At 72.2% G+C, this 56,291-nt stretch carries 53 protein-coding genes (2 of these 53 cut by a window edge); 19 read left to right on the top strand and 34 right to left on the bottom strand.

Going from position 1 to position 56,291, the window contains the following annotated elements; genetic code table 11:
* The 20 genes from HGB54_RS01555 to rpoB form a co-directional block, all read right to left on the bottom strand.
* Positions 1–302, bottom strand: partial view of a hypothetical protein gene (locus tag HGB54_RS01555; RefSeq protein ID WP_168914893.1) — the beginning only. The gene continues 451 nt to the left of window position 1, outside the view; only the first 302 of its 753 coding nucleotides appear in the window; its start codon is at positions 300–302; the stop codon falls past the left edge of the window.
* On the bottom strand, positions 299–1,345 hold the full coding sequence (pilM, locus tag HGB54_RS01550; protein WP_168914892.1) for a type IV pilus assembly protein PilM: 1,047 nt from the start codon (positions 1,343–1,345) through the stop codon (positions 299–301). The genes HGB54_RS01555 and pilM overlap by 4 nt, the downstream gene beginning before the upstream one ends.
* Before the next feature lie 50 nt (positions 1,346–1,395).
* Positions 1,396–2,241 carry a prepilin peptidase gene (locus tag HGB54_RS01545; RefSeq protein WP_168914891.1) on the bottom strand — a complete coding sequence of 282 codons (846 nt, stop codon included), beginning with the start codon at positions 2,239–2,241 and terminating at the stop codon, positions 1,396–1,398.
* Complete coding sequence (locus HGB54_RS01540) at positions 2,238–4,028, bottom strand: hypothetical protein (protein ID WP_168914890.1); 1,791 nt, start codon at positions 4,026–4,028, stop codon at positions 2,238–2,240. Before HGB54_RS01540 ends, HGB54_RS01545 begins: the two co-directional genes overlap by 4 nt.
* 2 nt (positions 4,029–4,030) lie before the next feature.
* A complete protein-coding gene (locus tag HGB54_RS01535) occupies positions 4,031–4,732 on the bottom strand; it encodes a PilW family protein (protein ID WP_168914889.1) in 702 nt (233 codons plus the stop codon).
* Positions 4,729–6,105, bottom strand: a complete 1,377-nt coding sequence (locus HGB54_RS01530; RefSeq protein ID WP_168914888.1) for a type IV pilus modification PilV family protein — start codon at positions 6,103–6,105, stop codon at positions 4,729–4,731. The genes HGB54_RS01535 and HGB54_RS01530 overlap by 4 nt, the downstream gene beginning before the upstream one ends.
* Before the next feature lie 116 nt (positions 6,106–6,221).
* Positions 6,222–6,632 (bottom strand): type IV pilin protein, encoded by a 411-nt coding sequence (locus tag HGB54_RS12780; protein ID WP_168914887.1) that lies wholly within the window; start codon positions 6,630–6,632, stop codon positions 6,222–6,224.
* A 243-nt stretch (positions 6,633–6,875) separates the two neighbouring features.
* Positions 6,876–8,093: a type II secretion system F family protein gene (locus tag HGB54_RS01520; protein WP_228545887.1), complete on the bottom strand. Its 1,218-nt coding sequence runs from the start codon at positions 8,091–8,093 to the stop codon at positions 6,876–6,878.
* 22 nt (positions 8,094–8,115) lie between these two features.
* Complete coding sequence (locus HGB54_RS12775) at positions 8,116–10,161, bottom strand: type IV pilus twitching motility protein PilT (protein ID WP_323740673.1); 2,046 nt, start codon at positions 10,159–10,161, stop codon at positions 8,116–8,118.
* Positions 10,162–10,192: 31 nt separating this feature from the next.
* Positions 10,193–11,866 (bottom strand): GspE/PulE family protein, encoded by a 1,674-nt coding sequence (locus tag HGB54_RS01510; protein WP_168914885.1) that lies wholly within the window; start codon positions 11,864–11,866, stop codon positions 10,193–10,195.
* A gap of 225 nt (positions 11,867–12,091) precedes the next feature.
* Positions 12,092–12,379, bottom strand: coding sequence for a WXG100 family type VII secretion target (locus HGB54_RS01505; protein WP_168914884.1), 288 nt, complete (start codon positions 12,377–12,379; stop codon positions 12,092–12,094).
* Positions 12,380–12,481: 102 nt separating this feature from the next.
* Complete coding sequence (locus tag HGB54_RS01500) at positions 12,482–13,231, bottom strand: hypothetical protein (protein ID WP_168914883.1); 750 nt, start codon at positions 13,229–13,231, stop codon at positions 12,482–12,484.
* Positions 13,228–13,800: a hypothetical protein gene (locus HGB54_RS01495; RefSeq protein ID WP_168914882.1), complete on the bottom strand. Its 573-nt coding sequence runs from the start codon at positions 13,798–13,800 to the stop codon at positions 13,228–13,230. The genes HGB54_RS01500 and HGB54_RS01495 overlap by 4 nt, the downstream gene beginning before the upstream one ends.
* Positions 13,797–14,381, bottom strand: coding sequence for a hypothetical protein (locus HGB54_RS01490; RefSeq protein ID WP_168914881.1), 585 nt, complete (start codon positions 14,379–14,381; stop codon positions 13,797–13,799). Before HGB54_RS01490 ends, HGB54_RS01495 begins: the two co-directional genes overlap by 4 nt.
* Entirely contained in the window at positions 14,378–15,784 is a 1,407-nt protein-coding gene (locus HGB54_RS01485; protein ID WP_168914880.1) for a hypothetical protein, read from the bottom strand. The genes HGB54_RS01490 and HGB54_RS01485 overlap by 4 nt, the downstream gene beginning before the upstream one ends.
* Before the next feature lie 5 nt (positions 15,785–15,789).
* Positions 15,790–16,092, bottom strand: coding sequence for a hypothetical protein (locus tag HGB54_RS01480; RefSeq protein WP_168914879.1), 303 nt, complete (start codon positions 16,090–16,092; stop codon positions 15,790–15,792).
* 85 nt (positions 16,093–16,177) lie between these two features.
* Positions 16,178–20,665 carry an FtsK/SpoIIIE domain-containing protein gene (locus HGB54_RS01475; RefSeq protein ID WP_168914878.1) on the bottom strand — a complete coding sequence of 1,496 codons (4,488 nt, stop codon included), beginning with the start codon at positions 20,663–20,665 and terminating at the stop codon, positions 16,178–16,180.
* Positions 20,666–20,702: 37 nt separating this feature from the next.
* Positions 20,703–21,932: an RDD family protein gene (locus HGB54_RS01470; RefSeq protein ID WP_168914877.1), complete on the bottom strand. Its 1,230-nt coding sequence runs from the start codon at positions 21,930–21,932 to the stop codon at positions 20,703–20,705.
* A 217-nt stretch (positions 21,933–22,149) separates the two neighbouring features.
* The gene (gene rpoC / locus HGB54_RS01465) at positions 22,150–25,998 is read right to left on the bottom strand and encodes a DNA-directed RNA polymerase subunit beta' (protein ID WP_168914876.1); all 3,849 of its coding nucleotides are present in this window, start codon (positions 25,996–25,998) and stop codon (positions 22,150–22,152) included.
* Between the two features lie 53 nt (positions 25,999–26,051).
* Positions 26,052–29,543, bottom strand: coding sequence for a DNA-directed RNA polymerase subunit beta (gene rpoB / locus HGB54_RS01460; protein ID WP_168914875.1), 3,492 nt, complete (start codon positions 29,541–29,543; stop codon positions 26,052–26,054).
* Positions 29,544–29,849: 306 nt separating this feature from the next.
* On the opposite strand from rpoB, the gene HGB54_RS01455 reads away from it, so the two are divergent.
* Complete coding sequence (locus tag HGB54_RS01455; RefSeq protein WP_168914874.1) at positions 29,850–30,713, top strand: spermidine synthase; 864 nt, start codon at positions 29,850–29,852, stop codon at positions 30,711–30,713.
* Positions 30,714–30,725: 12 nt separating this feature from the next.
* Here the strand turns inward: HGB54_RS01455 and HGB54_RS01450 are convergent, their stop codons facing one another.
* Positions 30,726–31,115, bottom strand: a complete 390-nt coding sequence (locus HGB54_RS01450) for a group I truncated hemoglobin (protein ID WP_168914873.1) — start codon at positions 31,113–31,115, stop codon at positions 30,726–30,728.
* A 177-nt stretch (positions 31,116–31,292) separates the two neighbouring features.
* Between HGB54_RS01450 and HGB54_RS01445 the strand changes: the two genes are divergently transcribed.
* On the top strand, positions 31,293–32,441 hold the full coding sequence (locus HGB54_RS01445; protein WP_168914872.1) for a PQQ-dependent sugar dehydrogenase: 1,149 nt from the start codon (positions 31,293–31,295) through the stop codon (positions 32,439–32,441).
* 52 nt (positions 32,442–32,493) lie between these two features.
* Positions 32,494–32,955 (top strand): SprT-like domain-containing protein, encoded by a 462-nt coding sequence (locus HGB54_RS01440; RefSeq protein ID WP_168914871.1) that lies wholly within the window; start codon positions 32,494–32,496, stop codon positions 32,953–32,955.
* Between the two features lie 51 nt (positions 32,956–33,006).
* Here HGB54_RS01440 and HGB54_RS01435 read toward each other — a convergent pair whose 3' ends face one another.
* Together HGB54_RS01435 and HGB54_RS01430 are read right to left on the bottom strand one after the other, a co-directional pair.
* Positions 33,007–33,309 (bottom strand): DUF427 domain-containing protein, encoded by a 303-nt coding sequence (locus HGB54_RS01435; RefSeq protein ID WP_168914870.1) that lies wholly within the window; start codon positions 33,307–33,309, stop codon positions 33,007–33,009.
* A 40-nt stretch (positions 33,310–33,349) separates the two neighbouring features.
* Positions 33,350–33,943: a hypothetical protein gene (locus HGB54_RS01430; RefSeq protein WP_168914869.1), complete on the bottom strand. Its 594-nt coding sequence runs from the start codon at positions 33,941–33,943 to the stop codon at positions 33,350–33,352.
* Between the two features lie 36 nt (positions 33,944–33,979).
* Between HGB54_RS01430 and HGB54_RS01425 the strand changes: the two genes are divergently transcribed.
* The 6 genes from HGB54_RS01425 to HGB54_RS01400 all read left to right on the top strand — a co-directional run bounded on the left by HGB54_RS01425 (position 33,980) and on the right by HGB54_RS01400 (position 39,714).
* On the top strand, positions 33,980–34,474 hold the full coding sequence (locus HGB54_RS01425; RefSeq protein WP_168914868.1) for a hypothetical protein: 495 nt from the start codon (positions 33,980–33,982) through the stop codon (positions 34,472–34,474).
* Between the two features lie 53 nt (positions 34,475–34,527).
* Positions 34,528–35,187 carry a DUF1684 domain-containing protein gene (locus HGB54_RS01420; protein WP_168914867.1) on the top strand — a complete coding sequence of 220 codons (660 nt, stop codon included), beginning with the start codon at positions 34,528–34,530 and terminating at the stop codon, positions 35,185–35,187.
* A 292-nt stretch (positions 35,188–35,479) separates the two neighbouring features.
* Positions 35,480–37,075 carry a DEAD/DEAH box helicase gene (locus HGB54_RS01415; protein WP_168914866.1) on the top strand — a complete coding sequence of 532 codons (1,596 nt, stop codon included), beginning with the start codon at positions 35,480–35,482 and terminating at the stop codon, positions 37,073–37,075.
* A 44-nt stretch (positions 37,076–37,119) separates the two neighbouring features.
* Positions 37,120–38,331 carry an IS4 family transposase gene (locus HGB54_RS01410; protein ID WP_168914865.1) on the top strand — a complete coding sequence of 404 codons (1,212 nt, stop codon included), beginning with the start codon at positions 37,120–37,122 and terminating at the stop codon, positions 38,329–38,331.
* A 319-nt stretch (positions 38,332–38,650) separates the two neighbouring features.
* Complete coding sequence (locus tag HGB54_RS01405; protein ID WP_168914864.1) at positions 38,651–39,142, top strand: GNAT family N-acetyltransferase; 492 nt, start codon at positions 38,651–38,653, stop codon at positions 39,140–39,142.
* Between the two features lie 47 nt (positions 39,143–39,189).
* Complete coding sequence (locus HGB54_RS01400) at positions 39,190–39,714, top strand: GNAT family N-acetyltransferase (protein ID WP_168914863.1); 525 nt, start codon at positions 39,190–39,192, stop codon at positions 39,712–39,714.
* Positions 39,715–39,766: 52 nt separating this feature from the next.
* Here the strand turns inward: HGB54_RS01400 and HGB54_RS01395 are convergent, their stop codons facing one another.
* On the bottom strand, positions 39,767–40,309 hold the full coding sequence (locus tag HGB54_RS01395; protein ID WP_168914862.1) for an NUDIX hydrolase family protein: 543 nt from the start codon (positions 40,307–40,309) through the stop codon (positions 39,767–39,769).
* 116 nt (positions 40,310–40,425) lie between these two features.
* Between HGB54_RS01395 and HGB54_RS01390 the strand changes: the two genes are divergently transcribed.
* From HGB54_RS01390 to HGB54_RS01380, 3 genes are read left to right on the top strand one after another with little or no spacing between them, the layout of a single operon-like run.
* Complete coding sequence (locus HGB54_RS01390) at positions 40,426–41,073, top strand: alpha/beta hydrolase (RefSeq protein ID WP_168914861.1); 648 nt, start codon at positions 40,426–40,428, stop codon at positions 41,071–41,073.
* A gap of 44 nt (positions 41,074–41,117) precedes the next feature.
* The gene (locus tag HGB54_RS01385) at positions 41,118–45,923 is read left to right on the top strand and encodes an Lhr family helicase (protein ID WP_168914860.1); all 4,806 of its coding nucleotides are present in this window, start codon (positions 41,118–41,120) and stop codon (positions 45,921–45,923) included.
* Positions 45,924–45,952: 29 nt separating this feature from the next.
* A complete protein-coding gene (locus HGB54_RS01380) occupies positions 45,953–46,750 on the top strand; it encodes an Fpg/Nei family DNA glycosylase (protein ID WP_168914859.1) in 798 nt (265 codons plus the stop codon).
* Between the two features lie 58 nt (positions 46,751–46,808).
* Here the strand turns inward: HGB54_RS01380 and HGB54_RS01375 are convergent, their stop codons facing one another.
* The gene (locus HGB54_RS01375; RefSeq protein ID WP_168914858.1) at positions 46,809–47,339 is read right to left on the bottom strand and encodes a hypothetical protein; all 531 of its coding nucleotides are present in this window, start codon (positions 47,337–47,339) and stop codon (positions 46,809–46,811) included.
* Positions 47,340–47,426: 87 nt separating this feature from the next.
* Here HGB54_RS01375 and HGB54_RS01370 point away from each other — a divergent pair, with 87 nt between their 5' ends.
* Positions 47,427–47,978, top strand: a complete 552-nt coding sequence (locus HGB54_RS01370; protein WP_168914857.1) for a thermonuclease family protein — start codon at positions 47,427–47,429, stop codon at positions 47,976–47,978.
* Between the two features lie 49 nt (positions 47,979–48,027).
* Here HGB54_RS01370 and HGB54_RS01365 read toward each other — a convergent pair whose 3' ends face one another.
* The 3 genes from HGB54_RS01365 to HGB54_RS01355 are packed head-to-tail and all read right to left on the bottom strand — an operon-like array spanning position 48,028 to position 49,312.
* A complete protein-coding gene (locus HGB54_RS01365; RefSeq protein ID WP_168914856.1) occupies positions 48,028–48,753 on the bottom strand; it encodes an SOS response-associated peptidase in 726 nt (241 codons plus the stop codon).
* A gap of 8 nt (positions 48,754–48,761) precedes the next feature.
* On the bottom strand, positions 48,762–49,061 hold the full coding sequence (locus tag HGB54_RS01360; protein ID WP_168914855.1) for a Dabb family protein: 300 nt from the start codon (positions 49,059–49,061) through the stop codon (positions 48,762–48,764).
* Positions 49,058–49,312 carry a glutaredoxin family protein gene (locus HGB54_RS01355; RefSeq protein WP_168914854.1) on the bottom strand — a complete coding sequence of 85 codons (255 nt, stop codon included), beginning with the start codon at positions 49,310–49,312 and terminating at the stop codon, positions 49,058–49,060. Before HGB54_RS01355 ends, HGB54_RS01360 begins: the two co-directional genes overlap by 4 nt.
* A 36-nt stretch (positions 49,313–49,348) precedes the next feature.
* Here HGB54_RS01355 and HGB54_RS01350 point away from each other — a divergent pair, with 36 nt between their 5' ends.
* A complete protein-coding gene (locus tag HGB54_RS01350) occupies positions 49,349–50,131 on the top strand; it encodes an HAD family hydrolase (protein ID WP_168914853.1) in 783 nt (260 codons plus the stop codon).
* Positions 50,132–50,258: 127 nt separating this feature from the next.
* Here HGB54_RS01350 and HGB54_RS01345 read toward each other — a convergent pair whose 3' ends face one another.
* The 3 genes from HGB54_RS01345 to HGB54_RS01335 all read right to left on the bottom strand — a co-directional run bounded on the left by HGB54_RS01345 (position 50,259) and on the right by HGB54_RS01335 (position 51,318).
* A complete protein-coding gene (locus HGB54_RS01345; RefSeq protein ID WP_003792170.1) occupies positions 50,259–50,357 on the bottom strand; it encodes a 30S ribosomal protein bS22 in 99 nt (32 codons plus the stop codon).
* Between the two features lie 130 nt (positions 50,358–50,487).
* Positions 50,488–50,682 (bottom strand): helix-turn-helix domain-containing protein, encoded by a 195-nt coding sequence (locus HGB54_RS01340; RefSeq protein ID WP_168914852.1) that lies wholly within the window; start codon positions 50,680–50,682, stop codon positions 50,488–50,490.
* A gap of 129 nt (positions 50,683–50,811) precedes the next feature.
* Positions 50,812–51,318 carry an ArsR/SmtB family transcription factor gene (locus HGB54_RS01335; RefSeq protein ID WP_168914851.1) on the bottom strand — a complete coding sequence of 169 codons (507 nt, stop codon included), beginning with the start codon at positions 51,316–51,318 and terminating at the stop codon, positions 50,812–50,814.
* A gap of 69 nt (positions 51,319–51,387) precedes the next feature.
* On the opposite strand from HGB54_RS01335, the gene HGB54_RS01330 reads away from it, so the two are divergent.
* Together HGB54_RS01330 and HGB54_RS01325 are read left to right on the top strand one after the other, a co-directional pair.
* Positions 51,388–52,836, top strand: a complete 1,449-nt coding sequence (locus HGB54_RS01330) for a TrkH family potassium uptake protein (RefSeq protein WP_168914850.1) — start codon at positions 51,388–51,390, stop codon at positions 52,834–52,836.
* The gene (locus HGB54_RS01325; protein WP_168914849.1) at positions 52,829–53,500 is read left to right on the top strand and encodes a potassium channel family protein; all 672 of its coding nucleotides are present in this window, start codon (positions 52,829–52,831) and stop codon (positions 53,498–53,500) included. The genes HGB54_RS01330 and HGB54_RS01325 overlap by 8 nt, the downstream gene beginning before the upstream one ends.
* 11 nt (positions 53,501–53,511) lie before the next feature.
* Here the strand turns inward: HGB54_RS01325 and HGB54_RS01320 are convergent, their stop codons facing one another.
* Both HGB54_RS01320 and proC read right to left on the bottom strand, forming a co-directional pair.
* A complete protein-coding gene (locus HGB54_RS01320) occupies positions 53,512–53,880 on the bottom strand; it encodes a hypothetical protein (RefSeq protein WP_168914848.1) in 369 nt (122 codons plus the stop codon).
* Positions 53,881–54,016: 136 nt separating this feature from the next.
* On the bottom strand, positions 54,017–54,844 hold the full coding sequence (gene proC, locus HGB54_RS01315; protein ID WP_168914847.1) for a pyrroline-5-carboxylate reductase: 828 nt from the start codon (positions 54,842–54,844) through the stop codon (positions 54,017–54,019).
* A gap of 62 nt (positions 54,845–54,906) precedes the next feature.
* Between proC and HGB54_RS01310 the strand changes: the two genes are divergently transcribed.
* Both HGB54_RS01310 and HGB54_RS01305 read left to right on the top strand, forming a co-directional pair.
* Entirely contained in the window at positions 54,907–55,245 is a 339-nt protein-coding gene (locus tag HGB54_RS01310) for a cation diffusion facilitator family transporter (protein WP_168914846.1), read from the top strand.
* A 54-nt stretch (positions 55,246–55,299) separates the two neighbouring features.
* Positions 55,300–55,656, top strand: coding sequence for a hypothetical protein (locus HGB54_RS01305; protein WP_168914845.1), 357 nt, complete (start codon positions 55,300–55,302; stop codon positions 55,654–55,656).
* Positions 55,657–55,681: 25 nt separating this feature from the next.
* Here the strand turns inward: HGB54_RS01305 and HGB54_RS01300 are convergent, their stop codons facing one another.
* Entirely contained in the window at positions 55,682–56,164 is a 483-nt protein-coding gene (locus HGB54_RS01300) for a nucleoside deaminase (protein WP_267237839.1), read from the bottom strand.
* A gap of 24 nt (positions 56,165–56,188) precedes the next feature.
* Here HGB54_RS01300 and upp point away from each other — a divergent pair, with 24 nt between their 5' ends.
* On the top strand, positions 56,189–56,291 hold the start of the coding sequence (gene upp, locus HGB54_RS01295) for a uracil phosphoribosyltransferase (RefSeq protein WP_168914844.1). The gene runs 533 nt beyond the window's last position; only the first 103 of its 636 coding nucleotides appear in the window; its start codon is at positions 56,189–56,191; the stop codon falls past the right edge of the window.

The following is a 56,291-nucleotide window of genomic DNA, read 5'->3' as shown; positions in this document are numbered from 1 at the left end:
TCCTGCAGCGCCTGCCGGGTTCCGGTCAGCGTGCGCAGCTCGGAGTACTCCGACTGGGCGGCGAGCAGCTCGACCGTGCGGTCCTGCTCGCGCGAGAGCTCGAGGGCCGCCGCGAGGGAGGTGACCTTCGCCGCGCCGTACCCGCCGGCCGTGATGAGCAGCGCGCCGACCACGGCGACGCCGAGCCACACCCGCTGACGGGCGCCGCGCTGGGCGACGCGCACCTCGTTCGGCAGCAGGTCGACCCGCGGCATCCCGCCGATGACGAGGTCGCCGGCGCTCGCGGTGCCGCGGGCGCTCACGCGGCGGCTCCGAGTGCGAGGCCGAGCGCGAGCGAGAGCGAGTGCTGTCCGGCCGGGTCGGCCTTCTGGGCGGCACCGCTGAGCGGGATGCCCCCGAGCGGGTCGGCGTAGGTCACCGGCACGCGGGTGTAGTCGGCGAGGGCCTTCGGCAGCCCGGCGAGTCGCGCGCCGTTGCCGACGAGCACGATGCGGACGACGCGCCGCTTCTCGTGCGTCGAGTCGAAGAAGGTGATCGTGTTGCGGATGTTGGAGACGAGCTCACCGGCCGCCGCGTACACGGCTTCGAGCGCCGGACGCTGCTCTTCAGGGATCGGCTGATCGGTCAGACCCACAGCCCGTTTGGCCTGCTCCGCCTCCGGCAGCTCGATCTGCATGCGCGTCGAGACGGCCCGGGTGATGTCGTCACCGCCGCTACCGACGATGCGCACGAACTGGGGCACGCCATCGGTCATGACGAGGATGCTCGTCGTCGAGCCGCCGATGTCGACGACGGCGATCGCGCCGTCGCCGTGCTCGGTACGACCGATGACACGGCTGAGCGCGAAGGGGTTGAGGTCGACGCCGACGGGCTTGAGCCCGGCGAGGCGAACGGTGTTGACGTTGGCCAGCACGGCCTCCTTGACCGCGGCGACGAGAATGCCGTTGACCACCGGCCCTTGCTCGCCCATCGACTCGGAGACCGGGTAGAAGTCGAGCACAGCATCCATGACGGGCATCGGTAGCATGTCCTGCACCTGGAAGGGCAGCGACTCCTTGATCTGCTTGAGCGGCATCTTCGGCATCGACAGATCGCGGGCGAGCACCCTCTGATTGCCCATCCCGAGAACGACGTTCTTCGTCGAGAATCCGCCCGTCGACCAGAGCTTCTTCAGCACTGCCGCGACGGTGTTGGGCTCGACGACCTCGCCGCGGCGGACGGCGTCCGGCGGAAGGGCGACCTCGGCGATGCGGCTGATGGTCGGCTTGGCGCCGTCTGCGCCGCTGACTTCGACGGCGCGAAGGCTCGCCCCGCCGATGTCGACTCCGACGATGGATGTACTCATGTGCTGTTCCCCCCTAGGAATGCTGCTGCGCTGCTGTGCGGCGGTCGGCCTCAGACGAGCCCGACCGCACCGAGGTAGCCCGTGAAGAGCGGCTCCCCCGCGACGATGCCGATCCACGCCCCCGCGAGCATCCACGGCCCGAACGGAATGCCCGTTCCGCGCCGTGCGCGTCGTACTGCGATCAGCAGCAGTCCGACGATGCCACCGATGAGGAAGGCGGCGAAAGCCCCCACTGCGAGGGCCCCCCATCCGACCCACCCGAGGTAGAGCCCGAGCACGGCGGCGAGCTTGACGTCGCCGAGCCCCATCCCGCCGGGTCGCGCGAGCGCGAGGGCGAGGTAGAAGGCGAAGAGGATGCCCGCGCCGGCCAGCGCACGACCCAGGTCGCCCGCCTGCGCGTCGCCGAGCATGGCGAGCGCGAGCAGCACGAGGCCCGCGATGCCCGTCGAGTAGACGATCGGGTTCGGCAGGCGGTGCGTGTCGAGGTCGATGGCGGCGAGGGCGACGGCGGAGCCGGCCAGCACGAGGAAGGCGAGCAGCTGCGCGATCGCCGCGAGCGCGTCTGGCGTCGTCGCCGCCCCGAGCACGGGCGGCAGGAACACGAGGGCGACCCCGGCGAAGGCGACGCCCGTGGCGGCCTCGACGAGCGGATAGCGGGCCGAGATGCGCTCTCCGCACCTCCGGCACTTGGCGCGCAGCACCAGCCACGAGAGCACCGGCACGTTGTCGTAGGCCGCGATGCGCTCGCCGCACCCCGGGCAGCTGCTCGGCGGTGACACCACCGACTCGCCCCGCGGTACGCGATGGATGACGACGTTGAGGAACGAGCCGATGAGCAGCCCCAGCACGCCGATGAGGGCGACGAGCAGGGGCAGCAGGGCGAGGAGGTCGGTCATCCCGCCACCGTGCCATCACCGTTGAAGGCTCTGCCGACCTCGATCCACACCGTCACGCCGTACGTCGTGGTCACCGGGGAGAGGAACTTGGGCGGCGCGGTGTACCGCAGGCGCTCGTCGTACAGGTAGTTCTTGGCGTAGCCGTTCGATCCGCTGCGGACGATGCCGCGGAACTTCTGCGCGATCGCGCCGTTGACGGTGAGCGTACCGCGGTTGCCGCCGCGGTCGTAGTTCTGCACCTGCATGGTGTGCGCCACCGAGAGCATCGCCGCGTCGACCCGGCGGTTGGAGCCGCCGAGCACGGAGTTGCTGCTGGAGTTCACCGGGTTCCAGATCCAGATCGCATCGGTGCCGATGAGGCCGAGCATGTCCTCGTTGGCGTCCTCGTAGACGATGTTGCCGGTGACGTAGATGTAGTTCTCGGCGGCGATCGTCAGCTGCCCGTCGAGGGTTCCCTGCACGAAGGCGTCGCCGTTGCGGCACTCGTAGGCGTCGTTGCGCGTCATGCGCTCGTTCGTGGTCGGGTAGCCGATGCCGTTGCCGTACCCGTTCGCGCTGCCGCCGCCGACGCGCGAGCTGCCGCTCAGCCCGTTGCACGCGAAGCCGCTGAACGGCATCGAACCGGAGGCGGTGAAGTTCGGATCGGACGCCACCGTCGGCACGTTCTGCACGTAGATGACGTTGTTGGCCGGCGGGGTGAAGGTGGCGCCGCCCGCCGAGCGCAGGCTGGCAATGGCGCCGCAGGCGGCGGGCTGCGATCCGCTCGTCGCCGGATCGCCCGTGACGCGCGTCGCGCGGGTCCACGGGGAGCGGACGGTGATCGTGCCGTTGGCGTTCAGCTGGATGCTCGTGGGCCCGGTGTAGAGGCACCCGGGCAGCGGAACCTCGGTCGCCAGGTCGCTGCGCACCTCGCGCTTGAGCTGGGAGTTGGTCTGCGGCATGCCGATGACCGGGCTGTACGCCGGCGACCCGGCCAGGTCGAAGACCTGCCCCCCGCAGGAGTTGTTGAGGGAGTTGCGCGGGTTGTACCGCAGGCCCGACGACGGGTTGTACGAGGTGGTCAGCGCCCCCTTGAAGCGCGCCTCGCAGATGCGGATGCGGTCGTTGGAGTGCGCGGGGCCGTCGACGACGTCGTTCGATCCGAAGGCGATCTCGCTGCATCCCGAGCCGCGACCCGCGTAGGCGTACCGCACGCACGAGGCGGCGTCGCCGCTCATCACCGGATCCTGGATCTCGTAGTCGGTGAAGTAGAGGAAGTCGATGAAGCCCTGCTGGCGCAGGTCGGCCACGATCGTGCGGGTCTCGTCGCCGACGCGGCCCGTCGAGCGCAGGTAGAGAGTGCCGGTCTCGTAGTACTGGGAGTTGTCGATCTCGTAGCGGTACGAGGCCTCGCCGTCGGATCCCGGCACATCGGCCCACGTGCCGGCGGCCCCGACCCCGAAGGCCCGGTTCTCGGCGGTGCCGGTGGGGAGCGAGACGATGCTCGCCTCGCCCGACTCGTTCTCGGCGCCGTTCGTGAAGCGGGAGGCGGAGTTGCCGTACTGCAGGTAGGTCGGGTCGTTCGCCAGCCGGCTCTGGTACTCCTCGATGCCCGCGTACGCCGCCGCCATCGCCGAGCTCCACGAGGCGTCGGAGTCGGCCTTGCGGAACGCGCCGAGGCCGTAGGCGATCGCCGCCGTCATCATGATCGTCAGCACGGCGCCGATCGAGATCACGAGCACGAGGGCGATGCCCTCGTCGTCGGGCCGGGTCGTCGCCCGCAGGCGGGCGCGCAGGATTCGCAGCATTGTCAGGGGCTCACTCTCGAGATGCCGAGGTTCGGGATGCCGACGGTGCTCTGCAGCGTGACCGGTGCGGCGCGCAGCGTGACGTCGGCCTGCACGGTGAGCCGCACCTGCACCGAGGCGATGTTGCGCAGCTGGTTCGTCGTGAACGAGCCGGTGGTCGGCACCGGGATGATCGTGCCGTCGGGCGTGCGGTAGGTGAACAGCCACGGCTCGGTGCCGGTTCGCGCCGCGACCGTGCGGGCGATGACCCGCGTCGAGCTCGGGGTCGTGTTGAAGACGAAGTAGGAGCCGTTCACCCGCGTGCTGTCCCACCGGGTCTCCATCAGCTCGCGCTGGCCGTTGATCCAGAAGCGCACCTTGATCGGGCGGGGATCGGTGCTGTCGGTGTCGAGGTAGGCGTGCAGCGTGAGGTCCTCATTGCGCGCCTCGACGAAGACGGGATTGTTGAGGGACTGGCCCTGCACGCGGATCTCGGTGCCGGCGCGGATCACGCGGGTGAGGTTGGTCATGCCCACCGAGGCGGTCGAGGTGCTGTCGGTCGCCGCGCGGTCCTCGGTGAAGGCCCCGGTCATGGCGACGTAGAAGGAGACGACCACGGTGCTGAGCACGCCCAGGACGAAGATCGTGACCAGCAGCTCGGGCAGGCTGAAGCCCCTGTCGTCGTGGTGCAGGCGGCGCACGACGCGCGCGACGAGGCGGTTCACTCCGGCACCCGCGGGTCGAGGGTCACGACGCCCAGCAGCGCCGGGAGGAGCGCGGTGCCCTCGGCCTGGATCGCTCCGAGGCCCGGGATGTTGTTGCGGCTGCCGCTGCTGTTGCCGGTGCGGATCTCCCAGCTGCCGTAGGGCAGCGCGAGGCGGGTGGTGCCCGAGGGCAGCTCGTTCCAGCGGTACTCCATCGCGATCGCGCATCCGGGCCCGGGGCCCGTGTTGAGCGAGATCGCCCGTACGAAGCGGTTGGCGCTGTTGACGGTGAGCTGGAAGGTGCCCATCGGCACATCGATGGTCGTCGCGCCCCCGGGCACGGCAGCAGCGGCCTCGGCGCGGCGCCCGACGTAGGTCACGCCCGCCTGCTCCGTCGACGGCCAGGCCGCCGGGTCGGGCGCGAGGCATCCCTGGTTCGCCTCGTTCGGGGCGGCGTACGCGCCCGCGACGGCCTCGTACCCGGCGGCGAAGGGGTGGAGGGGGATGTTCCGCGTCATGTTGGCGTTGGTCGCCGTGGACTGGTGAGCACCGTAGGAGCTGAGGAAGGTGGTCACCATGTTGTTCGGGATGACCGGCGCAGGCCCTGTGATGCCCGGGGCGTACTGCGCGGTGAACGTCGCGGCGCGATCGTACTGGAACCCCACCGAGGCGGCGGCGCCGGCTTCGACCCCGACGGTGATCGTCGAGGTCGCGTTCTGCGCGACGTCGACGTAGCCGGAACGGGAGACGGTGACGTTGTAGTTGCCGGGGTTGACCTTGAGGATGTACGTGCAGCCCTGCGCATCGGTCGGCAGCGGCGCCTCGGCGAGGGCGGTCGCGCCGTCGGCGGGGCTCGCCGGCGTCGCGGTGACGGTCACGCCGGCGGAGCCCGCCCCGGAACCGCCGAGGACGGAGACGAGGATCGTGCCCTTGGTGGGATCGTTGATGCGGTTCTTCGGGTCGATGACCGTGTACGTGCGGACGGTCGCGCCGTCGTCGCGCATGTTGGTCCAGGAGACCTCGACCTCGACGCGCTTGTAGCGCAGCGGGGCTCCGCCCGAGCCGCACTGAAGGTCGATCTCGGGGTCGGAGACCCAGCGGGTCGTGCGCGCGACGGTGAAGGTGTCGCCGTTGAGGTCGAGCGACCGCGTGGCGTCCTGCAGGGCGAAGACGTCGGCGAAGCCGCGGGAGATGTCGATCTCCTCCGCGGCGAGATTGAGGGCGACCTCGCGGGCGCGGGAGTCGCGGCCGAGCGAGAGCACGGAGAGCATCGTGTAGAGCAGACCGGTCGAGATGATGGCGAAGATGACCATCGCGACGAGCACCTCGGGCAGGCTCATGCCCCGGTCGTCGTGCGCGGCGATGGTGAGCCGGCGGCGGATGCTGGTGATCACGAGTTCGACCCCCCTCGGTGTCTCGTGCGGTGCTGCGGTTGGAGCGGTGGTGTGACAGGTGTGTGCCGGCCCCGGCAGCCTTCGGGAGGCTGCCGGGGCCGGCGAGTACAGGACTACTAGTCCTGCAGGCCGCCAGCTTCGGAGTCGTACGAGAAGGTCTCGCCCGTGAGGTCCCGGTGCGTGGCGCCGAGGACGAATCCGCTGGTGTCAGCCGACGTCACGGTGACGGTGACCCCGTCGGTGGCCTCGTAGCCGTTGGCCGTGAGGTCCGCCACTACGAGATCGGTGTACGAGCCGTTCTCCTGGGTGGCGTAGGTCTCCGCCGCGATGGCGGCGTTCTTGAGGTCGGACTCGACCGAGGCGCGCCAGGCGCTCTCGCGCTGGTTGAGGAAGACCGGGATGGCGATCGCCGCGAGGATGCCGATGATGATGACGACGACGAGCAGCTCGACGAGCGTGAAGCCCTTGTCGCCGGCGCGGCGGGCGTCGAGACGCTCGGTGATCGAGGTGTTGATCTTGGTGAACATGGCTGGTGTCTCTTTCCTGTCGAAGGTGATGGAGCGTGGGACACGAGCGCTGAGTCTGTGGCCCCCCGGAAGCAATACTCCGTCGCCTCGGGGGGCGGGGTAATCCCGTGTTCGGGGGGTTTTCTCCCTGGTCAGACCCCCCTTTCGGGGCGGTGGAACGACTAGCGCGCCGCCCTCAACCCCCAGTGCGGGGGTGAGAGCGGCGCGCGAGTGCCGATAATCAGCGGAGCACAGCCCGTCGGCTCAGCCGATCTCAGCGAAGATCGAGAAGACGGGCATGTAGAGCGCCACGATCATGCCGCCGATGACGACGCCGATGACGCCGATCATGAGCGGCTCGATGAGCGAGGTGAGCGACTCGGCGGTCGACTGCACCTCCTCGTCGTAGAAGTCGGCGACCTTCTCGAGCATGATCTCGAGCGAGCCGGAGTCCTCACCGACGGAGACCATCTGCGTCACCATGGCCGGGAAGATGGGTTCCTCCATGAGGGGCGCGGCGATCGAGCGGCCGGTGCGCACGCTGTCCTGCACCTTCACGAGCGCCTGCTCGATGACCCAGTTGCCCGAGGTCTCACCGACGATCGCGAGCGACTGCAGAATGGGCACGCCGGCCGCCATCATCGTCGCGAAGTTGCGCGAGAACCGCGCGATCGCGACCTTGCGGAACAGCTGCCCGAAGACGGGCATCTTGAGGAACAGCGGGTCGACCTTCGAGCGCACCTCGTCGGTGTGCTTGTTGCGCCGCCACCAGACGTTGAACGACACGATGACGACGAGCAGCACCGGCACGATCCAGAACATGTTCTCGGAGAGGGTCACGAGCAACTGCGTCGGCGCGGGCAGCTCGCTGTCGAATCCCTCGAACATGCCCTTGAACACCGGCACGATGAAGATCATCATCGCGATGACGGCCGCGAATGCCATGCAGAGCACGGCGATCGGGTAGGTGAGCGCCGACTTGATCGTCTGCCGCAGTTTGACGTCGGCTTCGAAGTTGCTCGCGATCGACTCGAGCGAGCGGTCGAGGAAGCCGCCGGTCTCGCCCGCCTTGATCAGGTGGATCATAAGGCGCGGGAAGATGAGCGGGTGCCGGTGGAGGGCGTCGGAGAGCGAGGAGCCCGTCTCGACGTCACTGCGCACCTTGCCGAGCACCTCGGCGAGCTTCGGGTTCTCGGTCTGCTGGCTGAGGATCGTGAGCGTGCGCAGGAGCGAGAGGCCCGAGGCGAGCATCGTGGCCATCTGCCGGCTCGCGACCGCGAGGTCCTTCAGAATCACGCGCTTCTCGAAACCCGGGATGCTGATCTCGCGGTTGAGGCCCGTCGCGGCCGACTCCTCGATCGAGATCGGGGCGATGTTCATGGAGCGCAGGCGCGAGACGACGGCGCTCTCGGTGGGAGCATCCAGCTTGCCCTTGACGACCTTGCCGCTGGCGTCGCGCGCGGAGTAGGCCCACGTCTTCATTGACTGCGAAGTCATGGTCATGTCAGAAGTTCCCGTTCATGCCGGCGGCGGCCATCGAGCCGCCCGATTCGGCCCGGTGGATGAGCTGGCGCAGGTTCTCGGAATCCTGCGCCTTCTCCATCGCGGCCTGGTGGGTGATGACCCCGTGGTTGACGAGATCGGCGAGGTGCTGGTCGAGCGTGTGCATGCCCAGCTCGCGGCCCGCCTGCAGCGCCGACGGGATCTGGAAGGTCTTGCCCTCGCGGATGAGGTTGCCGATGGCCGCGTTCGCGACGAGGATCTCGGTCGCGACCGCGCGGCCGCCGCCCGAGGCCCGCGGGATGAGGGTCTGGCAGACGACGCCCTGCAGCGTCGAGGCGAGCTGCGCCCGCACCTGGCCCTGCTGGTGCGGCGGGAACACGTCGATGACGCGATCGATCGTCTGGCCGGCGCTCTGCGTGTGCAGGGTCGCGAAGACGAGGTGGCCGGTCTCGGCTGCGGTCAGCGCGACGGAGATGGTCTCGAGGTCGCGCAGCTCGCCGATGAGGATGACATCAGGGTCCTGCCGCAGCACGTGCTTGAGTGCGTTGGCGAAGGAGTGGGTGTCGCTGCCGACCTCGCGCTGGTTCACGAGCGACTTCTTGTTCTCGTGCATGAACTCGATCGGATCCTCGACCGTCACGATGTGATCGGTTCGGGTGCGGTTCACGAGGTCGATGAGGCCCGCGAGCGTGGTCGACTTGCCCGAACCGGTCGGGCCGGTGACGAGCACGAGGCCGCGGGCGAGCGTGGCGAAGCGCGAGACGGAGGCGGGCACGCCGAGGTCGGCGAGCGGCTTGATCTCGGTCGGGATGAGGCGGAACGCCGCGCCGAGGTTGCCGCGCTGCTGATAGACGTTCACACGGAACCGGCTGTCGGCCGAGAGCGTGAACGCGAAGTCGAGCTCGAGGTGCTGCTCGAAGGTCTCGCGCTGCGCGGGCGTCATGATGCTGTGCAGCGCGCCCTCCATCTTCTCCGGCGTCCACGGCACCGTCGAGGGCAGGTCTTCGAGAGCACCGTGCAGACGGATGCGCGGGGGCGCGTTGACCGCCACGTGCAGGTCGGAGCCGCCCTGCGACACGACCTGGGCGAGCGCCCACAGCAGATCGGGGTCGGCGTGGCTGCGCGCGGAGCGGCGGCCCTCGGAGGCGGAGGCGCGCGCCTCGGCGGCGGGCGATGAGACCGGTGCGGGAGCGGCAGCGTCGTGCTCGGGAGCGGGCGGGGCGGACGAACCGGGCGACGCGCTCGACGGCATGGCGAACACCGCTGCGGCGGGCTCCGGCTCGCTCGGAGCGAGGACGGCGGTGGAGGCCGGGACGGCGGGCGGCGCGGCGGGCGGCGCGGCGAAGACCGGCTCCGGGGCGGCCGCCGATGCGGCAGTGGCGGCGGGCACCGCGACCGGGATCGGCAGGGCCGACTCGGGCGAGGGCGGCGGCGCGGAGTGCCAGGTGCCGTCGTCGACGGCAGCGGCGGCGCGGACCTCGGCGTCGAGCGCGGCGGCGGACGCCGGCTCGGCGTGCGCGATCGGCCCGGTGGCCGGCTCCGGCGCCGAGAAGCGCGGCGGCGGCGGGGTGAAGTCGGAGATCGGCGCGGTGAAGGCGGGCGCGGCCGCCGGCTGCGACACGGCGGGAGCCGGGGCGGATGCCGCGGCGGGGGCGGCCGTCGCGGCCGCGGCAGGCGGAGCGAACTCCAGCGGCGCGCTCGCCGGCGGCGGGAACGCCGCCGCCGGAGCGGCGTACGGCTCGGAGGTCGGCGCCGGGCTCGGCGGGACGACCGACGGCGCGGGTGCGGCAGGAGGTGCGGCGGCGGCCGCGGGCTGCGCGCCGAGCTCGGCGCCGAACGGGGCGGACGGGGCGGACGCCGCCTCGGCCGCCTCCGGCTGCATCGCCGCGGCGATGAAGTCGTCGAAGGAGGGCATGGGCGGCGCGGCGTACCCGGCTGCGGCCGCCGGGGCCGGGGCGGGCGCGGGCGGCGCGGGCGTCGTCGGCGCGAAGCCGCTCGTGAAGGGCTCGAACACGGGCCGCTCGGTGCTGGTGGCGTCGTCGGTCATGATGCAGTCCTCTCCGCTGCGGGCGCGATCGTCATGCGACGACCCGCAGGATCTCCTCGATCGAGGTCAGACCCCGATGAACCTTCATCCATCCGTCGTAGCGGAGGGTGATCATCCCCTGCTCGATCGCGACCTTCTGGATCTCGGCGCTCGAGGCGCGGTGCACCGCGAGCCGCTCGATCTCCTCGGTGACGGTCATGACCTCGTGCAGGGCGATGCGGCCGCGGTAGCCGGTGCCGGCGCAGGTCTGGCAGCCGACCGGGCGGTGCAGGGTCGGCAGACCGTGCACGGCCGGGTCGAAGCCGACGCGCAGGCCGACCATCTCGTGCACCTCGGGCTGGTACTGCTCCTTGCAGCGGTCGCAGAGCCGGCGCGCGAGACGCTGGGCGACGACGCTGTCGAGGGCCGATCCGACGAGGAAGGGCTCGATGTCCATCTCGGTGAGACGGGTGATCGCGCTCGGGGCGTCGTTGGTGTGCAGGGTCGACAGCACGAGGTGGCCGGTGAGGGATGCCTCGATGGCGATCTGGGCGGTCTCCTGGTCGCGGATCTCACCGATGAGCACGACATCCGGGTCGGATCGCAGGATGCTGCGCAGGGCGCTCGCGAAGGTGAGGCCCGCCTTGGGGTTCACCTGCACCTGGTTGATGCCGGCGAGGCGGTACTCGACCGGGTCCTCGACGGTGATGACGTTGATCTCGGGCTTCGAGACGGCGTTGAGGGTCGTGTAGAGGGTCGTCGACTTGCCCGACCCGGTCGGGCCGGTGACGAGGATCATGCCGTAGGGCTTCTCGTACGAGGTGCGGTAGGCCGCGGCGTTGCGCTCGAGCAGGTGCAGGTCTTCGAGGCTGAGGCTCGTCGACGAGTTGTCGAGGATTCTCATGACGATCTTCTCGCCGTAGACCGTCGGCAGCGTCGCCACGCGCAGGTCGATCTTGCGCCCGTCGTGGTTGACCGAGAGCCGACCGTCCTGGGGCTTGCGGCGCTCGGCGATGTCGATGTCGCTCATGATCTTCAGGCGCGAGATGACGCCGTTCTGAATGCTGCGCGGCGCCCGCTGCATCTCGTGCAGCACGCCGTCGATGCGGTACCGGACGCGCAGATCGTGCTCCGCCGGCTCGATGTGGATGTCGGACGCCCGGTCGGAGATCGCCTGACTGATGAGCAGGTTGACGAAGCGCACGATCGGCGCGTCGTCCTCGCGCGCATCGGCGAACTCCATCTCGGTGCTCGTCGAGAGACTCGAATCCTCGACCATCTCGGTGGTGAGGCTGCTCAGCTCGCCGTCGGCGCGGTGGTACCGGTCGATCGCGGTCTGCAGGTCGTTCGCCTCGGCGACGACGGGCACGACGGCGAGGCGCGTGACCGCGCGGACGTCATCGAGCGCGAGCACGTTGCCGGGATCGGTCATCGCGAGGGTGAGCGAGGCCGCGGTGGCGTGGATCGGCAGGATGCCGTGCCGGCGGCAGATCGCCGCCGGCACGAGGCTCACCGCGGTGCCGTCGACCGGGTAGTCGGTCAACTCGACGAACGAGAGCCCGGCCACCTCAGCCCGCGCCGAGGCGATCTGCGATGCCGTCACGCGCCCCTCGTCGAGGAACATCTGCACGATGTGCGCCTCGGCGAGGGGATCGTTGCTCATCACGTCGAGCGTCTCGATCGGCATGATGCCGCGGATGATGAGCACCTCGGTCAGTGATGGCATGCGTGACTCCCCCCTTGAGCGCGGGCCGCGAATCCGCGACACGCGCCGTCCCCGAGGTTGACGGTATGTCAGGGGGTCATGCGGTAGTAGTCCCGCTTTCGGGGGTGGGAGGACTCGCCAGCCACTCCTCCCCCATTCGTCACAGGGGGATGCTCGTCCCCGCACGCACGGAAGGGCGGGGTCTCCCCCGCCCTTCCGTCGATGCCGGTGCTGGTGCTGGTGGTGCTAGTTGCCGGCGAGCGCCGCGTCCGTGTCCTGGATCGCGCGCATCATCTTGGTGAGCGACTCGCCCATGTCGCGGACGCCCTCGATGGCGCTCTCGAGACCGGTCGTGAGCTCGCGGTAGCCGTCGTTGAACTTGCCCGAGGCCTGCTGCGTGCGGAACTCGTCGCTCGTGAGCGCCTCGACCTCGCGCTGCAGCGAGCGCAGGATCTCGGCGATGTCCTCACGGCCTGCCTCCAGGCGGCTCGACATGCGCTCCATCTCGCTGTAAGTGGCCTTGAAGTCAGCCATGATGACCCTTTCGTTCGTGTGCGGCCCCCTGCGGGCCCCGATGGCTCCACCGTAGTGCGGCAGATTTCCTCAGGTCGATGGGGAGGACTCCCCAGTTTCGCGTCACGCTTCGTCGACGAGGCCGGCGCCCCAGCGCTCGTCGATCCTCGCGCTCTCGCGCTCCGCGAGCTGCTGATCGACCTGACCGAGAGCCGTCAGCGCCAGCAGGGCCTGGATCTCGGCGTCCTTCATCCGCTGCGCCAAGGTCGGGTCGTCTCGGCGGAGCGCCGAGCATTCAGCGTCGGAGAGCGCGCCCCCCGCGCGTGCGGCAGCCGGGCCGGGCGTTCGACGCAGGATCACGACGAGGGCGACGACGCCGAGAACCTGCACGACCGCGGCCCGGATCATGGCGCCGTCGTCGGACGCCTCGCCGAGCGCGAGCCGGACGAGTCCGAGCACGAGACCGATCGGCAGCAGCACGAGGGCGACCAGCAGGGGCGTGCGCCGGGCCGCCCGCAGCACCATCGGCATCGATGGCCCGAGGCGCACGGCGAGCGCTCCGAGCCCGACGGCGGCCACCGTGGCGACCACCGCGAGGTTCGCCGCGGGCTCGGGGTCGAGGCGCCCGCCTCGACCCCCCAGGTGCGATGCACCCGCGAGGATCGCCGCGAGCAGCTGGAGCGCGGCGAACACGATCCACCGGGCGGGTACGCCGCTCAGATCCCCCTCGCTCACCACCCCGCGAGGTGCCTCCGTGCGGATGACCGCGTCCGCGGCGATGCCGCGCCCCGCAGCGACCGCCGCACGTCCGCGCAGGCGCGGGGGCAGCTGGGCGACCTGCTCGCGCACGCGCGCCAGATCGGCGTCGCTCATCCCCGCACCATGCGGGCGAGCGCTCGGCCGTCGAGCCCCGCGAGGAGCGCATCCCCGTCGACGATGAGGCGGTGGAGCCGAGCCGGATCGGTGTCGGTCGCCATCATCCCGACGACGATACCGTCGACGGCGGCCGCCCACTCCACGAGCGCGAGCACCGGGGCGTCGCCGTCCGTCGAGTCTCCGACGGGCACGAGGCTGCGTCGTCGCGCGGCCCGTGAGAAGCCGGACACCTCGACGGCCGTCTCGAGCGGCTCCACGACGACCCGATCCGCGGGCTCCGGCAGGAGCCCCGCGCCATCGTCGACCGCGAGATGCACGTCGAGCGCCATCCCCGGCTCGCCGTCGTCGGGGAAGTGCCAGTAGCGAGCAGTCGCGCGGGAGGAGTCGAGCTCGGCGATCGCGAGCGCGAACGCGCGGATGCCCTCCCGGCGCTCCGCGTCGTCAGGCACGGCCGCGGCGCTCACCCACACCGCCCAGGCGGCGGCGTCCTCCCAGCGCTCCTCGGCGAAGTCGAGCGGCACCCGGATCCAGCGACCCGGGTCCACCGTGATCGGCGCCCGCATCATGCGGACCGCCAGGTCAGGCTCGCGAGCATCACGTCGCCCAGCGCGAGCACGGATTCGGCGCCGGATCCGTCGTGGAGGGCGGTGAAGGTCGCCAGGAGTCCCCCCGTCGACGCGGGTCGGGGGAACACGGCGAGGGTGTGGCTGGCGTGCAGCCCCTCGGCCGCATAGCGGCTCGACTCGGCGGAGAACCGGAAGTGCAGCGCGCCCGCATCCTCGACGCGCTCGACGGGGCGCGACTTCGCGATGCGGGCGGCGGCCGCCTCGGGCGAGACGCCCTCCTCGGTGCGGTACAGCGCGATCGCGAGCGAGGCCGGTGCCGCCTCGGCCGCCTCCATCGTCGCGGGCAGGTAGAGCTCGAGCACCCTCCCCTCACGAAGGGATGACCGCAGCTCGGCAGCGAGCGATCGAGCCTGGAGCACGAGATCCGCGCGGCCGGCGTCGCGCGCCCGCCTCTCGATGTCCATGAGGGGGTTCTGCGCGATGACGTCGTCGGCGCGCCGACGCTGCCATCCGGGGGGCGCGAGCATCGACCACGCGCGCGGAGGGGCCTCCGGCACCGCGCCGGCGCTCGTCGAGGTCATCGGCCGGTCACACGATCCTCCACGGCGCCGACGAGATCGCGGACGCCGCCGCCGGCGACGTCGGAAGCGGCGCCGTCGGTCACGGAGTCGATCGCCCCGACGGAGAAGTTCCAGACGTTGACGCCCTGGTCCACGAGGCCGGGCGCGGCGTGCTCCGCGGCGTAGGCGAGGCTGCGCCCGCCCGCCCGGCCGCCGGCGACGTCCCAGCCGTTGGTGATGGCCATGGAGACGCGCATCGCGTCGATGTCGTACCGCCCCCCGCCCGTGCGTATGCCCGTCGCGATCCGCTGGGCCCACCCGGGGAGACGCGAGTCGAGAATCGCGTCGGCCACTCGAGGCGCGCTGGCGACGCGCGCGGCCCGGTTGCCCGCGTTGGCGACGGCCGCGGCGTGAGTGGAGCCGCGGGAACCCCACATCGCGAGGTCGTCGATGATCGCCGCGCGTCCGGCAGCGGCCGTCGTCGAGCTCGCCCGGCCGGTGAGGCCGATCGCCCGCGAGATGCCCTGGCCCGAACCCAGCGCCTTGCCGAAGGGGATGACGCCGACGATCGCGAACGCGACGTCGACACCGTCCTTGCGCCGCCCGCCGAGCGCCATGACGACGGTCGCGAGCAGGACGATCAGACCGGCGATCGTCGCGAGCGCCGCGAAGATCGCGATGAAGGGACCGGTGACCACCATCGCGGCCAGAGCGGCGAGCACTCCCACCACCGTCATCACCTGGATGACGACGTCGAGCGCGTCCTCCCACCACGAGTCGTCGATGTCCGACAGGTCGATGGCGCCCTCGATGCCCGCGACCGCGTCGTCGTACGCCGTCTCCCATTCGGCGATCGCGCTGTCGAAGTTCTCCCAGAGCCCGGTGAGGAGCTCGTCCGCCCCGCTGGCGAGCGTCTCCGCCGAGGTGAGGGCGCTGCCGGCCGTCCGTCGCTCCTCCGGGGTCGGCTCGGTGAACTGGAACGGCGAGTCGAGACCGTTCACCTCGCGCTGCGCGGCCGCGAGCGCGCTCTGGCGCTCCTCGTTGGCCTCGTGCGCGCGGCGGATGTGCTCGACGTGGCCGGGCCCGACGAGGAACTGCACGCGGCGCAGCGACACCGCGTAGTCGCAGAGCGCCTTGGCCGTGCCCGTCGTGCCGTCGGAGCCCACGTAGCGGATGGCGGCCTGCTCGAGATCCGTCTCGGCCTGCCCGGCCTCATCGCGGATGGCGTCGAACGACTGCGCGCGGTAGCTCTCCTCGCGGCTCAGCTTGCCGAGCTCCCGCGCGGCGCCGCGCATCGCGCGTCCGACGGAGCGGAAGGCCTCACCGGCCGCCTCGATCGCATCGGCGTCGCCCTCGATGGTGAGGCACGGCCGTGACGCCGGCGATCGCAGCCAGCCGAAACCCTCTTCCGGTTTGAACACCATCGCTCCTAGCCCTCACCCTCTGCCGGCGCGACCATCGCCGCATCGGCCTCCGCGAACCCGTCGATGATGGCCTGGAGATGGTCGAAGACCGCCTGCAGGTTCTCCTGGATCACCTCGCGGTTGCCGTTCCAGCCGCTCTCGAAGTCGCCGACGCGCGAGCGCAGATCGCCCCGCCCGTGCGGCCGTCCGATGGCGTCCTCGACGTCGTTGACGGTCGACGACACGCTCGAGAAGTCCTCGAGCACCGTCTGCAGCCTCGTGAGCGTCAGCTCGAGCGCATCCAGATCCAGATCGACATCGGCCGTCATCGTCGTCCCTTCCTCACGTCCTGGCACCACGCTAGAGGGTCGCGCGCGGCAGCACGATGGGGAGCCCTCCCCACTTCACCGCCGCTCACGGCACGAGCGGCAGCTGCACCGTCACGGCGCGGCCGTTCTCGACGAAGATGCCGCGCCCCTCGGGGAACTCGTGGCGCTGCACGCGCGGGAACGGCACCTTGAAGATCGCATCGCCGTCGTAGGTCTCGGGCTTGAGCACGATGCCGCGACGCCCGCCCTTGAGCTCACCGATGAGGCCGTAGCCGCTCGCCATGAGGCTCACGTCCCCCTCGCCGATGAGCAGGTGGTCGCTGCGGTTGATCGCCTGCATGAGCTCCTTGAGGGGCCGCTCGGCGTCGGTGTCGCCGAACTCGGTCGCGTTCTCGACGACGATGACGATGCGGTGCTCCGCGCCCTCCGCCGCGACGATCGGCGTGAGCTGCTTGGCGAGCGCGCGCACGTCGTCGATGCTCGAGGCCGTTCCGGCCCACGCGCGCTCCTCCCGCAGCACGGCCCGCCGACCGCCGATGTGGAAGAACTCGGTGCCCGGCTCGGCCCGCTCGACCGCGCGCACGAGCGCGCGCAGGGCGGTGGTCTTGCCGCTGCGCGGAGGACCGGCCACGACGAAGGTGCCGAAGGGTTCGAACCCCACGGGGCCCAGCTCGTCGTCGGCGATGCCGATGACGGGCTGCCCGCCCACGCTGTCGGGCAGGTCGGCGGGGTTCAGCTCGGTGGGCAGCGCGCCGATGCCCGGAGCATCCACCGCCCCCCGCTGGCGCAGCTGCGCCGCGAAGGCGTCCATCGCCGTCGACTGCTCGGCCACGTTGACGGTGCCGCCCATCGCCGCGATCTGGGTCTCGACGCCGTCGACGATCGCGCGGCCGGGCGCGCTGCGCTCGGTCAGCACGTCCTTCGGGGCTCCGAGGGCGGCGTAGGCGTTCTCGTCGCTCATGCGCAGCACGATGCGCTTCGAGACGTTGGCGCTGACGGCCGTCGGCACGGCGCCGTAGCGGTCGGCCGTGGCGATGATGTGGATGCCCAGCGGGCGCCCCTCGCCGAGCGCGCGCATCACGATGCCGTAGAACGGGGCCCGCGCGCTGGTGGCCTCCCACTCCTGCTTGAACGTGCCGAAGCCGTCGATGAGCACGATGATGCGCGGCTCATCGGGCCGCCCGCTCAGGCGCCGGTACTCGGTGAGGCTCGCGGCGTTGACCTCGGAGAAGCGCCGGGAGCGGTCGTCGAGCATCGAGCGCAGGGTGCGCAGCAGGCGCTGCACGCGCTCGGCGTCGTCGCCCGCGACGATCGAGCCGACGTGGGGCAGGCTCTCGAGCGAGCGCAGCGAGCCGGTGCCGAAGTCGGCGCCGTAGACGATGCTGCGGCCCGCCTCGGGGCGCGCGCCCGCGGCGACCGCGATCGACCGCAGCGCCGTCGACTTGCCCGAGCCGGAGGTGCCGTAGACGAGCATGTGCCCGTCGGTGTCGGGCTCGAAGTAGACCGGCGCCTGCAGCTGCCGCTCCGGGATGTCGGCGAGGCCGAGCGCGATGCGCCCGTCGCCCTCGAGCGGCAGCGCGCGCAGGTCGACGGTGGCCGGCAGGTCGTCGAGCCACGGCCGGCGCGGGGCCGGGATGGCGGCCTGGGCCGAGGCGGCGATGAGCGTCGAGACGAGGCGCTTCTGGTCGTTGGGGCCGAGGTCGCCGTCCTCCTCGAGCGACTCGGGGCCGCCCTCGCCCTCCCACACGAGCAGGGATCCGAACCGCAGCTCGGCGACGCGCACCTGGGCCTGCTCGGGCTCGTCGCTCGTCCAGCCGCCGGCGTAGCCCGACTGGAAGGGCACGAGCCGGCCCGGGCCGGTCTTCGCGATGCCGCGACCGGGTATCGACGGGTCGAAGGTGCCCGCCACCGGATCGCCGACGACGTCGTTGGAATCGCTCTCGTCGGCCATCCGCAGCGCCACTCGCAGGTTGGTGTTCGCCCGCAGGTTGTCCTTGATGACGCCCGCCGGCCGCTGGGTGGCCATGATCAGGTGGATGCCCAGCGAGCGCCCGCGCTGGGCGATGTCGACCACCCCGTCGACGAACTCCGGCACATCGCCCGCGAGGGCCGCGAACTCGTCGATCACGAGCACGAGGGCCGGAGGCGTGTCCGGGTCCTGCCGCTTCTCGAGCTCGAGCAGGTCCTTCGCCTTCTTGCGGTTGAACAGGTGCTCACGGTGGTGCAGCTCGGCGCGCAGGCTCGTGAGCGCGCGGCGCACCAGGTGCGGGCTGAGGTCGGTGACGAGCCCGACGCAGTGGGGCAGCTCGACGCAGTCGGCGAAGGCCGAGCCGCCTTTGTAGTCGACGAAGAGGAAGGTGACGCGGTCGGGGCTGTACTCGGCCGCCATGCCGAGCACCCAGGCCTGCAGGAACTCGCTCTTGCCCGAGCCGGTCGTGCCGCCGACGAGGGCGTGCGGGCCCTGCGTGCGCAGGTCGAGGGTCATCGCATCGGGGCTGCCCTGGCCGATGAAGGCCTTGAGCGTGCTCGCGCGCTTGAGCCGCGGCCGGCTCGTGCCGCGCGTGCGGTCGAGCACCGAGCTGTTCTGCCGCCAGCGCTCGACGGCCGCCGCGGGCTGCACGGCGAGCTCGCTGCCGAGCAGGGTGAGCATCGACACGCTGCGGGGCAGGTCGCTCGCGTCGTCGGTGACGCTCGACACGTCGACCACGGGGGCGATGCGCTTGGCGAAGACCTCGGCGTAGGCGTTCGAGACGCCCTCCACCACGACCGGCGCATAGCTCTCGCCCGCGCGCACGTAGCCGACGCGGCCGTTCTCGAGCCCCTCGGTGACGTCGACGAAGGTGCGGCAGGCGGCGGGCAGCGACTCGACGGTCGGCGCGAGGAAGATCGTGTACACGCCCACGTCGGCGCCGCGCTCGATGACCTGCGTCAGCCGCGAGCGGTCGACGGGCGCATCGCCCGAGACGATGAGCACGATCGCCATCTCGCCCGGCAGGCTGAGCTCTCGCGGGATGCCCTCGCCGACGCGCGCGCCGAGCGCGAGCGTCGAGTCCTGCGTCTTCAGCGGGCCGCGCCGGCTCGGCGTGCCGCTCGAGCGCTGCAGCACGATCTCCTCGAGCGCGTTGAGCAGCGCGGTGCCGGCCGAGGGGCTGTCGGCCAGCGCGAGTTCGGCGAAGGGAGAGCGGGGGGTCGTCGTGTGGGGCAGCCACTTGAGCCACTCCAGCTCTCGGGTCCAGCCGGGATCGACGATGGCGGCCGTGACGACCTCGTTCGGCGCGTGCAGGCCGAACAGCTGCACGCCGAGCCCGCGCAGGGCATCCGCCGCCAGCGTGCGCGAGCCGGCGATGCCGAGCGCTCCCGAGCTCGGCAGCATCTCGACCAGGGGCACGTCGTCGAGGAACTCGTGGCGCTCGCGCAGCACCTGCACCTGCCGCGAGTACTGGGCGATCCCCTTCGGGTCGGCGCTCGTCGCGATCGAGTTGCGGCTGCGCGCCCGGCCGACGCCGAGGCGCAGGCCGAGGAAGCTCCAGTGCTCGGGCCGGCGCGTCCACAGCAGGGGGCCGAGCCGCATCGCGTCCTCGTAGACGACCGCGGTCGGCGGGGCCTCGGCGTGCCGGCGCTCGCGCTCGACGATGGTCTGCTCGGCGAGGTCCTCCTCGAGCTTCTCGATCTGCTCCTCGAAGGTCTCGATCTCCTGGGTGAGCTTGAGGCCCTGCTGGCGCTTCTGGCCGAGGAAGTTGCCGAGCAGCATGACCGGCGACATCGCGACCATGAGCAGGGCGAGGGCTCGGCCCGTCGCGAAGTAGATCGAGAGGCCGAGCAGGATGGGCGCGATGATCATCGGCCACGGGAACAGGCGCGGATCCGACTCGGAGGGGATGGCCGGGTGCGGGTACTCGGTTCCGGGGTAGCGGATCTCGACCCGGGGCGAGCGGTTGAACAGCAGCGAGCCGCCGCGCTCGAGCACGGCATCCTTCTCGCCCGTCTCGGCGCCGGCCAGCATCGTGAAGGCGACGTCCGTGTCGCCGATCGTGATGACCTGGCCGGGCTGCACCGTGAGGCGCGGCACCCGGCCGCCGTCGATGACGAGGCCGTTGGCCGAGTTGAGGTCGACGAGCTCGATGCTCTGGTCGATCTCGACGCGCGCGTGCCGCTTCGACACGAGCGGATCGGCGAGCGTCACGCCCGTGGCCGGGTCGCGGCCGATGACGCTGTGGCCGCGCCCGAGCGGGAACTCTCGGCCCGCGTCGGGCCCCGAGAGCACGCGCATGACGGCCGCCGCGGTGCGCGAGCGCTCGGCCGTCGCGTGGGCGGCGACGGCGGCGTGGAAGCCGCTGCCGAGGGGCGCGTCGGCGATGAGCAGGTCGGGCTGCAGCGGCACGAGCTCGTCGACGACGGGCGGCGCGACCGCGAGCGTCAGCGGCATGCCCGCGAAGCGCTGGTACTGCGCCGACTGCGGGTCGGTCGCCGCGATCGCGCGGGCGACGTCGGCGACCGTCGCGGTCGCATCGGCGGTGATGACGACGTCGACGTCGGGGGCGCCGTGGCGGCGCAGCGCGAGCTTGAGCTTCATCGGAGGCCTCTCGGGGCGTCGGTGCGGAGGGGGCGGGTCACGGCTCGGCGACCACGCGGAAGGTGCGGCCGCCGACGGTGACGGTGCTGCCGGTCGGGATGCTCGTCCGCTCGCCCGGCGCGAGCACGAGCTCGCCCGCCGCCGAGGTCGCGCGCGTGCCGTTCGACGAGCCTCGGTCGAGCATCCAGAAGCCCGCAGCCGGATCGATGCCGAACGCCGCATGCGTCTTCGAGAGCTGCATGCTCGCGTCGACGAGGGGCAGCAGCAGGTCGGCGTGCTCGCCGGGCTGCGGTTCGGGGTCGCGGCCGAGGAGGGCGGTGCGGGGCACCGGGACGACGGTGCCGTCGTCGAGGTGGAGGCTCACGGCGGGCGGGCGGGAGGCCACGTGGGGTGCGGCGGCAGCGGCGGCAGCGGCCGGCGCGGCACCGGGCGGCGCGGCGAAGGGCGCGGCGGGGATCAACCCAGGACCAGCATCTCCCACGGGGGCCGACGCCGCGTCGAGCTCGGCCGGCGGCGCCCACCGCGCGGCCTCCGGCGAGCCGGAGACGACGCCCGAGTTCGACCGCTGCACCGGCACGAACGCGGTCGGCGCTCCGCCGATGGTCGCGAGCGACGGCAGCGGCGCCGCCTCGACGCGCTCGGGCGCCTCGTAGGCCTTCCGCGCGTGCCGCATCGCCTTGACGTCGAACGGGTCGAGCGCGCCGCGGGCGTCGACCACCCAGGCGCGGGCGAGGCGGTCGAGCCAGCTGCGGCCGCGGTGCTCCCGGTCCCACAGGCCTGAGGCGAAGAGCAGCGCGGGGCCGACGACGGGCACGACGGTCGAGAGCAGCAGCACGAGCGCCCGCAGGGCGACCCGCCAGAAGCCGGGCCGCGCGAACGTCGCGACGTTGACCGAGCGCAGACCCATGAGGGCCTTGCCGAGGGTGACGCCCCGGCGGCCGTGCATGATGAGCTGCACGAGACCGAAGGCGAGCGCGAGTGCCTGCCCCACGAGGATGAGCACGGCGCTGCCGCCGAGCGCTCCGAGCAGCGCGGCGGGGTCGGCGGGGGATGCGGACTCGAGCAGCGCGGGCACCGCGAGCAGCACCCCCACCGCGGCGGGGCTGCTCAGCACCGCCCCGGCGGCGGCGTCGATCGCGAAGGCGGCGGAGCGCCGCCCGGTGCTCGCGGCCCGCAGCCCGAGCCCCGCGGCGTAGGCCGGATCGGGCGTGCCGTCGTCGCGCAGCCCCGGCGTGGGGGCGTCGTCGACCTCGGCGGTGATCGGCACGCGGGCTCCGTTGGTCGGGGTCGGACAGGGTCGGCGGGGCGGGTCCACCGCCGCAGTCATCCCATCGCACCCCCGTCGGGGTGTCGATGGGGAGCGGTCACCACCCCGCCCGATGCTAGCCGAGGCTGGGCATCGCTCACCTCGTCCTGGCGCCCGGGAACGCCGAACGGCCCCCGCCGTGAGGCGAGGGCCGTTCGAGAGGAGTGCTCCGGAGCGCCTAGTTGTAGGTGCCCGGCGTGAAGTCGTCGCTCGAGAACGAGTCGAAGTCGACGAAGGAGAGGTCGGCCTCGGAGAAGGTCGAGTCGTCGGCGAAGATGCGGTTGGGGTACCGCTCGGCCTTCGCCTCCTCGGTGGCCTCGACCGACACGTTGCGGTACGCGGCGAGCCCCGTACCGGCCGGGATCAGCTTTCCGATGATCACGTTCTCCTTCAGACCCAGCAGCGGGTCGCGCTTGCCCTCCATGGCGGCCTGCGTGAGCACGCGGGTCGTCTCCTGGAAGGACGCGGCCGACAGCCACGACTCGGTGGCCAGCGAGGCCTTGGTGATGCCCATGACCTCCTGACGCGCCGAGGCGGTCTTCTTGCCCTCGGACAGCGCGCCGCGGTTCAGCTCGTTGTACTTCGAGCGGTCGACCAGCTCACCGGGCAGCAGGTCGGTCTCGCCGTGGTCGACGACGGTGACCTTGCGCAGCATCTGCCGCACGATGACCTCGATGTGCTTGTCGTGGATCGGCACGCCCTGCGAGCGGTACACGCCCTGCACGCCCTCGACGAGGTGCTGCTGCACGGCGCGGACGCCCTTGACGCGCAGCACCTCCTTCGGGTCGACCGGGCCCACGATGATCTGCTGACCGAGCTCGACGTGCTGGCCGTCCTCGACGAGCAGCTGCGAGCGCTTCGAGACCACGTACACGACCTCCTCGTCCCCGTTGTCAGGGGTGAGGATGACGCGGCGCTGCTTGTCCGCATCCTCGATGACGATGCGCCCGGCGCTCTCCGCGATGGGGCTGGCCATCTTGGGGGTGCGCGCCTCGAACAGCTCGGTCACGCGGGGCAGACCCTGCGTGATGTCGTCGGCCGAGGCCGAACCGCCGGTGTGGAAGGTGCGCATCGTGAGCTGCGTGCCGGGCTCGCCGATCGACTGCGCCGCGATGATGCCGACGGCCTCACCGAGGTCGACGCGCTGACCGGTGGCCAGCGAGCGGCCGTAGCAGGCGGCGCAGACGCCGACCGCCGACTCGCACGTGAGCACCGAGCGCACCTTGATCGCGCCGACGCCCGCAGCGACGAGCTCGTTGATGAGCACGTCGCCGACGTCGGAGCCGGCCGCGGCGATGACCTCGCCCTTCTCGTTGACGGCGTCGGTGGCGAGAGTGCGGGCGAACACGAGGTTCTCCACGTTCTCGTCGCGCACCCACGCGCCGTCGACCTGGTGGGCGAAGGGGAAGTCGAGACCCTTGCTCGTGCCGCAGTCGTCCTCGCGGATGATGACGTCCTGCGCGACGTCGACCAGACGACGGGTGAGGTAGCCCGAGTCGGCGGTGCGCAGAGCGGTGTCGGCGAGACCCTTGCGGGCGCCGTGCGTGGCGATGAAGTACTCGGCGACCGACAGGCCCTCGCGGTACGAGTTGATGATCGGGCGGGCGATGATCTCACCGCGCGGGTTCGAGACGAGGCCTCGCATACCCGCGATGTTGCCGACCTGCAGCCAGTTGCCTCGCGCGCCCGACGTCACCATGCGGTTGATGGTGTTGTCGACCGGGAAGTTGCTGCGCATCTCGTCGTTGACGGCCTTCGTGCCCTCGCTCCAGAGCGCGACGAGCTCGACGCGGCGCTCATCGTTGGTGATGAGGCCCTTCTCGAACTGTCCCTGGATCTTCGCCGCGCGCTTCTCGTACTCGGCGACGATCTCCTTCTTCTTCGGGGGCGTGATGACGTCGCTGAGCGCCACGGTGACGCCGGAGCGGGTCGCCCAGTAGAAGCCGGCGTCCTTCACGTTGTCGAGGGTCGCGGCGACGACCGTCTTCGGGTACCGCTCGGCCAGGTCGTTGACGATCTGCGAGATGGTGCCCTTGTCGGCGACCTGGTCGACGAACGGGTAGTCCGCCGGCAGCAGCTCGTTGAACAGGGCCCGCCCGAGGGTGGTCTCCTTCAGCTCGCGGCCGTCGGCGTACTTCTCGCCGAAGAGGCGGATGCGCGCGACGGCGTTGAGGTGCAGGCTGCCCTGATCCATGGCCATGGTGGCCTCGGCGATCGTCGAGAAGGCACGGCCCTCACCGGCGGCGCCCTCGCGCACGGTGGTGAGGTGGTGCAGACCGATGATCATGTCCTGCGTGGGGACGGTGACCGGGCGGCCGTCCGAGGGCTTCAGGATGTTGTTGGACGCGAGCATCAGGATGCGCGCCTCCGCCTGGGCCTCGACCGACAGCGGCAGGTGCACGGCCATCTGGTCGCCGTCGAAGTCGGCGTTGAACGCCGCGCAGACGAGCGGGTGCAGCTGGATGGCCTTGCCCTCCACGAGCTGGGGCTCGAACGCCTGGATGCCCAGACGGTGGAGCGTGGGCGCGCGGTTCAGCATGACGGGGCGCTCGCGGATGATCTCCTCGAGCACGTCCCACACCTGCGGACGCGAGCGCTCGACCATGCGCTTGGCGCTCTTGATGTTCTGGGCGTGGCCCAGGTCGATCAGGCGCTTGATCACGAAGGGCTTGAACAGCTCGAGCGCCATCAGCTTCGGCAGGCCGCACTGGTGGAGCTTGAGCTGCGGGCCGACGACGATGACCGAACGGCCCGAGTAGTCGACGCGCTTGCCGAGCAGGTTCTGGCGGAACCGGCCCTGCTTGCCCTTGAGCATGTCGCTGAGGCTCTTGAGCGCGCGGTTGCCGGTGCCCGTGACGGGACGGCCGCGGCGGCCGTTGTCGAACAGCGCGTCGACGGCCTCCTGCAGCATCCGCTTCTCGTTGTTGACGATGATCTCGGGCGCGCCGAGGTCGAGCAGACGACGGAGACGGTTGTTGCGGTTGATCACGCGGCGGTACAGGTCGTTCAGGTCGGAGGTCGCGAAGCGACCGCCGTCGAGCTGCACCATCGGGCGCAGCTCCGGCGGGATGACCGGGACGACGTCGAGCACCATGGCGGCCGGCGAGTTGCCGGTCTGCAGGAACGAGTTGACGACCTTGAGGCGCTTGATGGCGCGGATCTTCTTCTGGCCCTTGCCGGTGGCGATCTGCTCGTGCAGCAGCTCGCTCTCGGCGGCCAGGTCGAAGGCCTCGAGGCGCTTCTTGATCGCCTCGGCGCCCATGTGCGCCTCGAAGTACAGGCCGTAGCGGTCCTGCAGCTCCTGGAACACCGAGTCCTCGGGCTTGAGGTCGCCGACCTTGAGGGTGCGGAAGTCCTCCCACACGCGCTCGAGCTGGGCGATCTGCTCGTCGAACGACTTGCGGAGCTGACCCATCTCCTTCTCGCCCGAGTCCTTGGCCTTGCGCTTCTGGTCGGCCTTGGCGCCCTCGGCCTCGAGCTCGCCGAGCTCGGTCTCGAGCTTCTGCAGGCGCGAGGCGATCATCGAGTCGCGCTGGTCCTCGAGGGTCTTGACCTCGAGGCGCAGCTCGTTCTCGAGCCCGGGGAGGTCGGCGTGGCGGCCCTCCTCGTCGACGGCGATGACCATGTACGCGGCGAAGTAGATGACCTTCTCGAGGTCCTTCGGCGCCATGTCGAGCAGGTAGCCGAGACGGCTCGGCACGCCCTTGAAGTACCAGATGTGCGTGACGGGCGCGGCGAGCTCGATGTGGCCCATGCGCTCGCGGCGCACCGACGACTTCGTGACCTCGACGCCGCATCGCTCGCAGACGATGCCCTTGAAGCGCACCCGCTTGTACTTGCCGCAGGAGCACTCCCAGTCGCGCGACGGGCCGAAGATCTGCTCGCCGAACAGGCCGTCCTTCTCCGGCTTCAGGGTGCGGTAGTTGATCGTCTCCGGCTTCTTGACCTCGCCGTGCGACCAGCGACGGATGTCGTCAGCGGTCGCGAGGCCGATCCGGAGCTCATCGAAAGTTGTTGCTTCGAGCACGTGTGTTCTCTTCTTCCGTTAAAACGTCAGTCAGTGAGGCGGTGAGGCCCGGATCAGATCTCGTCGATCGACGAGGACTCGAAGCGGGAGGAGATGTTGATGCCGAGCTCCTCCGCTGCGCGGAAGACCTCGTCGTCGTTGTCCTTGAGGCTCACCGCGGTGCCGTCGGCCGAGAGCACCTCGACGTTCAGGCACAGCGACTGCATCTCCTTGATGAGCACCTTGAAGCTCTCGGGGATCCCGGGCTCCTGGATGTTCTCGCCCTTGACGATCGACTCGTACACCTTGACGCGGCCGAGGATGTCGTCGGACTTGATCGTCAGCAGCTCCTGCAGCGCGTAGGCCGCGCCGTACGCCTCGAGCGCCCAGACCTCCATCTCACCGAAGCGCTGGCCGCCGAACTGGGCCTTACCGCCGAGCGGCTGCTGGGTGATCATCGAGTACGGGCCCGTCGAGCGCGCGTGGATCTTGTCGTCCACGAGGTGGTGCAGCTTCAGGATGTACATGTAGCCGACCGACATCGGGTCGGGGAACGGCTCGCCCGAGCGGCCGTCGAAGAGACGGGCCTTACCGGTCGAGTCGATCATGCGCACGCCGTCGCGGTTGGGGGTCGTCGAGTCGAGCAGACCGGCGATCTCCTCCTCGCTGGCACCGTCGAACACCGGGGTGGCGACCTTGGTGCCGGGCGCGGCCTCGCGGGCGACCTCGGGCAGGCGGTTCGCCCACTCGGGCGCTCCGTCGACCTTCCAGCCGCGCGAGGCGGCCCAGCCGAGGTGGATCTCGAGGACCTGGCCGAAGTTCATGCGGCCGGGGACGCCGAGCGGGTTGAGCACGATGTCGACCGGCGTGCCGTCCTCGAGGAACGGCATGTCCTCGACGGGCAGGATCTTCGAGATGACGCCCTTGTTGCCGTGGCGGCCGGCGAGCTTGTCGCCCTCGCTGATCTTGCGCTTCTGGGCGATGTAGACGACCACGCGCTGGTTGACGCCCGAGCCGAGCTCGTCGTCGTTGTCGGCGCTGAACTCCTTGACGCCGATGACGGTGCCCTGCTCGCCGTGGGGCACCTTCAGCGAGGTGTCGCGCACCTCGCGCGACTTCTCGTTGAAGATCGCGCGCAGCAGGCGCTCCTCGGCCGAGAGCTCGGTCTCGCCCTTGGGCGTCACCTTGCCGACGAGGATGTCGCCGGGGCGGACCTCGGCGCCGATGCGGATGATGCCGCGCTCGTCGAGATCGGCCAGGAGGTCGGGGCTCACGTTCGGGAGGTCGCGGGTGATCTCCTCCTTGCCGAGCTTCGTGTCACGCGCATCCACCTCGTACTCCTCGATGTGGATCGAGGAGAGGGTGTCGTCCTTCACGAGGTTCTGGCTGAGGATGATCGCGTCCTCGAAGTTGTGGCCCTCCCACGACATGAACGCCACGAGGAGGTTCTTGCCGAGCGCGAGCTCGCCGTTCTCCGTCGCGGGGCCGTCGGCGATGACCTCGCCGGCCTCGACGCGGTCGCCCGCGCTGACGACGACGCGGTGGTTGTAGTTCGTGCCCTGGTTGGAGCGGTCGAACTTGCGCAGGAAGTACTGCTGCGTGCCGCCCTCGTCGAGCTGGACGGTGACGACGTCGGCCGAGACCTCGGAGACGACGCCGGCCTTCTCGTTGGTGATGACGTCACCCGCGTCGACGGCCGCGTAGCCCTCCATGCCGGTGCCGACGAGCGGCGACTCGGAGCGGAGCAGCGGGACGGCCTGACGCTGCATGTTCGCGCCCATGAGCGCGCGGTTCGCATCGTCGTGCTCGAGGAAGGGGATGAGCGAGGTCGCGACCGACACCATCTGGCGCGGCGAGACGTCCATGTAGTTGACCTGCTCGTTCGGGACGAGCTCGACCTCGCCGCCCTTGCGGCGGACGAGCACGCGCTCCTCGACGAACTTGCCGTCCTTCGACAGCGGCGCGCCGGCCTGGGCGACGACGAAGTCGTCCTCCTCGCTGGCGGTCAGGTAGTCGATGTGCTCGGTGACCTTGCCCTTGACCACGCGGCGGTACGGCGTCTCGATGAAGCCGAACGCGTTGATGCGCGCGAACGAGGCGAGCGAGCCGATGAGGCCGATGTTCGGGCCCTCAGGGGTCTCGATGGGGCACATGCGGCCGTAGTGCGAGGGGTGCACGTCGCGCACCTCGACGCCGGCGCGCTCGCGGCTCAGACCGCCCGGGCCGAGGGCCGAGAGGCGGCGCTTGTGGGTCAGGCCCGCGAGCGGGTTGTTCTGATCCATGAACTGCGACAGCTGCGAGGTGCCGAAGAACTCCTTGATCGCGGCGACGACGGGACGCACGTTGATCAGGGTCTGCGGAGTGATCGCCTCGATGTCCTGCGTCGTCATGCGCTCGCGGACGACGCGCTCCATGCGGCTGAGGCCGGTGCGCACCTGGTTCTGGATGAGCTCGCCCACGGCGCGGATGCGGCGGTTGCCGAAGTGGTCGATGTCGTCCACGTCGAGGCGCAGCTCGACGGGCTTGCCGTCGCGCTGGCCGGGCAGGTTCGTGCGGCCCTCGTGCAGCGAGACCATGTAGCGGATGGTCGCCACGATGTCCTCGACGCTCAGCACCGAGTCGCTCAGGGGCGCGTCGACGCCGAGCTTGCGGTTGATCTTGTAGCGACCCACCTTCGCCAGGTCGTAGCGCTTGGAGTTGAAGTAGAAGTTGTCGAGGAGCGCGCGGGCGGCCTCGGCGGCGACCTGCTCTCCCGGACGGAGCTTGCGGTAGATGTCCTTGAGCGCCTCCTCCTTCGTCAGCACGGTGTCCTTCTCGAGCGTCTGCTCGATGGAGTCGTAGCCGGCGAATGCCTCGCGGATCTCCTCGGTGGTCATGCCGAGGGCCTTGAGGAAGACGGTGACGGACTGCTTGCGCTTGCGGTCGATGCGCACGCCCACCTGGTCGCGCTTGTCGATCTCGAACTCGAGCCAGGCGCCGCGGCTGGGGATGATGCGCGAGGTGTAGATGTCCTTGTCGCTGGTCTTGTCGATCGACCGCTCGAAGTAGACGCCCGGGCTGCGCACGAGCTGCGACACGACGACGCGCTCGGTGCCGTTGATGATGAAGGTGCCGCGCTCGGTCATGAGCGGGAAGTCGCCCATGAACACGGTCTGGGTCTTGATCTCGCCCGTCATGTGGTTCATGAACTCGGCCTCGACGTAGAGCGGGGCGGCGTAGGTCTTGCCGCGCTCCTTGCACTCGTCGATGGAGTACTTCTGCTCTTCGAGGTACGGGTTCGTGAACGAGAGCTGCATCGTCTCGCCGAGGTCCTCGATCGGGGAGATCTCCTCGAAGATCTCCTCGAGGCCGCTGCGGCCGGGAACGTCGGTGCGGCCGGCGGCCTCGGCCTCGGTGACCCGGGCCTTCCAGATGTCGTTGCCGACCAGCCAGTCGAAGCTCTCCGTCTGGAGGGCGAGCAGGTCGGGGACGGTCAGCGTGTCGCTGATCTTGGCGAACGAGAGCCGCGACGCATCGCGACCGCTCTTGGGGGACTGGGAATTCTTAGCGGTGCGCGAAGCAGCCAAGGAACTAACCTCCGTGGGCATGGGAGCCCGGATACCGTCGGCGAAGCGACAGATGAACACGGTCGAGTTGCACGCACGGATCCGCATGCGGATCCGGTTCCCACCAGGGCCTCGAGGGCCCACCCCGCCGCTATACTCGGGGCACGTCAGCCGACCGTCATGTGACGGCTGACATCATCGGGAGCGCAAACCTCAATACTAGGCGCGCTCCACCCGCCGTGTCCAGTCGGATTCTTGACCTCGTTCGAGGTCTGCGCTATAACCGCGCGTCATGCTTCTACCCGTGCGCTGTGGCACGCTGATCGCATGCCCTCCGAGCCCCGCGCGACCGTGCTGCCGAGCGGCCTGCGGGCCGTCATCGAGGAGGACCGCTGGGCCGAGGGCAGCTACCAGCTGGTGGTCGACGGCACGCCGCAGTCCCACGTCGACCTCGACGACCCGAGCCGGCTGTTCTTCGAGTACGTGCAGCGCATCGGCCACGTGATCGACGAGTGGGGCGACCCCGGGCAGCCCCTCACCGCGCTGCACCTGGGCGCGGGCGCGCTGACGCTGCCCCGCTACATCCACACCACCCGGCCCGGCTCGCGCCAGCAGGTGATCGAGCTCGACGAGGCCCTGATCGGCTTCGTGCGCGAGCACCTGCCGCTGCCGAGGAACAGCGGCATCCGCATCCGGTACGGGGATGCCCGCGCCATGCTCGCGCGCCTGCCCGCCGCCCTCACCGGCGCCGTCGACGTCGTCGTGGTCGATGTGTTCGCGGGCGCGCGCATCCCGGCCCACGTGACGAGCCTGGAGTTCTACACCGAGCTCGCCGCGTTCCTCTCCCCCCGCGGGATCGTGGCGGTCAACATCGCCGACGGGCCGGGCCTGGCCTTCGCGCGCAGCCAGGCCGCGACGCTCGGCACGGTCTTCGAGGACGTCGCCGCCCTCGCCGAGACGGGGGTGCTCAAGGGCCGCCGCTTCGGCAACGTCGTGCTGGTGGCGGCGAACAGCGCCCTGCCGCTGGAGTGGATGCCGCGGCTCATGGCGCGCGGCCCGCATCCGGCGACGGTGACGAGCGGGCGCGACCTGCGCAACTGGATCGCGGGGGCGCCGATCGTCACGGACCAGACCGCGGTGCCGTCGCCGACGCCGAACCGCACGCTGTTCGCGACGAAGCGCGGCGACTGAGAGCGACGCCGGTCAGCGCATCGCGCGCCGGGTGACCTGCTCGGGCACGGAGCTGTGCACGACCGTCGGCCGCAGGCGCTCGAGCGCGCGCAGGATCGAGCGCTGGTCGCGCGGGCTCGCGCTCGATCCGGCGAGCGTCTGCGTGATGAGCCGGATGAACACGTCGAAGTCGTGCTCGCTCAGCCGGAACGGCGCGTGGGCGGCGCGGATCGACCGCCCGCCGTACTCCTCCGAGCCGCCGAGCAGCGCGGAGAAGAACATCGTGCGGTGGCGGTTGAGCTCGACCTCGTCGACCTCGGCGAAGTAGTGCCCGATCTCGGCGTCCTCGCGCACGCGCACGGCGAGATCCTCGACGAGGGCCTCGACTCCGTCGCGGCCGCCGAGCCGCTGGAACAGTGCCACGCGCGCTCTCCCCCTCGGCTCGCCGGTTCCGGTCGTCAGCGACGTTAGCCCCTCGCCCCTCGCCTGCAAACCCCCCGCTCGGGTGGCGACCGAGGGATCGTCATCCCGCGCTCGGGTCGCCATCAGGCGATCGCGCGACAGTGGATGCTCCGCCGTCGCCCCTCCTGAGGAGCAGCCATGCCCCGCCCCCGCCCCGCCCTCCGCCCGGCGCTCGCCCTCGGCGCGGCCGGCGCCCTGCTGCTCGCCGGCTGCGCCGCCCCCGAGCCGGAGCGCACGCCCGCCGCCGTGCCCCGCCCGCCCGCGACGAGCTCCCCCTCCCCCGAGCCGCAGCCCGCCGAGGCCGTGCCGCTCTCCCCCACCGGCGCGACCGAGACCCTCGTCTCCGGCCTGTCGGCGCCGTGGTCGGTGGTGCCGCTCGAGAACGGCTCGGCGCTCATCACCGAGCGCGACAGCGCCCGCATCCTCGAGGCGACGGCGGCCGGCGAGGTGCGCGAGGTCGGCACGGTGCCCGGCGTCGTGCCGGGCGGCGAGGGCGGCCTGCTGGGCATCGCCGTTCCCGAGGGCGGGGCGTCGGCCGTGTACGCCTACTTCACGGCGGCCGACGACAACCGCATCGTGCGCCTGCCGCTCAGCGGCGGGGCGGGCTCGCTGACGCTGGGGGCGGGCGAGGAGGTGCTGACGGGCATCCCGAAGAACCGCACGCACAACGGCGGGCGCATCGCCTTCGGCCCCGACGGGATGCTCTACGCGACCGCCGGCGACGCGCAGCAGGTCGAGGCGGCGCAGGATCCGGGCTCGCTCGCCGGCAAGATCCTGCGCATGACGCCGGACGGCGCGGTGCCCGACGACAACCCGATGCCGGGCTCGCTCGTCTACTCGATGGGCCACCGCAACCCGCAGGGCATCGCCTGGGACGCCGAGGGCACGATGTGGGCCGCCGAGTTCGGGCAGAACACCTGGGACGAGCTGAACCGCATCGAGCCCGGCGCGAACTACGGCTGGCCCGTCGTCCAGGGCGCGGGCGGCGACGACCGCTTCGTCGAGCCGGTGGCGCAGTGGGCGACCTCGGAGGCGAGCCCGAGCGGCATCGCGGTGGTCGGCGCGACGGTCTTCATCGCGAATCTGCGCGGCGAGCGGCTGTGGGCGGTCGACGTCGACGGCGGCGAGCCGCGGCCGTACCTCGCCGGCGAGCTGGGCCGGCTGCGCGACGCGGTCGCGGCCCCCGACGGCGCCCTGTGGATGCTCACGAACAACACCGACGGACGCGGCGCTCCGCGCGAGCTCGACGACCGGCTCGTCCGGGTCGAGCTCGCGCCCTCGGCCTGAACGGCCGCGCGGCTCGACGGCCGACGTCGGAGGCGGCGCCTACCCTGAACGGGTGAGCGACTTGGATCGGGTGCGCGTGTGGGCCGACGCCCTCATCCGCCTGCACCTCGACCCGAGCTGGTCGTTCGGCTTCGACCACGCCACCCGGCGCGCGGGCCTGTGCAACTACACCGACAGGCGCATCACCGTCTCGCGGCACCTGGCCGCGCGCTGGGACGACGACGAGATCCACCAGACGCTGCTGCACGAGGTCGCGCACGCGCTCGCCGGGCCCGGCACCAACCACGGCCCGGAGTGGAAGCGCATCGCCGCCGAGCTCGGCTACGTCGGCGGCACCACGCACACGGGCCCGGTCGCGGAGGAGCGGGCGCGCTGGCGCGGGCGCTGCCCGAGCGGGCACGAGCACGTGCGGTTCCGCCGACCGGCGAAGCCCGTCTCGTGCGGGAAGTGCTCGCGCACCTTCAGCCGTGCGCACCTCATCCGCTGGACGGACGCGAGAGGCGCGGGAGCCTGAACTCCCGCGCCTCTCGCGGTGGTCGTGCGGCGCGGTCACCCGCGCGATCCCCTACTCGGAGACGCTGACTTCCTTCCAGAAGGCCACGTAGTTCGAGTAGTCCTTGCCGACGCGGTCGAACGACGTCGGGATGGGGGTGGGGTAGCTCCACGCGCGGTCCTGCAGCTTCTGGCCGTCGACGACGACGGTGAAGTACTGCGTGTCGCCCTTCCACGGGCAGTGGTACGGCGTGGGGCTCTTCTCGAGCAGCTCGCTCTTGACGCTCGAGGGCGGGAAGTACCAGTTGCCCTCGATCTGGATGAGCTCCTCCTGCGGAGCCTCGGCGATGACGGTGCCGTTGACGTGAGCCTTCATGGTGTTCCTCCCGGGGGTTCGGTGGTCCTTCGGAGGAACGCTAGGCGGCGGGGCTGAATTCCCGCAGGACGACGAGCGCCTCCTCCTCGAGGCGCGCGCGGGCCTCGGCGACCGCCTGGGGGCCGGATGCCGCGGCGAGCGCGCGGCCGGCCGTCGAGGCGGTGAGCATGTGGCCGACGGCGCCGCGGAGGCCCTGGAACGCCGCGGCGGCCGCGGCGGCCTCCGGGCTCGTCGCGTCGATGCCGACGGCGCCGAGCGCGTCGATGACCGCGCCGGCGAGCAGCACGTCCTCGACGGGGAAGCCCTCGGGGCTCTGCAGCGGGGCGCCCGCCGCGACGACGGCGACCATGGTGCGCTCGCCGCGCTCGGCCTGCAGGGCGAGCAGTCGCTGGGCGATCGCGCCCGCCGACCCGAGCCGCGCGTCGACGACCTCGAGGCGGTGGGGAAGAGCATCCACCGGCACCGGCTCGGCGGCGATCGCATCGCACCAGACGAGCAGGTGGGCGGAGGAGCCGATGCGGCGAGCGCCGTCGAGGCCCACGTCGAAGCGCACCTGATAACGCTCCTGCGCGGCGGGATCGGCGGGGTCGAGCGGGGCGGACGGGGTCGCGGCGGCGGGTCGGGCGTCGGTCACAGGTCGATGGTAGCCAGCGGGCGCAGACTGGGCCCCATGCGCGTCACCCTTCGTCTTCTGCTCGACTGCCCGCCCGACGCGGCGTGGGAGGCGGTGCACTCCCCCGCGGTGTTCCGCGCCGTCTCGGGGCCGCTGACGCCGGCCGCCTCGCTCGAGCCGGGCGGGTTCCCCGAGCGCTGGGCCGACGAGCAGCACCGGGTGCGGCTCTCGATGCTCGGCGTGCTGCCGATGGGCTCGCAGCTGATCCGGCTGTCGGACGAGACGGTCGCCCTGCGCGGCGGCGGCGTCGAGCGCATCGTGCACGACACGGGCGGGCCGCTCTCGGGCGGGATGCGCGTGGTGCGCCGCTGGCATCACCGCATGGCCGTGCGCGACGACGGCCGCGGCCGCACGCGGTTCCACGACACGCTCGACGTGGGCGCAGGGCTCCTGACGCCGGTGGCCTGGATCGGGTTCTGGGTCTTCTGGCAGCTGCGCGCCCGGCAGCTGACGCGCCTCGCCCCGGGCTGGGCGCGGCAGTTCGCCGCCTGAGCGACGACCCGGAGTCGCGCGCCTCCTCCGCCCGGGCGGGGCAGACTGAACCCATGGCCGCCACCCCCGCTCCCGCCCCCGCCGCCCGCTCGGCGCTCGAGGTCGCGAGCTGGCGTCGGGCGACCTTCTCGATCTACGAGAAGGTGCGCCGGGCCACCGACCTCGAGTCGGCGCACGACCTGTGGCGGCGCGAGCGCGACCGGCTGTTCCTCGAGCACCCGGCCTCGCCGCTGCTGCCGGAGGACCGCGCGCGCTTCACCGGCCTGCGCGTCAAGCCCTACGACCGGGCCTGGCGGGTCGAGGCCGTCATCGAGGCCGCCGAGCCCGCATCCCTCGACGTGCCCACGGGCACCGACGGCGTCGTGCCCTTCGAGCGCATCGGCCTCGTGAGCGTGCCCGGCGTCGGCTCGCTCGACGTGTGGCGGCTGCGCAGCTACGGCGGCGGGCTGTTCATCCCGGTTCGGGATGCCCTCTCGCGCGTCGACGGAGGCACCTACGGCGGCGGCCGCTACCTCGTCGACTCGGTCAAGGGCGCCGACCTCGGGCCCGGCCGGGCCGAGGGCTCGATCACGCTCGACTTCAACTTCGCCTACAACCCCTCCTGCGCCTACGACCCGGCGTGGGCCTGCCCGCTCGCCCCGCCCGGCAACGTCGTCGAGGTCGAGATCCCCGTCGGCGAGCGCTACGGCGACGGGCGCGCGACGCTCGCGTGAGCGCGTCGGGCCGGTTCGCGGCGGCCCCACGAACGGGCCCGCGGAGGGCGACCTGCTACGGTTGAGGTACTTGCGAAGCCACGACGGCTTCCCTGCGTCGTAGAACGCCTCCTCTTCTCGCCCTCGCGCACTGACTCGCGCGCAGCGATTCGATACTTTCTCACGGCGAACTGATTGCGGCCACTGCCGCCGTCGCCATCCGAATCCCGTGCCGTCCCTCGCGACGAGCGCCGCGCATCCTGACCATCCGGTCCGCGTGCGCCGGGATCATGCATGCCCGAAAGGCACCACCATGAGCACCACTGCAACCTTCAGCGCCCTCGGCGTTCCCTACCCCCTCGTCGAGGTCCTCACCGCGCAGGGCAAGGTCGACGCCTTCCCCATCCAGGTCGACACCCTCCCCGACACGCTCGCCGGGCGCGACGTGCTCGGCCGCGGCAAGACCGGCTCGGGCAAGACCCTCGCCTTCTCCATCCCGATGATCGCCCGCCTCGGCACGCGCCTCGCCGGCGGCAGCCGCCGCCCCGGCCGCCCGCTCGGCATGGTGCTCGCCCCGACCCGCGAGCTCGCCACGCAGATCAACGCCGTGCTCGAGCCGCTCGCCAAGGCCTACGGCCTCACCACGACCACGATCTTCGGCGGCGTCTCGCAGAGCCGCCAGGTCTCGGCGCTGCGCGCCGGCGTCGACATCATCGTCGCCTGCCCCGGTCGCCTCGAAGACCTCATGAAGCAGAAGTTCGTGTCGCTCGACGCCGTCGAGATCACCGTGCTCGACGAGGCCGACCACATGGCCGACCTCGGGTTCCTGCCGGGCGTCACGCGCATCATGAAGGCCACCCCCGAGGACGGCCAGCGCCTGCTCTTCAGCGCCACCCTCGACAACGGCGTGGACAAGCTCGTCAAGCAGTTCCTGCACACCCCCGTCATGCACTCCGTCGACGAGGCCAACTCGCCCGTCGCCGCCATGACCCACCACGTGTTCGAGGTCGCCGGCGTCGACGAGAAGAAGCGCATGATCACCGCGCTCGCCTCGGGCCAGGGCCGCCGCATCCTCTTCATGCGCACCAAGCACCAGGTCAAGAAGCTCGCCAAGAGCCTCACCGAGCAGGGCATCCCCGCCGTCGACCTGCACGGCAACCTGTCGCAGCCGGCCCGCGACCGCAACCTCGCCGCCTTCGGCGACGGCAGCGTGCGCGTGCTCGTCGCCACCGACGTCGCCGCGCGCGGCGTGCACGTGGACGACATCGAGCTGGTCATCCACGTCGACCCGCCCATGGAGCACAAGGCGTACCTGCACCGCTCGGGCCGCACCGCCCGCGCCGGCTCCGAGGGCGACGTGGTCACCATCGTGCTGCCCGAGCAGCGCCGCGACACCGCGGCCCTGCTGAAGAAGGCCGCCATCTCGGTGCAGCCGCAGCAGGTCCACGCCGACTCGGCCTCCGTGCACCGCCTCATCGGCGACGTCGCTGCCCCCGTCGCCTTCGACGCGCTGCCCGCCGTGCTGCGCCGCCAGCCCGAGGGCGGCGGACGCTCGCAGGGCGCCAACGCCCAGCGCAAGCGCACCGCCCGTGAGGGCGCGCCCGCCGGTCAGGGCGGTCGCGGACGCGGCGGCAACGGCGGCTCCGGCCGCGGCGGACGCTCGGCCCAGGCCGGCTCCGGCGCCTCGACCGCGGGCGGCGAGCGCCGCCAGGCGGCTCCGGCCCGCGCGGCCGGCAGCACGCCCGTCTACCGCTCCGACGCCCCGCGCGCCGAGGCGACGGCCGCCGCGCCCCGCACCCGTCAGGGCTCGCGCCGGGCATCCTCGCCCAGCGGCAGCGGTCAGGGCGGCCTGCGCGTCGGCCAGGTCGTGCGCTCCGGCAGCACCGGCGGCCAGCGCCGCGGACGCTAGCCACAATACCGTTCAGTTAAGGGTTCGTGCGGTAGTTTTGGGGTATGCCTCGTTCTGGTTGGGTGAAGCCGGTTTCTGACCGCCGGTTGTCGGATTTGGTGTCGGTGGGTTTGCTGACACGGGTGTTTCCTGCGGAGGTTGTTGATCAGGTGATTGCTGATGCCGGGCGTACCGAGCAACGGAATCGGTCGTTGCCGGCGCGGGTGATGGCGTATTTCTCGATCGGGATGGCGTTGCACTCGGAGGGTTCCTACGAGGATGTGTTCGCCCAGCTGACGGATGGGCTGGCATGGTCCTCGGGCTGGGCCGAGTCATGGTCGCCGCCGTCGAAGTCGGCGATCTTCCAAGCCCGCTCCCGGCTCGGATTCGAACCCGTGCGTGACCTGTTCACCCGGGTGGCGCGCCCGCTGGCCAGGCCGGCGACACCGGGTTCGTGGTTGGCCGGACGAAGACTGGTCGCGATCGATGGCACGGTCTTGGATCTGGCTGACACGCCGGCGAATGTCGACTTCTTCGGCCGCCCCGCGTCGAGTCGGGGTGAGCATGCCGCGTTTCCGCAGGCCCGGCTGGTGGCGTTGGCCGAGTGCGGCACCCATGCCATCCTCGACGCTGAAATCGGCCCATGCACCACTTCGGAGATCGCGTTGTCTCGGGAACTGCTCGACAGGCTGGAGCCTGGAATGCTGGTGCTCGCCGACCGAGGCTTCTACGGGTTCACACTCTGGCAGCAAGCCGCGGCCACGGGTGCAGACTTGCTCTGGCGGGTCAAGACGAACCTGCGCCCGCGGTTTCGGGAAGCTCTACCCGACGGGTCATGGTTGGCGGAGATCATCCCCACCTCCGGCACCGACCGGAAGTCGACACCGCCGCTGAAGGTGCGGGTCATCGACTACACGATCGAGGACGGGAGGGAGAACCCCGAGTCGTATCGGCTGCTCACCACGATCCTGGATCCAGCCGAGGTGACCGCCGAAGACCTCGCTGCGGCCTATTCCGAGCGGTGGGAGATCGAGTCCACCTTTGACGAGTTGAAGACACATCAGCGTGGCCCCAGGGGCGTGCTGCGCTCCAAGTCTCCCGATTTGGTCCAACAAGAAATCTGGGGGCACCTGTGCTGCCACTACGCCATCCGCACCCTCATGGTCGACGCCGCCGCCCACGCCGGACGGGACCCCGACCGGGTCTCGTTCGTCGCAGCGCTACGCATAGCCCGCCGCTCAGTCGCCTCGGGCTCTTTTTCCCCCTCAGCGCCCTGACACTGCCGTCGCCGCATGGCGTCACGCCATCCTCAGCCTTCTCAAACGCCTGAACCCTGCGCGCCGACAGCGCTCAAACCCCCGCGTGATCAAACGCAAGATCTCCAAATGGCTTGCCAAACGCGACCACCACAGTCGTTGGCCACAACCCGCGAACAGTCCCCGAGTTCACGTTCAAACCCTTAACTGAACGGTATTGACGCTAGCCAGCACCCCGCACTCCTGAACGGCCCCGTCCCCGCCGCGCGCGGCGACGGGGCCGTTCGCGTGCGGTCCGTCGCTCCCCGCCCTGTTCCGACGAATCCTCTACACTCGGACGATGAGCGAGACAATCCGCCCCGCGACCGTCGACGACGCACCCGCCCTCGGCGCCCTGCACATGGCGTGCTGGCGCGAGGCCTACGCCGGGCACCTCAGCGCCGAGTTCCTGGCGCGGGCGACGCCGCAGTCGAGCGCCGACCGCTGGGTTCAGACGATCACCCGGGTCGTGGGCGAGGGCGGCTCCCCGCCCCTCCTCGCCGAGCTCGACGGCGCGCTGCTCGGCTTCGCCATGGGCGGCGCCGCCCGCGTCGACGACGCGCCCCGCGAGACCGAGCTGTACGCGCTGTACGCCCGCGCATCCGCCCACGGCACCGGACTCGGCCAGCGCCTGCTGGATGCCACGATCGGCGGGCGCCCCGCGTTCCTCTGGGTGCTCGACCGCAACCCGCGGGCGACGGCCTTCTACGAGCGCAACGGATTCCGCTTCGACGGCGCCACCGAGACGCTGCCCGACTTCGAGAACCAGCTCCAGCGGCGGATGGTGCGCTGAGCCGCCTCCCCGCCCGCTTCCCCGGCGAGCGCCGATACCCTCGGCCCGTGCCCGATCGCGCCACCCCCGCCTCCCGCTTCACGCTGCGCGAGGCCCGCCTCGACGACGCCCCCGCGCTCGGCGCCCTGCACATGGCGTGCTGGGCCGAGACCTACGCCGGCGTGCTCGACGCGGCCTTCCTCGCCGAGAACACCGTCGAGAGGGCGACCGCCGAATGGCGCGGGATGCTCGCCGCCGGCTCGGCCGAGCGCACGCTGCCCGGCTCGCGCATCCTGCTCGCGCTCGACGGCGACGAGGTCGTCGGCCTCGCCCGCAGCGCGCCGGCGGAGGACGCCGACGCCGTGCGCCCCGAGAAGCTCGACAGCCTCTACACCCGGGCCCGCACGCACGGCTCGGGCCTCGGCGCGCTCCTGCTCGACGGCGTGCTCGGCGACCGCCCGGCGTACCTCTGGATCGTCACGGCGAACGCGCGGGCCGAGCGGTTCTACGCCAAGCACGGCTTCGCGCTCGACGGCGCGGCGAACGTCTACGCGCCGTGGCACGACGCGCACTGCAGCCGCATGGTGCGCTGAGGCGCGGCCGGCGCCGAGCATCCCGAACCGGCGGGGCCGGCCGAGGCGACCACTACGGCAGCGCGCCCACCGAGGCGAGGGCCGAGCGCAGCAGCACGCCGCGGCCGCCCTCCATCTCGGCGACGACGCGCTCGGAGGCCGCCTCCTCCGGCGTGAGCCAGGTGAGCTCGAGGGCGTCCTGCCGCGGGTCGCACGTGCCGGTGACGGGCACGACGTAGGCGAGGGAGACGGCGTGCTGGCGGTCGTCGTGGAAGCGCGAGACGCCCGGCATCGGGAAGTACTCGGCGACGTGGAACGGGGTCGGCGAGATCGGCAGCTGCGGGAACGCCATCGGCCCGAGATCCTTCTCGAGATGGCGGAACAGCGCATCGCGCAGGGTCTCGCCGTACATGACGCGGCCCGACACGAGCGTGCGGGTCATCGAGCCGGCGGGGTTCACGCGCAGCAGCACGCCCACCTCGGTGACCTGGCCCATGCCGTCCACGCGCACCGGCACGGCCTCGACGTAGAGCAGCGGCAGGCGGCGCCGGATCTGCTCGAGCTCGTCGTCCGACAACCAGCCGGGGTTCGGGTCGGGGGTGCGCGTGTTCGACATGACCCCCATTCTCACCCGAAACCGTCGCCGCCCGGGGCCGCGCGCCCCGCGCCGTCGAGCGGGGGCCCGGTCGCGGCCGCCGCCGGGCATCCAGCCGGGACTGCCACGATGGCCGCATGAGCGCGATGCAGCTGATCGACGAGTCCGCCATCATGTGGTCGGCGCCGGCCGCCGAGCGCGCGGGCCGCCCGCTGCTCGTGCTGCTGCACGGCTACGGCAGCCACGAGGGCGACCTCTTCGGCCTCGCCCCGCACCTGCCGCTGCAGCCCGTCATCGCGAGCCTGCGGGCGCCGCTGCGCGAGGGGCTCGGCTACGCCTGGTACGCCCTCGACCCGAGTCTCAGCGCCGACCGGGCCGACGGCGCCGACGCCGCCGCGCGCGGGGTGCTGCACTGGCTCGACGGCCAGCAGGCGACGAGCGTGGGGCTGCTCGGCTTCAGCCAGGGCGCTGCCGTGAGCATGCAGTTGCTGCGCCACGCCCCCGAGCGCTTCGCCTACGCCGTCAATCTGGCCGGCTTCGTCGTGCCGGGCGAGGCACCGGCGGATGCCCGGCTCGCGGCCGCGCGCCCGCCCGTGTTCTGGGGACGCGGCACCCGCGACGAGGTCATCCCCGGCGCGTTCGTCGAGGCGACGCAGCGCTGGCTGCCGGAGCACGTCGAGCTGACGGAGCGCATCTACGAGGGGCTCGGGCACGGCGTGAGCGAGCCGGAGCTCGCCGACGTGCTCGCCTTCCTGCGACCCTTCTACCGCCCGAGCGCCGGCTGAACGCCGCCCAGCGCGGTGTCGGCGGTCGGGGGCATGATGAGCGGATGACCGAGCCCGACGCCGCCGCCGTGCTCGAGCGCTTCGCTCCCGCGACGCGCGAGTGGTTCTCCGGCGCGTTCCCCGCGCCGACGCCCGCGCAGCTCGGCGCCTGGGACGCGATCTCGACCGGTCGCCACGCGCTCGTCGTCGCGCCGACGGGCTCGGGCAAGACGCTCGCGAGCTTCCTCTGGGCGATCGACCGGCTCGTCGCCGAGGGCCCGCCGGAGGACCCGCGGCAGCGCACCCGCGTGCTCTACATCTCGCCGCTCAAGGCGCTCGGCGTCGACGTCGAGCGCAACCTGCGCTCGCCCCTCATCGGCGTGACCCAGACGGCCCGCCGCCTCGGCTCGGAGCCGCCGTCCGTCACCGTCGGCGTGCGCTCGGGCGACACCCCGAGCGCCGAGCGCCGCACGCTGCAGACCTCGCCGCCCGACATCCTCATCACGACGCCCGAGAGCCTGTACCTCATGCTCACCTCGAGCGCGCGCGAGACGCTCGACGGCGTGCGCACCGTCATCGTCGACGAGGTGCACGCCGTCGCCGGCACGAAGCGCGGCGCGCACCTGGCGCTGAGCCTCGAACGGCTGGATGCTCGGCTCGCGCAGCCCGTGCAGCGCATCGGCCTCTCGGCCACCGTGCGCCCGGTCGAGGAGGTCGCGCGGTTCCTCGGCGGCAGCACACCGGTCACGATCGTGCAGCCGCCCTCGACGAAGACCTTCGACCTGCGGGTCGTCGTGCCCGTCGACGACATGACGGCCCCGCCGCCCATGACGGACGAGGACGAGGGCGGCAGCAGCTCCGGCGCCCCCGCGACGCCGTCGATCTGGCCCCACGTCGAGGAGGACATCGTCGACCGGGTGCTCGAGAACCGGTCGACGATCGTGTTCGCGAACTCCCGGCGCCTCGCCGAACGGCTCACCGCGAGGCTCAACGAGATCCAGGCCGACCGGCTCGCGGCTGCGCGGCCCGAGGGCGAGCCGGACGAGGCCGCCCCCCTGCTGGCGCGCGCCCACCACGGCTCGGTGAGCAAGGAGCAGAGGGCCGATATCGAGGATGCGCTGAAGTCGGGCATCCTGCGCTGCGTCGTCGCGACGAGCAGCCTCGAGCTCGGCATCGACATGGGCGCCGTCGACCTCGTGATCCAGGTGGAGGCGCCGCCGAGCGTCGCGAGCGGGCTGCAGCGGCTCGGCCGCGCCGGCCACCAGGTGGGCGAGATCAGCCGCGGCGTGATGATGCCGAAGCACCGGCTCGACGTGCTGCACGCGACGGTGACGAGCGAGCGGATGCTCGGCGGGCGCATCGAGCAGCTGAGCGTGCCGGCGAACCCGCTCGACGTGCTCGCGCAGCAGACCGTCGCCCACGTCGCGCTCGAGAGCGCCGACATCGAGGAGTGGTTCGAGACCGTGCGCCGCAGCGCCCCCTTCGCGACCCTGCCGCGCTCGGCCTACGACGCCGTGCTCGACCTCTTGAGCGGCCGCTACCCGAGCGACCGCTTCGCCGAGCTGCGTCCGCGCATCGTGTGGGATCGCGTGAGCGGACAGCTCACCGGCCGCCCGGGCGCGCAGCGGCTCGCCGTGACGAGCGGCGGCACCATCCCCGACCGCGGGCTCTTCGGCGTCTACCTCGCGGGCGAGGGTGTCGGCCGCCGCGTCGGCGAGCTCGACGAGGAGATGGTCTACGAGTCGCGCGTCGGCGACGTCTTCGCGCTCGGCGCCACGAGCTGGCGCATCGAGGAGATCACGCACGACCGCGTCGTCGTCACCCCCGCGTTCGGGCAGCCCGGCAAGGTGCCCTTCTGGCGCGGCGACGGCCTGGGCCGCCCGGCCGAGCTCGGGCGCGCGCTCGGCGAGACGACGCGCGAGCTCGCGGCGGCGAGGCCGGATGCCCGGCGCGAGCGCCTGCAGGCCGCGGGTCTCGACGACCGCGCCATCGGCAACCTCGAGGCCCTGCTGGCGGAGCAGCAGGGCGCCACCGGCCAGCTGCCCACCGACTCGACCCTCGTCGTCGAGCGGTTCCGCGACGAGCTCGGCGACTGGCGGGTCGTGCTGCACTCGCCCTACGGGCTCGCGGTGCACGCCCCGTGGGCCCTCGCCATCTCCTCGCGCATCCGCGAGCGGCACGGCTTCGACGGCGCCGCGATCGCGGCCGACGACGGCATCGTGGTGCGGCTGCCCGACACCGAGGCCGAGCCGCCCGGCGCCGAGCTGTTCCTCTTCGACGGCGAGGAGCTCGCCGAGATCGTCACCGCCGAGGTCGGCGGCTCGTCCGTCTTCGCGAGCCGGTTCCGCGAGTGCGCGGCCCGCGCCCTGCTGCTGCCCCGCCGCAATCCCGGGCAGCGCAGCCCGCTCTGGCAGCAGCGCCAGCGCGCGAGCCAGCTGCTCGAGGTCGCGCGCGAGTTCCCGAGCTTCCCGATCGTGCTCGAGACGGTGCGCGAGGTGCTGAGCGACGTCTACGACCTGCCCTCTCTCACCGAGCTGACCGCGCAGATCGCTCGGCGCGAGCTGCGGCTCGTGGAGGTCGAGACGCCGAGCCCCTCGCCCTTCGCCCGCTCGCTGCTCTTCGGCTACGTCGCCGCCTTCCTCTACGAGGGCGACAGCCCTCTCGCCGAGCGGCGCGCCGCCGCGCTCAGCATCGACCCGACCCTCCTGGCCGAGCTGCTCGGCCGCGCCGAGCTGCGCGAGGTGCTCGACCCGGCCGTCATCGCGCAGACCGAGGCCGAGCTGCAGCGCCTCGCCCCCGATCGCCGCGCGAAGGACGCCGAGGGCGTCGTCGACCTGCTGCGCATCCTCGGCCCGCTGAGCCTCGACGAGCTGCGGCTGCGCACCGTCGACGGCGCCGACGTCGAGACCTGGCTCGCCGAGCTGACGCGCGCGAACCGCGTGCTCGGCGTCACGCTCACCGGCGAGCAGCGCTACGCCGGCGTCGAGGACGCCGCCCGCCTGCGCGACGCCCTCGGCACCCCGGTGCCGCACGGCGTGCCCTCGGCCTTCCTCGACCCCGTGCCCGACCCCGTCGGCGACCTCGTCGCCCGCTTCGCCCGCACCCACGCGCCCTTCGCCGCGAGCGAGGTCGCCGCGCGCTTCGGCTTCGGCGTCGCCGTCGTCGTCGACGCGCTGCGCCGTCTCGCCGCCGACCGCCGGGTCATCGAGGGCGAGTTCCGCCCCGGGGCGAGCGGCACCGAGTGGGTCGACGCCGAGGTGCTGCGCCGGCTGCGCTCGCGCAGCCTCGCCGCTCTGCGCAAGGAGATCGAGCCGGTCACGGCCGGCACGCTCGCCCGGTTCCTGCCCGCCTGGCAGCACGTCGGCAGCGCGGCCGCGGGCGAGCCGGGGCTCGGGGCCGCGCCGCGCGGCGCCGGTCGCGACGATCCCGGCGCTCCGGGCTCGGGCGGTGCCGGAGCGCGCGCGGGCCGCTCCTCGGCCACGGGTTCGGCCGCACGGCCCGCCGCCCGCCGCGGCGGCGCGCTGCGCGGCATCGACGGGGTGCTGCAGGCCGTCGAGCAGCTGCAGGGGCTCGCGCTGCCGGCCTCCGCGTGGGAGACGCTCGTGCTGCCGAGCCGCGTGCGCGACTACTCGCCGGCGTGGCTCGACGAGCTGACGGCCAGCGGCGAGCTCGTCTGGGCCGGGTCGGGCTCCCTGCCCGGCAGCGACGGCTGGATCAGCCTGCACCTCGCCGGGGTCGCGCCGCTGTCGCTCGAGGACGTGGTCGATGAGGCTCCGAGCGAGCGGCAGCAGGGCATCCTCGATGCGCTCTCGGGGGGCGGGGGCTTCTTCTTCCGGCAGCTGTCGAACGCCGTGGGCTCGACCGACGACGCCTCGCTCGTCGACGACCTCTGGCAGCTCGTCTGGGCGGGGCGGCTCACGAACGACACGCTCGCGCCCGTGCGCGCGATGCTCGGCGGTCCGGTGAGGTCGAGCGGGCGCCGGGCACCCCGACTCCGCGCCTACCGCGGGTACTCCCGCCCGACCGCCGTCATGCAGGCCGGCCCGCCGACGGCCGCCGGCCGCTGGTCGCTGCTGCCCGAGCGCGACGCCGACGCCACCCGGCGGGCCGCGCACCTCGCCGACAGCATGCTCGAGCGGCACGGCGTCGTCACCCGCGGCGCCGCCCAGGCCGAGGAGGTGCGCGGCGGCTTCGCGCTGCTCTACAAGGTGCTCGCCCGCATGGAGGAGTCGGGCTCGGTGCGCCGCGGCTACTTCGTCGACCGGCTGGGCGCCGCCCAGTTCGCGACGCCCGCCACGGTCGACCGGCTGCGCACCTACGCGCGCGACCCCGACGCGGCCCCCGCGCTCGAGGCGCTCGTGCTCGCCGCCACCGATCCGGCCAACCCCTACGGGGCCGCGCTGCCGTGGCCCGGGCGCGACCCGGTCGGCGAGGAGGCCGCGGGCGGCGAGAGCGCCGACGGCCCCGCCGCGGGGTCGAGCGCGGTCGCGGGGTCGAGCGCGGTCGCGGGCCCGGCCGGGGCATCCCCCGCCCGCACCGCGACGAGCATCGCGACGACCACGGCCCCGCGCGCCCCGCGCAGCGCGACGGCCCACCGACCCGGGCGCAAGGCCGGCTCGCTCGTGCTGCTCGTCGACGGCCACCTCGCCGCGTACCTCGAGCGCGGCGGCAAGACCGTGCTGACCTTCAGCGACGACGCCGCAGTGCTCGAGGCCGCCGCCGTCGAGCTCGCCGCCGTCGTGCGCGCACGGCTGCGCAGCCTGCGCGTCGAGCGCGTGAACGGCGAGAGCGCCTTCGGCACGCCCTTCGCCGAGGCGCTCGCCGCCGCCGGCTTCGTTGCCACCCCGCAGGGCCTGCGGCTGCGGGTGTGAGCGCCCGATGATGCGCGAGGGGGATGCCCGTGCCCGAGGGTGACACCGTCCACCGGGCCGCGCGGCGCCTGCACGAGGCGCTCGCCGGCCGCACCGTCGTGCGCTGCGACGTGCGCGTGCCGCAGTACGCGACCGTCGACCTCAGCGGCGAGCCCGTGCACGACGTCGTCGCGCGCGGCAAGCACCTGCTCATGCGCATCGGCACGACGACCGTGCACTCGCACCTCAAGATGGAGGGCTCCTGGCACGTCTACCGGCCCGGCGCCCGCTGGCGGCGCCCCGCCTTCGAGGCGCGCATGGTGCTCGAGGTCGGAGCGGCGCCCGGCGACGAGCAGGGCTGGCAGGCGGTCGGCTTCGCGCTCGGCGAGCTCGAGATCGCGCCCACCGCGCAGGAGGACGACATGGTCGGCTACCTCGGCCCCGACCCGCTCGGCCCCGACTGGGACCGCACCCTGGCCCTCGCCCGCCTCACCGCCGACCCGGCGCGCCCCATCGGGCTCGCCCTGCTCGACCAGCGCATCATCGCCGGGCTCGGCAACGACTACCGCAACGAGACGCTGTTCCTGCGCGGGGTGCTGCCCGAGACCCCGGTGGGCGAGGTGGATGCCGCTGCCGCGGTCGACCTCGCCGTCAGGCTCATCCGCGCCAACCGCGACCGCGTCGAGCGCACGACCACCGGCGACACGCGCCGAGGGCGCCGGCTCTGGGTCGCGCACCGGGAGCGGCAGCCGTGCCGCCGCTGCGGCACTCCGGTGCGGCAGGGCACCCTCGGCGACACCGCGCTCACCGAGCGGATGACCTGGTACTGCCCGAGCTGCCAGCGCTGAGCATCCCGGATCGGCGATATCGCGCGGCGCGCATCGCGCACCCGGAAGGGCCGAGCGCTCAGTCCGCGTCGACCTCGCGGCGGCTGCGCGGGCGCCACGCCGCCATCCGCAGCGAGGCGGCGGCGACGAGCGCGATCGCGCCGGCCGTCATGAGCGGGGCGGAGAGCGAGAACAGCACCTGCGGGATGACGTAATCGACCTGCCCCTCGGGCGGCGGCGTCGAGAACATCGACTGCGCGATCCACTGGAACGCGATGCCGGCGGCGACCACGAGCGATCCGAGCACCCACATGCCGCGCAGCCACGGGTTGCCCGCGGCGACGATCTCGTAGACCCGCTCGGGGCGGCCGGATTCGCCCGCCCGCGACTCCGCCCGGTCGGCCACCACGCCGGCGCCGGGGCTCGCCACGCCCGCGTCGAGCACCGGGCGCGCGCTGCGATCACGACGGTCGGCGGCGTCGCCGCGGCCCGTCCCGCTACTGGGCATCGGCGGCACGCCGGGCGCGCGCAGTGCGGGCGTCGACGCCCCCGCGCGCTGGAACACCTCGGGGAACCGGGGGTCGAGCGCCCCCGAACGATCCTCTGCCACGGGCATCCTTCCGACGCGGTCCGCTCCGACGCGGTCAGCCTAGACCGGGGCGCCGTCGACGCACCCGACCCCCGGTACAGTCCCAGAGTGCGCGCCTCCCTCCCCCTCGTCCTCCTCGGCGGCGCCCTCGCGCTGCTCTCCGGCCTGCAGGGCTGCGCCGGGGTGACGATCGGCGACGCCACGACCGCGGAGCGCGGCCGGGCGACGGACGGCCCGGGCGACGGCGGCGGCGAGGTCACCGCGGGCGGCACCGGCACGGTCGTCTCGATCACCGACGGCGACACCCTGCGCCTCGACGTCGACGGGGTCGAGCTGCGCGTGCGCCTCATCGGCGTCGACACCCCCGAGGTGCGCGACCCCGTCGAGTGCTTCGGCGCGGAGGCCACCGCGGCCCTCACCGCTCTCGCACCCGTCGGCAGCACCGTCGGCTACGCCTACGACCTCGACCCGCAGGACCAGTACGGCCGCGAGCTCATGTACCTGCGCACCGCCGACGGGCACGTCATCAACCTCGCGCTCGTCGAGCAGGGCGCCGGCCGCGCGGTGCTGTTCGAGCCCAACGACCAGATCTGGCCCGCCCTGCAGCAGGCCGAGGCGGATGCCCGTGCCGCGGGTCTCGGCCTCTGGGGCGCCTGCTGACCGCGTCGGCGACCGACGCCGCCACGCGTCCGCCGAGGCCGCGCGACTGCTAGCCGACCGGCTGGATCAGCTCCGGCCCATCGCCCCGCAGCGGCGCCACCGCGTGCAGCTCGAGCCGCTCGAGCACGGCGTCGCTCTCGTTGACGATCATCTCGACGAGGGCCTCGTCGCCCTCGATGGTCGGGTCGAGCCAGTCGTCCCAGGTCTCGCGCGGCAGCATGACGGGGGCGCGGTCGTGGATGCTCGCGGCCGGCCCGTGGGCGGCGCGCGTCAGCATGGTCGCGGTGAGCATCCAGGGGCCGGGATCGGCGCCCTCGGCGACCGGCGGCCGCCACCAGGAGTAGAGGCCGGCGAAGGCGAGCTCGCCCTCCTCCGGGTCGTGGATCCAGTGCGGGGTCTTGACGGGCTTGCCGTCCGGACCGGAGACCGTGTGCCACTCGTAGTAGCCGTCGGCGGGCAGGATCGCCCGCGAGCGCACGAGCGAGGGCTTGAACGAGGCCTTCTCGGCGACCGTCTCGCTGCGGGCGTTGAAGGTGGGGTACTTCGACGCGAGCTCCTTCGCGAAGCGCGGCACGAGCGACCAGCGCGCGCTCGTCACGAAGCGGGAGGGCACGCCCTCGGGGTCGTCCTTCGGCAGCCGGTCGACGACGATCGGCACCTGCTGGGTGGGGGCGATGTTCCAGCTCGGCGGCATGGCGACCGCGTCGACCTCATCGGCCTCGAAGTACCGGCCGAGCTCCTCGCCGCTCTTGGTGTTCGCGTAGCGCCCGCACATGGTCGCCCCTACAGCTCGACGTCGACGCAGACGCGCTCGGCCACGACCGAGCGGACGAAGGAGGCCGCCGCGAGGTGCTCGGGGTGGTCGGTGTAGGCGGCGAGCGCCGCGCGGTCGTCGTGCTCCGAGACGAGCACGACGTCCCAGTTCGACTCCGTGTCGCCGAGGTCGGCGCGCACGACGAGGGAGCGCAGCCCGGGCACGACCGAGGGCAGCGGCTCGAGGCGCTCGCGCATGCCAGCGAGGGCGGCGGCTCGCTCGTCGGGGTCGGTGCTCTGGAACGTCCAGCAGACGATGTGGCGGATCATGCGGTGGCCTCCTGCAGTGCGGAGCGGAGGCGGGCCGGGTCGACCCGCCAGATGGTGTGCACGGCGCCGTCGATGAGCACGACGGGGATCTCGTCCCAGTACCGGGCGTTGAGCTCGGGATCGTCGAGGATCGAGCGCTCCTCGAGGACGACGCCGTCGACCTCGCCGACGAGCGGTTCGACGATCGCGCGGGCGTCGTCGCAGAGGTGGCAGCCCGGCTTGGTCAGCAGGGTCACGGCGACGGCGGGCACCCGATCAGCCTACGGCGATGCCTATGCTGGTGGGTGATGTCCGCCCCTGAAGGAAGCGACGACGCCCCCACGGCCCCGCCCGTGCTGGCGTTCTTCGACATCGACAACACCCTGATGCGCGGCGCGAGCCTCTTCCACATCGGCACCGCGGCCTGGCGCCGCGGCTTCGTCACCGGGCGCGACGTCGCGAAGTTCCTCTGGCATCAGGTGCGCTTCACCGCCGTCGGCGAGAACCCCCGGCACCAGGCCTCCGCCCGCGCGGGTGCGCTGCGCATGGTCGAGGGGCGCACCGAGCAGGATCTGATCGAGCTCGCCAACGACACCTACGACCGCTCCATCCACCTGCGCCTCATCCCCGACGCCGTCGCCCTCGCCCACGAGCACCGCGACAAGGGGCACGAGGTGTGGCTGCTGAGCGCGACGCCGCAGGTCATGGCCGAGGTCATCGCCGAGCGGCTCGGGCTCACCGGCGGCGTCGGCACCCAGGCCGAGATCGTCGACGGCGTCTACACGGGCAACCTCGTCGACTCGCTCATGCACGGCCAGCGCAAGGCCGATCGGGCGGCCGAGCTCGCGCGCGACCGCGGGGCGCCGCTCGCCGACTGCTGGGCCTACAGCGACAGCCGTAACGACCTGCCGCTGCTGACGCTCGCCGGCAACCGCGTGGTCGTGAATCCGGATTCCGCGCTCGAGCGCCACGCCACCGCCGAGGGCTGGCCCATCCTCACCGCGAAGCCCGCGAGCGTGCGAGCCGCGCGCCGCCGCATCCGCCGCGAGGGCCGCACGGTCGCCCCCGAGGCGGCGCAGCCCCCGGCCTGAGCCGCTCGACCTGCGCCGCCGCGAGCGGCGTGCGAGCATCCCGCACGGCACCCGGACCGCACCGCCGGCACCGACACAAAAGCGCCCGACCCCTCGAGGTCGAGCGCTTCGTGACGGGCGGTGCGCCCTACTTCTTGTTGCGACGCTGGTGACGCGTCTTGCGCAGCAGCTTGCGGTGCTTCTTCTTCGCCATCCGCTTGCGGCGCTTCTTGATGACAGAACCCATGGAATACCTCTGATTTCGGTCTGAACGAACCGGTGGCCCGTTCAGACCCGGTCATGTACCGCAGAAGTCTAGCGCAGGCTCGAGGCGCGCCGTGCAGGGGCGGCCGCGGGATGCCCGGCGCGGGCCCGGCTCAGCCGACGTCGGCGATGCCCGGGCGCACGGCCGCGGCGACCGCCGACTCGGGGATGCGGAAGCTGCGACCGAAGCGGATGGCGGGCAGCTCGCCCGCGTGCACGAGGCGGTAGACGGTCATCGTCGAGACCCGCATCATGTCGGCCACCTCGGCGACGGTGAGGAAGCGCATGTCGCTGAGATCGCCGCTCATTCCTCGTCCTGTCATCCGGGGGCTCGCGCGACGACGGAGGGTGGCGCGCGTGGCAACCCTAGGTGCTGGTGGGGCGGGTGTAAAGACGCCCGAACGGGGGCGGTGGGCAGCACCGCGGGCGGAGACGGATCAGCCGTCGCCGCGGCGCCAGGGCAGGCGGCGCGAGACCTTCTCCTGCACGCCGTGCAGGCGCTCCTGCACCTCGTGCAGCCGCTCCTGCGCGCCGGTGAGGGCCTGCCGGGCCTGGTGCGAGGCCTCGGCGGCGCGGCGGCCGACGCTGCTGCCGGCCTGCTCGAGGTCGGCGTCGGCCCAGGCGGCGAAGACGGGCGAGGCGGGGCCGGCGAAGGCGTAGGCGTCGTCCTCGGCGAGGAAGGGGATGATCCAGTCCTCGATCGTCTCGAGCGGGGCGGTGTCGATCGAGTAGAAGCGGTGCTGCCCCTCCTCGCGCGCGTGCACGAGGCCGTGCTCGCGCAGCACCTTGAGGTGCTTCGAGACCGTGGGCTGCGTCGCGTCCATGCGCTCGACGAGCTCGCCGACGCTGAGCTCGCCGGGGCCGTCCTCCCCCGTCGCGTCGCGCAGGTGCTGCAGCAGTTCACGACGGGTGCCGTCGGCGATCACGTCGAAGATGTCGGCCATAGCGACTAACCTAATCCAGCGCCGGGCCGGAGTACCATGACAGCGGCCTGCGGGCCCCGAGGAGGGACGATGTCCACTGCGACCCGTCCGGGTCTGCGCCGCGATCAGCGCGTCGGCCCGCTGCGCCAGACGCGGCAGGCGATCGTCGGGCTCACGACCTCCTCCCCGGCGCGGTTCGCGATCCTCGTCTTCACGGCGCTCATCCTCATCACCACGGTGCTGCTGACGCTGCCGATCGCGCGCGCGGGCGAGCGCAGCGGCACGCCGCTCGCCGACGCCCTGTTCACGGCCGTCTCGGCGATCTGCGTGACGGGCCTGACGACGGTCGACATGTCGACCTACTGGTCGCCCTTCGGCAACGTCGTGATCATCCTCGCCATGCAGGTCGGCGGCATCGGCGTGCTCACCATCGCGAGCATCCTGGGCCTCGTCGTGGCGCGCCGCATGGGCCTGCGGGCGAAGCTGCTCGCGGCATCCGACACGAACCCCTCGCGCGTGCACTCGGGACCGGTCAGCGAGTCGCAGGCGGTGCGGCTCGGCGAGATCGGCACGCTGCTCGCGACCGTCGCCATCAGCGCGATCGTCATCGAGCTGGCGATCTTCGCGCTCGTCTTCCCCCGGCTGCTGCTCGTCGGCTTCGACCTCTGGACGGCGATCTGGCAGGGCTTCTACATCTCGCTCTCCGCCTTCACGAACACCGGCTTCGTGCCCTTCTCCGCGGGAATGGAGCAATTCGCCGCCGACCCGTGGATGCTCGGGGTGCTGTCGATCGCCGTCTTCCTCGGCGCGATCGGGTTCCCCGTCATCTTCGCCCTGGCCCGCTGGGTCAAGCGCCGCCAGAAGCTCAGCGTGCACGCCCGCCTGACGCTCGTCGTCACCGGCATCCTGCTCGTCATCGGCTGGGTCGCGATCGGGCTGCTGGAGTGGGACAACACCCGCACCCTCGGCGGGCAGGAGCCGATCGTGCGCCCGATGACGGCGTTCTTCACCTCGATGATGTCGCGGTCGGGCGGCCTGTCGACGGTCGACGTCGGCGAGATGAACGGCTCGACGCTCATGGTGCTCGACATGCTCATGTTCGTGGGCGGCGGCTCGGCATCCACCGCCGGCGGTATCAAGGTGACGACGCTCGCCGTGCTGTTCCTCGCGGCGATCGCCGAGGCCCGCGGCGTGAAGGACATGGAGGCGTTCGAGCGCCGCATCCCCGTCGACGTGCTGCGCCTCTCGGTGAGCATCGTGCTGTGGGGCGCGACTATCGTGGCGACCTCGACGATCATCGTGCTGCACATCACGAAGGACCCGCTCGACTACGTGCTGTTCGAGGTCATCTCGGCGTTCGCCACCTGCGGGCTCTCGACGGGGCTCACCGGGCCCGACCTCGAGGAACCCGCGAAGTACGTGCTCGCGGCGACGATGTGGGCCGGGCGCGTTGGTACAGTGACCCTCGCCGCGGCGCTGGCCGCGAGCGAACGGCGACAGCTGTTCCGCCGACCGGAGGAGAGGCCCATCGTTGGTTGAGAGGATCCGCCACGACGCGCCCGTGCTCGTCATCGGCCTGGGGCGCTTCGGCGCCGCCACCGCCGGGCAGCTGCAGCGGCTCGGTCGCGAGGTGCTCGCCGTCGACGAGAACCCCGACCTCGTGCAGAAGTGGTCGGAGCGCGTCACCCACACGGTGCAGGCCGACGCGCGATCGGTGGATGCTCTGCGCCAGATCGGCGCGGGCGACTTCTCCATCGCCGTCGTCGCCACGGGCTCGTCGATCGAGTCGAGCGTGCTCATCACCGCGAACCTCGTCGACCTCAAGATCCCGCAGATCTGGGCCAAGGCGATCAGCCAGTCGCACGGCAAGATCCTCGCCCGCATCGGCGCGAACCACGTCATCTACCCCGAGGCCGAGGCCGGCGAGCGCGTCGCCCACCTCGTCTCGGGCCGCATGATCGACTTCATCGAGTTCGACGACGACTTCGTGCTCGTGAAGATGTACCCGCCGAAGCCCATCCGCGGCCTCTCGCTCACCGACTCGAAGGTGCGCTCGAAGTACAACATCACCGTCGTCGGCGTGAAGAGCCCGGGCAAGCCCTTCACCTACGCGACCGAGCAGACCGTGGTGTCGAACCACGACCTCATCATCGTCTCGGGCACCGAGGGCGACATCGACCGCTTCGCCTCGCTCGACCACTGATCACGCGGCGCTCAGCCGCTCATCCCCTCCTCGATCCACTCGCGGATCTGCTCGCGCTGCTCCTCGGTGAGGGCGCCGAGACGGTCGCCGCGCTCGCCCGGTCCGCTGCGGCCGTCGTCGCCGAACGCGCCGCCGCGCTCGACCGCACCGGCGAACCCGACGGGGCCGGGGCCGGGCAGGTGCCGGCCGACCAGCGCGCCGGTGCCGAAGGTCGCGGCAAGCAGCAGCGCGCCGCCGACGGCGATGCCCGCGATGGCGAGGGCGCGCGGGGCGCGGGACGGGGTGGGAGCGGCCACCGGGGAGACCGGGGAGGTCGGGGCCGGCGCGGCGTCGGCGCGCTCCGGCTGGTCGGGGTCGGCGGGGGTGGTCGGAGCGCTCATCGCGGGTGCCTCTCGGTCCGGCCCGCGCTCGTCGCGGGGACGGCATCCACCCTCGGACCGCGCGCTATGCGCACCGCCGGTCTGCACTATGCCCGGGTCGAGCGAGCGCTATGAGGAGTCGAAGAGCCGGGTCGGCTCAGGCGCCGGCGGCGAGCTCGCGCGCCCGGGCGAGCGCGGCCTCGGCGGCGCGGGTGAAGAGCTCGGCGAGCTCGGCCTGCTGCAGCACCGCGACGGCGCGCTCGGTCGTGCCCTTCGGGCTCGTGACGCGGCGGCGCAGCTCCTCCGGGTCGTCGTCGGAGGCCTCGAGCAGCGCGGTCGCGCCGAAGAAGGTCTGCTGCACCATCAACCGCGCGACGCCGTCGTCGAAGCCCATCGCCTCGGCGGCCCGCGTGAACTCCTCGACGAGCAGGAAGACGTAGGCGGGGCCCGAGCCCGAGATCGTCGAGAGCGCATCGATCTGGCTCTCGGGCAGCTCGATGACGGTGCCGACGGTGCGGAACAGGTCGTCGGCGAGCGCGAGATGCGCGGCCGTCGCTCGCGCGCCGCCCGAGATGCCCGTGACACCGCGACCGACGAGGGCGGGCGTGTTCGGCATGGCGCGCACGACGGCGTTCGGCACGACGGCCTCCATGGCGGCGGTCGGGATGCCGGCCGCGACGCTCAGCACGAGCGCCTCCGGGTGCAGGGCGTCGGCGATCTCGTCGAGCACGGCCACGATCTGCGCGGGCTTCACGCCGAGCAGCACGAGCCGGGCATCCCGCACCGCCCAGCGGTTCGCGTCGGCCTCGTGCTCGGTCGCCCGCGCGTCGACGCCCTCCGCGCGCAGCGCCGCGGCCGAGGCCTCGGAGCGCGTCGTGACGCGCACGGCGCCCGTCTCGACCTCAGGGCGGCGCAGGCCCTGCAGGATCGCGCCCCCCATCGATCCGGTGCCGATGATGGCGATGGACGGCAGTGGGGTGCTCATGCCACGAGTGTAGGTTGGGCGGTCACACCGACGAGCGGCATCGACGACGAGAGGGTGAGTGCATGAGCGCAACGGGCTGGAACCGATTCGGCGCACGGGGGGTCGACCCCCAGCAGGCGCAGGCGATCCGCGAGGTGCTCATCGGCACCCCCGGGGTGCAGACCGTCGGCGAGGTGATCGTGCACCGCGTCGAGAGGGGCGGGATGCTCGTCACCGCGACCCTCGGATTCGGCCCCAGCACCCCCAACGCCGACGTCGTCGCCGTGCTGCGCGAGGTCAAGCGCGGCATCCGCGCCGCGATGCCCGAGGCGAACGCGATCGTGCTCGAGCCGGAGGTCGCCGCCCCGCGCGACGACCAGGACCCGCCCACCGACACGATCGTCATCCGCGGCGCCGACTGACCTGAGGACCAAGGCCCCTGTGCCGGGGCGGCGCCGCGCCGATATGGTAGCGGCATGGATGTCGTCTTCTCGTTCCTCGTCGTCGCCCACTTCATCGGGCTCGCCGCGATCGTCGGCCCGTTCCTGCTGCAGATGCGCAAAAACGGCGACTTCGCGACCGGCGCGCTGCTCGCCGGCGCGGGCGTGCAGCTCATCACCGGCATCGCCATGACGGGCCTCGCCGAGCCGCTCGACTACGACCTCGACTACGGCAAGATCATCACGAAGCTCGTCATCGGCATCGCCGTCTTCGTCGCCGCCCTCATCGGCAACCGCAAGGCCAAGAAGAGCAACGACCGCTCGGTCAAGCCCTTCTTCCACGCCGCGGGCGGGCTCGCGCTCGTCAACGTCGTGCTCGCCGTCTTCTGGTAGTCGGCGCGCGGCCCGTCGCCCGCGGTCAGGGGCGGCGGTCGGGCCGGCGATCGGCGAAGAAGGCCGACAGCAGGGATGCGCACTCCTCCTCGAGCACGCCCCCGACAACCTCGGCCACGCGCAGGGGCAGGCGCCGCTCGCGCAGCACGTCGAGGGCGCCCCCGGCGGCTCCGGCCTTGTCGTCGTAGGCGCCGAAGACCACGCGGGCGGCGCGGGCCGAGAGGATGGCGCCCGCGCACATGACGCAGGGCTCCAGGGTGACGACGAGCGTGCATCCCTCCAGGTTCCAGTCGCCGTAGCGGCCCGCCGCCGCGCGCAGGGCGAGCACCTCGGCGTGCGCAGTGGGATCGCCGTCGGCCTCGCGGGCGTTGCGGCCGCGGCCGATCACGAGGCCCGCCGGGTCGAGCACGACGGCGCCGACCGGGACGTCGTCGGTGGCGAGGGCCGCGCGGGCCTCGACGAGCGCCTCGCGCATGGCCGCGCGGTCGATCTCGCGCACTGCGGTCATGGCATCCTCCGTTAGATTGAGCCTATGCGAGTGCATGTTGCCGACCACCCTCTGATCACCCACAAGCTCACGGTGCTCCGCGACGAGAGGACGTCGTCGCCGACGTTCCGCGCCCTCACCGAGGAGC

It is taken from the genome of Microcella flavibacter (genome assembly GCF_012530535.1).
Taxonomy (GTDB): Bacteria; Actinomycetota; Actinomycetes; order Actinomycetales; family Microbacteriaceae; genus Microcella; species Microcella flavibacter.
The sequence above is the reverse complement of the archived record's forward strand: the minus strand, read 5'-3'. Positions and strand labels throughout refer to the sequence as shown.

Excerpts from the sequence above, each read along its gene's own strand:
- HGB54_RS01330 (WP_168914850.1), top strand. The coding sequence starts at position 51,388 with ATGTCCACTGCGACCCGTCCGGGTCTGCGCCGCGATCAGCGCGTCGGC.
- HGB54_RS01520 (WP_228545887.1), bottom strand. The coding sequence starts at position 8,093 with ATGAAGACGTGGGCCTACTCCGCGCGCGACGCCAGCGGCAAGGTCGTC.
- HGB54_RS01395 (WP_168914862.1), bottom strand. The coding sequence starts at position 40,309 with ATGTCGAACACGCGCACCCCCGACCCGAACCCCGGCTGGTTGTCGGAC.
- HGB54_RS01340 (WP_168914852.1), bottom strand. The coding sequence starts at position 50,682 with ATGAGCGGCGATCTCAGCGACATGCGCTTCCTCACCGTCGCCGAGGTG.
- HGB54_RS01485 (WP_168914880.1), bottom strand. The coding sequence starts at position 15,784 with ATGGTGTTCAAACCGGAAGAGGGTTTCGGCTGGCTGCGATCGCCGGCG.
- HGB54_RS01385 (WP_168914860.1), top strand. The coding sequence starts at position 41,118 with ATGACCGAGCCCGACGCCGCCGCCGTGCTCGAGCGCTTCGCTCCCGCG.
- HGB54_RS01350 (WP_168914853.1), top strand. The coding sequence starts at position 49,349 with ATGTCCGCCCCTGAAGGAAGCGACGACGCCCCCACGGCCCCGCCCGTG.
- proC (WP_168914847.1), bottom strand. The coding sequence starts at position 54,844 with ATGAGCACCCCACTGCCGTCCATCGCCATCATCGGCACCGGATCGATG.
- HGB54_RS01480 (WP_168914879.1), bottom strand. The coding sequence starts at position 16,092 with ATGACGGCCGATGTCGATCTGGATCTGGATGCGCTCGAGCTGACGCTC.
- HGB54_RS01300 (WP_267237839.1), bottom strand. The coding sequence starts at position 56,164 with ATGACCGCAGTGCGCGAGATCGACCGCGCGGCCATGCGCGAGGCGCTC.
- pilM (WP_168914892.1), bottom strand. The coding sequence starts at position 1,345 with ATGAGTACATCCATCGTCGGAGTCGACATCGGCGGGGCGAGCCTTCGC.
- HGB54_RS01455 (WP_168914874.1), top strand. The coding sequence starts at position 29,850 with ATGCCCTCCGAGCCCCGCGCGACCGTGCTGCCGAGCGGCCTGCGGGCC.
- HGB54_RS01360 (WP_168914855.1), bottom strand. The coding sequence starts at position 49,061 with ATGATCCGCCACATCGTCTGCTGGACGTTCCAGAGCACCGACCCCGAC.
- HGB54_RS01510 (WP_168914885.1), bottom strand. The coding sequence starts at position 11,866 with ATGCCATCACTGACCGAGGTGCTCATCATCCGCGGCATCATGCCGATC.
- HGB54_RS01495 (WP_168914882.1), bottom strand. The coding sequence starts at position 13,800 with ATGATGCGGGCGCCGATCACGGTGGACCCGGGTCGCTGGATCCGGGTG.
- HGB54_RS01405 (WP_168914864.1), top strand. The coding sequence starts at position 38,651 with ATGAGCGAGACAATCCGCCCCGCGACCGTCGACGACGCACCCGCCCTC.
- HGB54_RS01435 (WP_168914870.1), bottom strand. The coding sequence starts at position 33,309 with ATGAAGGCTCACGTCAACGGCACCGTCATCGCCGAGGCTCCGCAGGAG.
- HGB54_RS01445 (WP_168914872.1), top strand. The coding sequence starts at position 31,293 with ATGCCCCGCCCCCGCCCCGCCCTCCGCCCGGCGCTCGCCCTCGGCGCG.
- HGB54_RS01420 (WP_168914867.1), top strand. The coding sequence starts at position 34,528 with ATGGCCGCCACCCCCGCTCCCGCCCCCGCCGCCCGCTCGGCGCTCGAG.
- HGB54_RS01365 (WP_168914856.1), bottom strand. The coding sequence starts at position 48,753 with ATGTGCGGGCGCTACGCGAACACCAAGAGCGGCGAGGAGCTCGGCCGG.
- HGB54_RS12775 (WP_323740673.1), bottom strand. The coding sequence starts at position 10,161 with ATGACCGACGACGCCACCAGCACCGAGCGGCCCGTGTTCGAGCCCTTC.
- HGB54_RS01410 (WP_168914865.1), top strand. The coding sequence starts at position 37,120 with ATGCCTCGTTCTGGTTGGGTGAAGCCGGTTTCTGACCGCCGGTTGTCG.
- HGB54_RS01305 (WP_168914845.1), top strand. The coding sequence starts at position 55,300 with ATGGATGTCGTCTTCTCGTTCCTCGTCGTCGCCCACTTCATCGGGCTC.
- HGB54_RS01320 (WP_168914848.1), bottom strand. The coding sequence starts at position 53,880 with ATGAGCGCTCCGACCACCCCCGCCGACCCCGACCAGCCGGAGCGCGCC.
- HGB54_RS01390 (WP_168914861.1), top strand. The coding sequence starts at position 40,426 with ATGAGCGCGATGCAGCTGATCGACGAGTCCGCCATCATGTGGTCGGCG.
- HGB54_RS01505 (WP_168914884.1), bottom strand. The coding sequence starts at position 12,379 with ATGGCTGACTTCAAGGCCACTTACAGCGAGATGGAGCGCATGTCGAGC.
- HGB54_RS01540 (WP_168914890.1), bottom strand. The coding sequence starts at position 4,028 with ATGCTGCGAATCCTGCGCGCCCGCCTGCGGGCGACGACCCGGCCCGAC.
- HGB54_RS01475 (WP_168914878.1), bottom strand. The coding sequence starts at position 20,665 with ATGAAGCTCAAGCTCGCGCTGCGCCGCCACGGCGCCCCCGACGTCGAC.
- HGB54_RS01310 (WP_168914846.1), top strand. The coding sequence starts at position 54,907 with ATGAGCGCAACGGGCTGGAACCGATTCGGCGCACGGGGGGTCGACCCC.
- HGB54_RS01345 (WP_003792170.1), bottom strand. The coding sequence starts at position 50,357 with ATGGGTTCTGTCATCAAGAAGCGCCGCAAGCGGATGGCGAAGAAGAAG.
- HGB54_RS01425 (WP_168914868.1), top strand. The coding sequence starts at position 33,980 with ATGCGCGTCACCCTTCGTCTTCTGCTCGACTGCCCGCCCGACGCGGCG.
- HGB54_RS01415 (WP_168914866.1), top strand. The coding sequence starts at position 35,480 with ATGAGCACCACTGCAACCTTCAGCGCCCTCGGCGTTCCCTACCCCCTC.
- HGB54_RS01490 (WP_168914881.1), bottom strand. The coding sequence starts at position 14,381 with ATGACCTCGACGAGCGCCGGCGCGGTGCCGGAGGCCCCTCCGCGCGCG.
- HGB54_RS01545 (WP_168914891.1), bottom strand. The coding sequence starts at position 2,241 with ATGACCGACCTCCTCGCCCTGCTGCCCCTGCTCGTCGCCCTCATCGGC.
- HGB54_RS01335 (WP_168914851.1), bottom strand. The coding sequence starts at position 51,318 with ATGGCCGACATCTTCGACGTGATCGCCGACGGCACCCGTCGTGAACTG.
- HGB54_RS01500 (WP_168914883.1), bottom strand. The coding sequence starts at position 13,231 with ATGAGCGACGCCGATCTGGCGCGCGTGCGCGAGCAGGTCGCCCAGCTG.
- HGB54_RS12780 (WP_168914887.1), bottom strand. The coding sequence starts at position 6,632 with ATGTTCACCAAGATCAACACCTCGATCACCGAGCGTCTCGACGCCCGC.